Annotated in this window: 57 protein-coding genes, 3 tRNA genes and 1 pseudogene (1 of these 61 only partly in view); 33 read left to right on the top strand and 28 right to left on the bottom strand. The window is 64.3% G+C overall.

Translation table 11 applies throughout. The features are described 5' to 3' along the window. Positions 1–487 (bottom strand): DUF72 domain-containing protein (locus VN047_RS03965; RefSeq protein ID WP_325540239.1); only part of this gene is annotated, 487 nt, incomplete at its 3' end. 41 nt (positions 488–528) lie between these two features. Further along, positions 529–711 (bottom strand): KTSC domain-containing protein, encoded by a 183-nt coding sequence (locus VN047_RS22680; protein WP_349255343.1) that lies wholly within the window; start codon positions 709–711, stop codon positions 529–531. A gap of 609 nt (positions 712–1,320) precedes the next feature. Here VN047_RS22680 and VN047_RS03970 point away from each other — a divergent pair. The 3 genes from VN047_RS03970 (at position 1,321) to VN047_RS03980 (ending at position 4,949) form a co-directional block, all read left to right on the top strand. Next, positions 1,321–3,219, top strand: a complete 1,899-nt coding sequence (locus VN047_RS03970; RefSeq protein WP_325540241.1) for a PAS domain S-box protein — start codon at positions 1,321–1,323, stop codon at positions 3,217–3,219. A gap of 94 nt (positions 3,220–3,313) precedes the next feature. Next, positions 3,314–4,075 carry a histidine phosphatase family protein gene (locus VN047_RS03975; RefSeq protein WP_325540243.1) on the top strand — a complete coding sequence of 254 codons (762 nt, stop codon included), beginning with the start codon at positions 3,314–3,316 and terminating at the stop codon, positions 4,073–4,075. Further along, positions 4,068–4,949, top strand: coding sequence for an NAD(P)H-hydrate dehydratase (locus VN047_RS03980; RefSeq protein WP_325540245.1), 882 nt, complete (start codon positions 4,068–4,070; stop codon positions 4,947–4,949). The genes VN047_RS03975 and VN047_RS03980 overlap by 8 nt, the downstream gene beginning before the upstream one ends. 137 nt (positions 4,950–5,086) lie before the next feature. Here the strand turns inward: VN047_RS03980 and VN047_RS03985 are convergent, their stop codons facing one another. After that, positions 5,087–5,491 carry a PRC-barrel domain containing protein gene (locus tag VN047_RS03985; RefSeq protein ID WP_325540247.1) on the bottom strand — a complete coding sequence of 135 codons (405 nt, stop codon included), beginning with the start codon at positions 5,489–5,491 and terminating at the stop codon, positions 5,087–5,089. Positions 5,492–5,674: 183 nt separating this feature from the next. Beyond that, positions 5,675–5,848, bottom strand: coding sequence for a DUF1328 family protein (locus tag VN047_RS03990; protein ID WP_325540249.1), 174 nt, complete (start codon positions 5,846–5,848; stop codon positions 5,675–5,677). Positions 5,849–6,076: 228 nt separating this feature from the next. On the opposite strand from VN047_RS03990, the gene VN047_RS03995 reads away from it, so the two are divergent. The 3 genes and pseudogenes from VN047_RS03995 (at position 6,077) to VN047_RS04005 (ending at position 10,080) form a co-directional block, all read left to right on the top strand. Further along, the gene (locus VN047_RS03995; protein WP_325540251.1) at positions 6,077–6,625 is read left to right on the top strand and encodes a hypothetical protein; all 549 of its coding nucleotides are present in this window, start codon (positions 6,077–6,079) and stop codon (positions 6,623–6,625) included. A 468-nt stretch (positions 6,626–7,093) separates the two neighbouring features. Then, on the top strand, positions 7,094–9,280 hold the full coding sequence (locus VN047_RS04000) for an AsmA family protein (RefSeq protein ID WP_325540253.1): 2,187 nt from the start codon (positions 7,094–7,096) through the stop codon (positions 9,278–9,280). Between the two features lie 250 nt (positions 9,281–9,530). Then, positions 9,531–10,080: pseudogene (locus tag VN047_RS04005) on the top strand (Ku protein). An 80-nt stretch (positions 10,081–10,160) separates the two neighbouring features. On the opposite strand, the gene VN047_RS04010 reads toward VN047_RS04005, so the two are convergent. From VN047_RS04010 to VN047_RS04025, 4 genes are read right to left on the bottom strand one after another with little or no spacing between them, the layout of a single operon-like run. Next, on the bottom strand, positions 10,161–10,799 hold the full coding sequence (locus VN047_RS04010; protein ID WP_325540255.1) for a class II aldolase/adducin family protein: 639 nt from the start codon (positions 10,797–10,799) through the stop codon (positions 10,161–10,163). After that, on the bottom strand, positions 10,796–11,746 hold the full coding sequence (locus VN047_RS04015) for a sugar kinase (RefSeq protein ID WP_325540257.1): 951 nt from the start codon (positions 11,744–11,746) through the stop codon (positions 10,796–10,798). The genes VN047_RS04010 and VN047_RS04015 overlap by 4 nt, the downstream gene beginning before the upstream one ends. 4 nt (positions 11,747–11,750) lie before the next feature. Then, a complete protein-coding gene (locus tag VN047_RS04020) occupies positions 11,751–13,034 on the bottom strand; it encodes an aminotransferase class III-fold pyridoxal phosphate-dependent enzyme (RefSeq protein WP_325540259.1) in 1,284 nt (427 codons plus the stop codon). Between the two features lie 18 nt (positions 13,035–13,052). Beyond that, complete coding sequence (locus VN047_RS04025) at positions 13,053–15,287, bottom strand: TonB-dependent receptor (RefSeq protein WP_325540261.1); 2,235 nt, start codon at positions 15,285–15,287, stop codon at positions 13,053–13,055. A gap of 155 nt (positions 15,288–15,442) precedes the next feature. Between VN047_RS04025 and VN047_RS04030 the strand changes: the two genes are divergently transcribed. The 4 genes from VN047_RS04030 to VN047_RS04045 all read left to right on the top strand — a co-directional run bounded on the left by VN047_RS04030 (position 15,443) and on the right by VN047_RS04045 (position 19,061). Beyond that, positions 15,443–16,105 carry a TetR/AcrR family transcriptional regulator gene (locus VN047_RS04030; protein WP_325540263.1) on the top strand — a complete coding sequence of 221 codons (663 nt, stop codon included), beginning with the start codon at positions 15,443–15,445 and terminating at the stop codon, positions 16,103–16,105. Next, the gene (locus VN047_RS04035; protein ID WP_325540265.1) at positions 16,102–17,238 is read left to right on the top strand and encodes an MFS transporter; all 1,137 of its coding nucleotides are present in this window, start codon (positions 16,102–16,104) and stop codon (positions 17,236–17,238) included. The genes VN047_RS04030 and VN047_RS04035 overlap by 4 nt, the downstream gene beginning before the upstream one ends. Before the next feature lie 490 nt (positions 17,239–17,728). Further along, the gene (locus tag VN047_RS04040) at positions 17,729–18,304 is read left to right on the top strand and encodes a DUF308 domain-containing protein (protein ID WP_325540267.1); all 576 of its coding nucleotides are present in this window, start codon (positions 17,729–17,731) and stop codon (positions 18,302–18,304) included. A 133-nt stretch (positions 18,305–18,437) separates the two neighbouring features. Further along, on the top strand, positions 18,438–19,061 hold the full coding sequence (locus tag VN047_RS04045) for a TetR/AcrR family transcriptional regulator (protein ID WP_325540269.1): 624 nt from the start codon (positions 18,438–18,440) through the stop codon (positions 19,059–19,061). Positions 19,062–19,212: 151 nt separating this feature from the next. Here VN047_RS04045 and VN047_RS04050 read toward each other — a convergent pair. Continuing rightward, a tRNA-Leu gene (locus tag VN047_RS04050) sits at positions 19,213–19,297 on the bottom strand. 62 nt (positions 19,298–19,359) lie between these two features. Further along, complete coding sequence (locus VN047_RS04055) at positions 19,360–20,814, bottom strand: coniferyl aldehyde dehydrogenase (protein WP_325540271.1); 1,455 nt, start codon at positions 20,812–20,814, stop codon at positions 19,360–19,362. Positions 20,815–20,971: 157 nt separating this feature from the next. Between VN047_RS04055 and VN047_RS04060 the strand changes: the two genes are divergently transcribed. Further along, positions 20,972–22,159: an acetyl-CoA C-acyltransferase gene (locus tag VN047_RS04060; RefSeq protein ID WP_325540273.1), complete on the top strand. Its 1,188-nt coding sequence runs from the start codon at positions 20,972–20,974 to the stop codon at positions 22,157–22,159. A 191-nt stretch (positions 22,160–22,350) separates the two neighbouring features. Beyond that, complete coding sequence (locus VN047_RS04065) at positions 22,351–22,818, top strand: hypothetical protein (RefSeq protein ID WP_325540275.1); 468 nt, start codon at positions 22,351–22,353, stop codon at positions 22,816–22,818. A gap of 57 nt (positions 22,819–22,875) precedes the next feature. On the opposite strand, the gene VN047_RS04070 is transcribed toward VN047_RS04065, so the two are convergent. Further along, the gene (locus tag VN047_RS04070) at positions 22,876–23,337 is read right to left on the bottom strand and encodes an SH3 domain-containing protein (protein WP_325540277.1); all 462 of its coding nucleotides are present in this window, start codon (positions 23,335–23,337) and stop codon (positions 22,876–22,878) included. A 126-nt stretch (positions 23,338–23,463) separates the two neighbouring features. On the opposite strand from VN047_RS04070, the gene VN047_RS04075 reads away from it, so the two are divergent. Continuing rightward, positions 23,464–24,462, top strand: a complete 999-nt coding sequence (locus tag VN047_RS04075) for a D-glycerate dehydrogenase (RefSeq protein WP_325540279.1) — start codon at positions 23,464–23,466, stop codon at positions 24,460–24,462. 19 nt (positions 24,463–24,481) lie between these two features. Here VN047_RS04075 and VN047_RS04080 read toward each other — a convergent pair whose 3' ends face one another. The 3 genes from VN047_RS04080 to VN047_RS04090 form a co-directional block, all read right to left on the bottom strand. Further along, the gene (locus VN047_RS04080) at positions 24,482–25,885 is read right to left on the bottom strand and encodes an NAD(P)H-dependent flavin oxidoreductase (RefSeq protein WP_325540281.1); all 1,404 of its coding nucleotides are present in this window, start codon (positions 25,883–25,885) and stop codon (positions 24,482–24,484) included. Between the two features lie 84 nt (positions 25,886–25,969). Next, positions 25,970–27,148, bottom strand: coding sequence for a glycosyltransferase (locus VN047_RS04085; protein ID WP_325540282.1), 1,179 nt, complete (start codon positions 27,146–27,148; stop codon positions 25,970–25,972). Continuing rightward, a complete protein-coding gene (locus VN047_RS04090) occupies positions 27,145–28,038 on the bottom strand; it encodes an alpha/beta hydrolase (RefSeq protein WP_325540350.1) in 894 nt (297 codons plus the stop codon). Before VN047_RS04090 ends, VN047_RS04085 begins: the two co-directional genes overlap by 4 nt. A 156-nt stretch (positions 28,039–28,194) precedes the next feature. Here VN047_RS04090 and astD point away from each other — a divergent pair, with 156 nt between their 5' ends. The 6 genes from astD (at position 28,195) to VN047_RS04120 (ending at position 33,634) form a co-directional block, all read left to right on the top strand. Then, positions 28,195–29,640, top strand: coding sequence for a succinylglutamate-semialdehyde dehydrogenase (gene astD, locus VN047_RS04095; RefSeq protein WP_325540284.1), 1,446 nt, complete (start codon positions 28,195–28,197; stop codon positions 29,638–29,640). Positions 29,641–29,732: 92 nt separating this feature from the next. Next, positions 29,733–30,521, top strand: a complete 789-nt coding sequence (gene cobA, locus VN047_RS04100; protein WP_325540286.1) for a uroporphyrinogen-III C-methyltransferase — start codon at positions 29,733–29,735, stop codon at positions 30,519–30,521. Continuing rightward, a complete protein-coding gene (locus VN047_RS04105) occupies positions 30,518–30,814 on the top strand; it encodes a DUF2849 domain-containing protein (RefSeq protein WP_039574749.1) in 297 nt (98 codons plus the stop codon). Before cobA ends, VN047_RS04105 begins: the two co-directional genes overlap by 4 nt. A 1-nt stretch (position 30,815) precedes the next feature. Then, positions 30,816–32,447, top strand: coding sequence for a nitrite/sulfite reductase (locus VN047_RS04110; protein ID WP_325540290.1), 1,632 nt, complete (start codon positions 30,816–30,818; stop codon positions 32,445–32,447). Next, complete coding sequence (locus tag VN047_RS04115; protein ID WP_248454484.1) at positions 32,440–32,853, top strand: DUF934 domain-containing protein; 414 nt, start codon at positions 32,440–32,442, stop codon at positions 32,851–32,853. Before VN047_RS04110 ends, VN047_RS04115 begins: the two co-directional genes overlap by 8 nt. Beyond that, positions 32,846–33,634 carry a phosphoadenylyl-sulfate reductase gene (locus VN047_RS04120; protein ID WP_325540294.1) on the top strand — a complete coding sequence of 263 codons (789 nt, stop codon included), beginning with the start codon at positions 32,846–32,848 and terminating at the stop codon, positions 33,632–33,634. The genes VN047_RS04115 and VN047_RS04120 overlap by 8 nt, the downstream gene beginning before the upstream one ends. A gap of 6 nt (positions 33,635–33,640) precedes the next feature. Here the strand turns inward: VN047_RS04120 and VN047_RS04125 are convergent, their stop codons facing one another. After that, entirely contained in the window at positions 33,641–35,152 is a 1,512-nt protein-coding gene (locus VN047_RS04125; protein WP_325540353.1) for a replicative DNA helicase, read from the bottom strand. Between the two features lie 130 nt (positions 35,153–35,282). On the opposite strand from VN047_RS04125, the gene VN047_RS04130 reads away from it, so the two are divergent. From VN047_RS04130 to VN047_RS04165, 8 genes are all read left to right on the top strand, one after another. Then, positions 35,283–35,780 (top strand): UPF0262 family protein, encoded by a 498-nt coding sequence (locus VN047_RS04130; protein ID WP_325540296.1) that lies wholly within the window; start codon positions 35,283–35,285, stop codon positions 35,778–35,780. A gap of 2 nt (positions 35,781–35,782) precedes the next feature. Continuing rightward, complete coding sequence (locus tag VN047_RS04135; RefSeq protein ID WP_325540299.1) at positions 35,783–36,538, top strand: glycoside hydrolase family 25 protein; 756 nt, start codon at positions 35,783–35,785, stop codon at positions 36,536–36,538. Continuing rightward, positions 36,535–36,984 carry a cytidine deaminase gene (locus tag VN047_RS04140; RefSeq protein WP_325540301.1) on the top strand — a complete coding sequence of 150 codons (450 nt, stop codon included), beginning with the start codon at positions 36,535–36,537 and terminating at the stop codon, positions 36,982–36,984. The genes VN047_RS04135 and VN047_RS04140 overlap by 4 nt, the downstream gene beginning before the upstream one ends. 39 nt (positions 36,985–37,023) lie before the next feature. After that, a complete protein-coding gene (gene dcd, locus VN047_RS04145) occupies positions 37,024–37,578 on the top strand; it encodes a dCTP deaminase (RefSeq protein ID WP_058803764.1) in 555 nt (184 codons plus the stop codon). A gap of 80 nt (positions 37,579–37,658) precedes the next feature. Then, positions 37,659–39,380: a cellulase family glycosylhydrolase gene (locus VN047_RS04150; RefSeq protein ID WP_325540305.1), complete on the top strand. Its 1,722-nt coding sequence runs from the start codon at positions 37,659–37,661 to the stop codon at positions 39,378–39,380. Between the two features lie 70 nt (positions 39,381–39,450). Continuing rightward, positions 39,451–39,942 carry a DoxX family protein gene (locus VN047_RS04155; protein WP_325540307.1) on the top strand — a complete coding sequence of 164 codons (492 nt, stop codon included), beginning with the start codon at positions 39,451–39,453 and terminating at the stop codon, positions 39,940–39,942. Between the two features lie 71 nt (positions 39,943–40,013). Continuing rightward, complete coding sequence (locus VN047_RS04160; protein ID WP_325540309.1) at positions 40,014–41,186, top strand: saccharopine dehydrogenase family protein; 1,173 nt, start codon at positions 40,014–40,016, stop codon at positions 41,184–41,186. 7 nt (positions 41,187–41,193) lie between these two features. Continuing rightward, complete coding sequence (locus tag VN047_RS04165) at positions 41,194–41,994, top strand: thioesterase family protein (RefSeq protein ID WP_325540311.1); 801 nt, start codon at positions 41,194–41,196, stop codon at positions 41,992–41,994. Here the strand turns inward: VN047_RS04165 and VN047_RS04170 are convergent. From VN047_RS04170 to VN047_RS04190, 5 genes are all read right to left on the bottom strand, one after another. Beyond that, positions 41,985–43,340 (bottom strand): sensor histidine kinase, encoded by a 1,356-nt coding sequence (locus tag VN047_RS04170; protein ID WP_325540313.1) that lies wholly within the window; start codon positions 43,338–43,340, stop codon positions 41,985–41,987. The two genes, VN047_RS04165 and VN047_RS04170, sit on opposite strands and share 10 nt — an antisense overlap. Further along, the gene (locus VN047_RS04175) at positions 43,337–44,071 is read right to left on the bottom strand and encodes a response regulator (protein WP_325540315.1); all 735 of its coding nucleotides are present in this window, start codon (positions 44,069–44,071) and stop codon (positions 43,337–43,339) included. Before VN047_RS04175 ends, VN047_RS04170 begins: the two co-directional genes overlap by 4 nt. Positions 44,072–44,207: 136 nt before the next feature. Beyond that, positions 44,208–44,831: a hypothetical protein gene (locus VN047_RS04180; protein ID WP_325540317.1), complete on the bottom strand. Its 624-nt coding sequence runs from the start codon at positions 44,829–44,831 to the stop codon at positions 44,208–44,210. A 255-nt stretch (positions 44,832–45,086) separates the two neighbouring features. Then, positions 45,087–45,323, bottom strand: a complete 237-nt coding sequence (locus VN047_RS04185) for a hypothetical protein (protein ID WP_325540319.1) — start codon at positions 45,321–45,323, stop codon at positions 45,087–45,089. Between the two features lie 339 nt (positions 45,324–45,662). Then, complete coding sequence (locus tag VN047_RS04190) at positions 45,663–45,836, bottom strand: DUF1328 domain-containing protein (RefSeq protein ID WP_083435707.1); 174 nt, start codon at positions 45,834–45,836, stop codon at positions 45,663–45,665. A 240-nt stretch (positions 45,837–46,076) separates the two neighbouring features. On the opposite strand from VN047_RS04190, the gene VN047_RS04195 reads away from it, so the two are divergent. Next, entirely contained in the window at positions 46,077–46,580 is a 504-nt protein-coding gene (locus VN047_RS04195; RefSeq protein ID WP_325540322.1) for an FKBP-type peptidyl-prolyl cis-trans isomerase, read from the top strand. Between the two features lie 15 nt (positions 46,581–46,595). Here the strand turns inward: VN047_RS04195 and VN047_RS04200 are convergent. Further along, a tRNA-Gly gene (locus tag VN047_RS04200) sits at positions 46,596–46,669 on the bottom strand. A 134-nt stretch (positions 46,670–46,803) separates the two neighbouring features. Here VN047_RS04200 and dinB point away from each other — a divergent pair. Continuing rightward, positions 46,804–47,898, top strand: a complete 1,095-nt coding sequence (dinB, locus tag VN047_RS04205) for a DNA polymerase IV (protein WP_325540324.1) — start codon at positions 46,804–46,806, stop codon at positions 47,896–47,898. Here the strand turns inward: dinB and VN047_RS04210 are convergent. Further along, positions 47,891–48,349 (bottom strand): hypothetical protein, encoded by a 459-nt coding sequence (locus VN047_RS04210; protein ID WP_325540326.1) that lies wholly within the window; start codon positions 48,347–48,349, stop codon positions 47,891–47,893. The two genes, dinB and VN047_RS04210, sit on opposite strands and share 8 nt — an antisense overlap. Before the next feature lie 57 nt (positions 48,350–48,406). After that, positions 48,407–49,999 carry a peptide chain release factor 3 gene (locus VN047_RS04215; RefSeq protein WP_325540328.1) on the bottom strand — a complete coding sequence of 531 codons (1,593 nt, stop codon included), beginning with the start codon at positions 49,997–49,999 and terminating at the stop codon, positions 48,407–48,409. Positions 50,000–50,076: 77 nt separating this feature from the next. Between VN047_RS04215 and VN047_RS04220 the strand changes: the two genes are divergently transcribed. Together VN047_RS04220 and VN047_RS04225 are read left to right on the top strand one after the other, a co-directional pair. After that, positions 50,077–50,715, top strand: coding sequence for a hypothetical protein (locus tag VN047_RS04220; protein WP_325540330.1), 639 nt, complete (start codon positions 50,077–50,079; stop codon positions 50,713–50,715). Between the two features lie 487 nt (positions 50,716–51,202). Beyond that, positions 51,203–52,009, top strand: coding sequence for an enoyl-CoA hydratase-related protein (locus tag VN047_RS04225; RefSeq protein WP_325540332.1), 807 nt, complete (start codon positions 51,203–51,205; stop codon positions 52,007–52,009). A gap of 115 nt (positions 52,010–52,124) precedes the next feature. Here the strand turns inward: VN047_RS04225 and VN047_RS04230 are convergent, their stop codons facing one another. From VN047_RS04230 to VN047_RS04240, 3 genes are all read right to left on the bottom strand, one after another. Then, positions 52,125–52,727: an HD domain-containing protein gene (locus VN047_RS04230; RefSeq protein ID WP_325540334.1), complete on the bottom strand. Its 603-nt coding sequence runs from the start codon at positions 52,725–52,727 to the stop codon at positions 52,125–52,127. A 69-nt stretch (positions 52,728–52,796) separates the two neighbouring features. Then, entirely contained in the window at positions 52,797–53,507 is a 711-nt protein-coding gene (locus VN047_RS04235; protein WP_325540336.1) for a hypothetical protein, read from the bottom strand. Continuing rightward, positions 53,491–54,051, bottom strand: coding sequence for a hypothetical protein (locus VN047_RS04240; protein WP_325540338.1), 561 nt, complete (start codon positions 54,049–54,051; stop codon positions 53,491–53,493). The genes VN047_RS04235 and VN047_RS04240 overlap by 17 nt, the downstream gene beginning before the upstream one ends. A 149-nt stretch (positions 54,052–54,200) precedes the next feature. On the opposite strand from VN047_RS04240, the gene VN047_RS04245 reads away from it, so the two are divergent. Next, positions 54,201–54,647, top strand: a complete 447-nt coding sequence (locus tag VN047_RS04245) for an Rrf2 family transcriptional regulator (RefSeq protein ID WP_325540340.1) — start codon at positions 54,201–54,203, stop codon at positions 54,645–54,647. 48 nt (positions 54,648–54,695) lie between these two features. Here VN047_RS04245 and VN047_RS04250 read toward each other — a convergent pair. Continuing rightward, a tRNA-Ala gene (locus VN047_RS04250) sits at positions 54,696–54,771 on the bottom strand. Between the two features lie 120 nt (positions 54,772–54,891). Beyond that, complete coding sequence (locus VN047_RS04255; protein WP_325540342.1) at positions 54,892–55,215, bottom strand: TIGR02300 family protein; 324 nt, start codon at positions 55,213–55,215, stop codon at positions 54,892–54,894. Positions 55,216–55,340: 125 nt separating this feature from the next. Here VN047_RS04255 and aroA point away from each other — a divergent pair, with 125 nt between their 5' ends. Next, positions 55,341–56,040, top strand: the 5' portion of a protein-coding gene (gene aroA, locus VN047_RS04260; protein ID WP_325540344.1) for a 3-phosphoshikimate 1-carboxyvinyltransferase. 635 nt of this gene lie beyond the right edge of the window; only the first 700 of its 1,335 coding nucleotides appear in the window; its start codon is at positions 55,341–55,343; its stop codon lies beyond the right edge, outside the window.

Consider the following 56,040-nt stretch of genomic DNA (forward strand, 5'->3'; position numbering starts at 1 on the left):
GATCGGCGGCGACGCGCGCGACGCCGAGCGCCGCGAGGTGGTGATCGGCGGCAGTTTCGAACCAGCTTTCGTGGCGCGGCTCGCACACGACGCGTGCGCGGGCTCGCGAAACCAGATCAGCGAAGAAAGCCTCGACCAGATCGCGGTCGTACACAAGACGGGGGGGCAACTGGACAAGCAGGACGCCAAGCTTGTTGCCAAGCCCCGCAGTCTCGTCAAGCAGGCGGGCGATCGCGTCGCCGCAGTCGCGAAGGCTCCTCTCATGCGTGACGGTACGCGGAACCTTGACCGCAAATCGAAACGCGTCGGGCACGAGAGCGGCCCAGCGCGTCCAGGTCGAGGGACGGTGCGAGCGGTAAAAGGAGGAATTGACCTCGGCACATGAGAAGCGTGCGGCATAGCGCTCGAGCGCAAAGCCTTCGGCGGGGAATTCGGGTTTATATTGTGCGGCGATGCTCCATCCCGCGGTGCCGATCCGGACGTCCATTGCGAGACAACGCCGGACGCGCGCAGGAGATGCTTCGCGCTTCAGGCCTTCGGTCCGAACCGGCGGCGGCCGGGATCGCGCTGAAATCGGAAGCGGTCCTTGATGTGCTCGTTGAAAAACACCCCGGCGGAGCGTGCCTCGTGCAAGCCATCGAAAATTTCCGCCGGAACGATATTTGCCTGCGTCATGGAACGCGACGCAAAGCGTCGCAGCCTCATCGTCATAGGCGATGCTGTCGATTACCGACGACTGGCCGATACGGATCCTGCGCATCGGAATATCATGCGCGCGGCATCCTAAGGGCGCGTCGGCGGGGCCGCGCCTCCTCTTGGCCGCGCCCGGCGACGGTTGATTGCATGCAGTATATGGAGTTCGTCGGCTACCATTCGCCAGCTTCCTTCGCGCTCGGTGTCTCCCGCTGCCGCAGCTCTCGCTGCTTCACTGCGAGCGAAGTCTTCCGCTCCTTCGCCATGCTCGTCTTCGGTCGCAATCACGGCCGACCAAACCGTATTCGTTTCCTGGGACACGATGCTCTCCGCCGGTTGTCGGGACGCAGGAGAATAATCGCGGCGCGGCGCGGTGTGTTTAATCCAGGTTACTGCGCGCGAATTTTGTGTCGACTAAGGATTTGACGATCTCCATCGGGCCGCGCGAAAATGGCAATTTCCTGCCATGTCCTCACATTTGCGTGAAGGCATCGCGGAACTTTAACGTCCGGACGCGGTTCGGGAATCAGAGACGTTTCCCTTCCCTCGAGAAAAGCTTGGCGCATGGACCTAATGGAAGGACACACACGACACGACGATTCGCTGAGCACAGATGGCCGCTATCGGATGCTGGTCGATGCCATCAAGGACTATGCGATCTACATGCTCGATCCGGGCGGCTTTATCGCCAATTGGAACAGCGGCGCACAGCGCTTCAAGGGCTATACCGCCGACGAAATCGTCGGCGAACATTTCTCGCGCTTCTACACGCCCGAAGATCGCGCGGTCGACCTCCCGCGGCGTGCGCTCGAAATCGCCCGCACCGAAGGCCAGTTCGAACAGGAAGGCTGGCGCGTCCGCAAGAATGGCGAGCGCTTCTGGGCCCATGTCGTGATCGATCCGATCTGGGACGAGGATGATATCCTTGTCGGATTTGCGAAGATCACCCGCGACCTGACCGAGCGCCGACGCGCGTTGGAAACGCTGCGCGAAAGCGAGGAACAGTTCCGGATGCTCGTGCAGAGCGTGACCGACTATGCGATCTATCGGCTCGACCCCGACGGCCATGTCTCGAGCTGGAATGCCGGGGCCGAACGGATCAAGGGCTATGCCCCGCATGAAATCATCGGATCGCACTTCTCGAAATTCTACACGGCCGCCGATGCTGCCGCGGGCGAGCCCGCCAGGGCGCTGGCGCTGGCGCGGACCGAAGGGCGCTTTCTCGCCGAGGGGCGGCGCGTCAGGAAGGACGGAAGCGAATTCGCGGCAAGCGTCGTCATCGATCCGATTTACGACCATGACGGAAATCTCGCCGGCTTTGCCAAGATCACCCGCGACGTCAGCGAGCGCGAGGAACGGCAGCGCGAACTCGAGCGCGCGCGCGAAGCGCTTTTCCAGTCGCAGAAGATGGAAGCGATCGGACAGCTTACGGGCGGCGTGGCGCATGATTTCAACAATCTGCTGATGGCGGTGCAGAGCAGCATCGGCCTCCTGGCCAAGAAGCTCCCGGCCGACCCGCAGCTCAAGCGCCTCATCGACAATGCCCTGCAGGGAGTCGAACGCGGCGCCGCGCTGACGCAGCGGATGCTTGCCTTCGCCCGCCGGCAGGACCTTCAGACCGAAGCGATCGAACCGATCCGCCTGATCCGGAACATGTCGGACCTCCTCCAGCGCACGATCGGCCCCGCGCATCCGCTGCAGCTCCGGCTTCCCGACCGGATTGCGGCGGTCGAGGCCGATGCGAACCAGCTGGAAATGGCGTTTATCAACCTTGCGGTGAATGCGCGCGACGCGATGCCCGATGGCGGCAAGATTTCGATCGCGGTGAGCGCCCGCGATCTCGCCGCAAACGAGATCGATCATCTTCCCGCCGGCGCCTATGTCCGGATCGACGTCACGGACAGCGGCAAGGGCATGGATCCTGAAACGCTTTTACGCGCTACGGAGCCCTTCTTCACGACCAAAGGGGTCGGCAAGGGAACCGGCCTTGGTCTTTCGATGGTTCATGGTCTTGCCGAACAGATGGGCGGCTTCCTGCAGCTTCAAAGCCGGCTGGGATCGGGTACGACGGCCTCGCTGTGGCTACCGGCTTTGGCCGCCAACGATGAACCCGAAGACATCGCCGTCAATGCGGACGCCAGCGAGACGTCGGCGCATCACCGGCTAAAGATACTGGCGGTCGACGATGACGCCCTCGTCCTCATGAATACGGCTGCGCTGCTCGAGGATCTCGGCCACGACGTCTACGAAGCATCGTCGGGCGAAGAAGCCCTCACGCGCTTTGCCGAGCATCCCGATATCGACCTGTTGATCACCGATCAGGCGATGCCCAACATGACGGGCGCAAAGCTGGCCGAGACACTCCGCGCGGCGCGGCCGGACCTGCCGATCATCATCGCCTCGGGTTATGGCGAACTGTCCGAAGGCGCGCCCGGCCCCCTCGTCCGGCTCGGAAAGCCTTTCAGCCAGGCACAGCTGGCCGACGCGCTCGCGAAGGCGGACGATGGAAGCGCGAAAGCCCCGTGATCGGCGGCCACCCGGAGCGATCGCAAATGCAGCACCCTTCAGCGGCAACCCGCTCCGTCCTTCCGCGTTCGGTCACCATGCAAGGCATATTTCCATGACTCCCCGCTGGCCTTCGACGCTCTGGGTCGTCCGCCATGGCCAGAGCGCAGGCAATGTCGCGCGCGATGCTGCCGACGCCGCCGGCGCCGAGCGCATCGAACTCGATCACCGCGACGTCGATGTCCCGTTGTCGAAGCTTGGAATGGAACAGTCGCATGCGCTCGGCAAATGGTTCGCGGCCGGCGAAGAAGATGGCCGGCCCGAAGTCATGCTCGCCTCGCCCTATCTCCGCGCGGTTCAAACGGCCGAGATTTTCCGCAAGGCCGGAGGGTGCGAGGCCGACGAGAAAATCTGTATCGACGAGCGGCTTCGCGAAAAGGAATTCGGCATTCTCGACGGCCTCACGCGGCTCGGCATCGAGGCTTCGCATCCCGAGCAGGCCGAGTTCCGCAGCCTGCTCGGCAAATTCTATCACCGCCCGCCCGGAGGCGAGAGCTGGTGCGATGTCATCCTGCGGCTTCGCTCGCTCCTCGACACCATCTCGCTCCATTATGGCGGCCGCCGCGTCATGATCGTCGCGCATCAGGTCGTCGTGCTTTGCCTCCGCACGATCATCGAAAATCTCGGCGAAGCCGAAATCCTCGCGATCGACAAGGCGGGCGATGTCGCCAATTGCGCAATCACCGAATATCGTTTCGACCCCGACATTGGCCGCGACGGCAATCTGGTGCTGGCGCGTTATAATGTGACAGCTCCCATGAAGGACGAGGTTCCGGTCACCCGCGAGCCCGACGCAATGGTCGCCGCGCGTGGTTGACCCGATCGCGCTCGACACGGCCTGGCTCAAGGCGAACCCGCTTCCCGATCATCACGACAATGTCGACAAGAACGGCCGCGGGCGCGTGCTGGTTATCGGGGGCTGCCGCCGGGTTCCCGGCGGAATGCTGCTGACCGCCGAGGCGGCGTTCCGCGCCGGCGCCGGAAAGGTCACGATCGCCACGATCGCGTCGGCAGCCATCCCCGTCGGCATCGCCTTTCCGGCTTGCGCGGTCGTCGCCCTGCCCGAAACCGAAAGCGGCGAGATCGCGCCCGCCAGCGCCGATCTGCTGCTCGCCGAAATGGCCGGTCACGACGCGATCGTCTTCGGTCCGGCGATGATCGACGAAGACATCGTCCGCACGCTGCTTGCCGCCCTCTTGCCCGCCCTGCCCGCCGACATGTTCCTGCTCCTCGACGCCTTCGCGCTCCGCGCTGCCGCCGATCATGCGGATGCGATCGCCGCCCGCGGCCATCATACAGTCCTTACCCCGCACGAAGGCGAACTCGCGGCCATGCTGGGAGCTGACAAGGAGAAGGTGTCGGGCGATCCGCTCGCTGCACTGACCCGTGCCGCCGATCGCTTCGGCGCCTCGGTCATGGTCAAGGGCGCTACCAGCCATCTGATGGCAGACGGTATTTGCCTTGCCTATGCGGGAGGAGGGCTGGGCCTCGCCGTCAGCGGTTCGGGCGACGTGCTGGCCGGTTTGATCGCGGGTCTCGGCGCACAAGGCCTCCCCCCGCTGCAAGCCGCCGCCTGGGGCATCTGGCTTCACGGCGAAGCCGGGCGCCGGCTGTCCGAGACGATGGGGCCGATCGGTTATCTCGCGCGCGAACTCGCGCCGCTCGCGCCCGGACTCATGCGCGGAGTATAGCCGCCGGCGACCCGCTTCGTCCATTCGCGCCCCGGATATCGATCGTCTCGGGAGTGCCGCGACTGCGCCGGGACAAGGCGCCATTTCTCTTTCGACGGCGGACTATCAGCTCCGGTTTTTCCGGCGCCGCGCTCGTTTCAGGGCGCGGGCAGTTTGACTTCGGGGAGTGCCACGAGATCGGCCTTGGTCATTGGCGTGACGAGGTCGGTATCGTCGCCCTTCACGACGGTTTTCAATCCGGTGATCGGAACATGGACATAATGGTCCGGACCGATGCCATCTAGTTCGACGAGGAGGCGATCGACCCTGTTGTCGGCATCGCGCAGGACCTGCTCGACATCCCCCATATCCTGGCCGTCGGCGCCGACCAGATCGGCGTCGAGCAATTGCGCCTCGGTCAGTCCCAAGGCCGCCGGCAGCGCCCCCGCGACCTTCGCGCTCGTTTGGGCAGCACGCTCGAGCTTGTCCTCCGCGGCTTCATTCTTGTCGCTGCAGGCTGCGATCATCGTCGCCGAACAGGCGAGCAGCAGAAGAGTTCGCATCAGAATCCCTTTCAAAGTTCCGGGGAGAAACGCCGCAGGCAAATCATGGTTGCCGCAAGCGCGACCCATCGCTCCCTGGGTCGGCAGCGGCGCAGTAAAAAGGCCCGCCGAAGCGGGCCTTTTTCGATATTCCTCGCAGGTGATCGAAGGCGGGACGAGGCGAACGCCCCGGCGCTCTCCCGATCAGGGCAGGGTTCGACTTCCGCCGCGGCCGAAGACGAAACCGACGATGACCAGCACGACCGCGACAACCAGCAATATCTTCGCAAAGTCCGCCGAAAGACCGGCGATGCCGCCAAAGCCCAGAAGCGCCGCGACGAGCGCCACGACGGCAAAGATGATAGCCCATCTGAACATGTTATTCTCCTACCTGGACGCATATCCGCGCAGCCTCCGCACGCATGTGCGGGGCGGCGGCGATGCCGTCGGTTCATCCTGTCCGGATACAACAGTCAACGCCGTCTCGTCCCGAAAGTTCCGAAGCTCCGCCGGCCCGAGCGGCCCATCGCGAGACACGATATTGTCGCAACGGCGCGAGCCTTCGAACGTTAGGACAACGGGGGCAAGCTAAATAGGGGCCACCGCGTGCCGCATGTCCATACGCTCCTTCCCATCACCCTTGTTGCCACGGCAGCACTCGCATTGACGTCGTGCAACGACGTCAATGCGGCATCCGAAGATACCCCCGCGACCCGAAATGCACCCACGTCCGGCGGCGAACTGGTCATGCTGGCCGACGGCACGACCATGGTCGCGCGAAAAGGCACACTGAGCCGCAATGTCGCTGACTGGCTTGCCGGCGATGCGCCGGACAGCATGCGCTTCGCATTCGGATCCGATGCCTTCGTGCCCCAAACTGCGCGGCTGTCGGCGCGCGGGCTCGGCAACGCCGCCGATCTCGGCACGCTCTTGCGCGCGACGCCCGATGCGCAGCTCATTCTTGGCGGCGATGCCGATATCGTCGGCCCGCTCGCCGAAGCGCGCGCGCGAACACTTGCCCGCTTCCTTGCCGATCGCGGCATCCTGCCGAACCAGGTCAGGGTTGTAACCCGGGACGATGCGGGGCGGGCGAGCGGGACCAACGGACTGGATAATCTCTTCTTCCGGCTGGAGCGCGGCAAGGCACCAGCCTGAAAGCCGGCCACATCGATTTGCGGCAAGCCGAGGGCCGGTGTCGGCTTTCTACAAGACTTTCAACATGGGAGGCCGCATGCGGGAGCGAAGAGGCTCGGCCCGCCGGCAAGTCCTATGCGACCCAAGACTTGATGGTGTGTGGAGGGGGGCGGTGCTCGTGAAGCGATCATCGTCGAAACGGCGCGGGGCTCTTTTCCCGCGCCGTTTCTTTTCGAATCCCCCGTCAGCTGTGCGTTCGCTGGTTGCGAAGCTTCTGCATGCGCTTCCGGACCACTTGCATGGTTTTTGGCGAACCGCGCGTCCTGTTGGTGCGGCAGGAGGGGCTTTCGCCGAGCAGAGCCGCCACTTGGCCTCTTCGGCCGCAAGCACGGCAAGTGCGAGGCGCAGAACGCGCGCTCATGGCGGTCGTTCCGGTACCGCGCGCCCATCCCGCACGGAACGAAGCCGCACGCGGCGGATTGCTGCTGAATGGACATGCGCTCCGGTCAAACGGCCCCGGCAGCCAGTTTACCCGCCTTGCACTGGCGGGATCGCTCCCGGCGCTGGGCGCGAACCGCCTGGGCGCCGGCATGGCTGGAACGGCGTCCCGGACCCCTTCGCATCGCAATCCGGACCATCGCGATCATCTTTCTGACCCTGTTTGCCATCTGGCTGATCCTGTTCATCACCAAGGGGCGTTTTCTGAAAGGGCCGTTCGAACGCTTCGCGACCTCCCAACTCGAACGAAATGTCGACGTCGGCGGCGATTTCCAGCTCTATTTCGCTCCCCTCAACATCAAATTCCATGCCGAGAATATCAGTATCGCAAACCCCGCGTGGGCGCGCGAGAAACAGTTCTTCACGGCGAGGAAGGTCGATACGAGGCTCGCCACCTTCCCTCTCCTCTTCGGCAACCGCATCCTGCGGTACGCCGATCTCGACGGCGCGAGGGTCGCGCTCGAATGGGACGAAGGCAACAAGCGCAATAGCTGGACCTTCGGCGACCCCGACCGCCCGCCCGAGCCGCTCGAACTGCCACGCATCCGCCGCGCCGCGATCACCCGGAGCGGCCTCACCTATCGCGATCCCAAATTGCAGCTGTTCGCCGATATCGATATCGACACAGTCCGTGCTACCGGAACCCGCATCGACGACGACATCCGCTTTTCGGGGCGCGGGACGATGCGCGCGCAGCCCTTCACCCTGTCTGGCGGCCTCGCATCGCCGAACGAGACGATCGCCGGGGGCAAGAATACCCTCACCCTCCATGCGGTCGGGCTCGGCAACACACTCGACGTGTCGGGCACGCTGCCGGGACCGACCGAACTCGAAGGCGCCAACCTCAAGCTCCATGCACGCGGCGGCAATCTGTCGCGCCTCTTCGACTTCCTCGGTGTCGCGATCCCCGACACGCGGCGCTACCGCGTCACTTCCGCGCTGACCTACGCGGACGAGGTCTGGAAGCTGACCGGCATCAAGGGCGTGTTCGGCGACAGCGACCTCGCCGGCGCGCTTGCGGTCAGCCAGCCGAAAGGGCGCGTCTATCTGAAGGCCGATCTGACCACCCGCTCGCTCAATATCATCGATGCCGGGCCGTTCGTCGGTTATGATCCGCAGCGGCTCGATACGATGGGCACGGGTGGGACCGTACAGACCGTCAGCGGCCGCCCGCGCTTGTTGCCCGATGCGCCGCTGCGCGTCGAAGCCCTGAAGCGGTTCGACGCCAATGTCCGGTACCGGGTCACCAAGGTACGCGCCGAAAGCTTTCCGATCAGCCACGTCGACCTCACGCTCGCACTCAAGAACGGGTTGATGGAATTGAAGCCGTTCAACTTCGTCGTAGCGGGCGGCACCGTGAAGAGCGATATCTCGGTCGACACGCGCCCCGCCCGTGTGCGTACGGAATATGATATCCGCCTGTCGCCGACGCGGCTCGGCACGCTGCTGGCCGGATTCGGGACCGAGGAGTCCGGGACAACGGGCACGGTGAGCGGCCGCGTCCGCATGGTCGGTCTTGGCGACAGCGTACGCCAATCGCTCGCGACCTCGAACGGCCGCATTGCCTTCGTGCTGCCGCAAGGCACCTTCTGGACGCGCAATATCCAGCTCGCCGAACTCGATATCGGCACGTTCGTGCAGAAGATGTTCCAGGACAAATTGAAGAAGCCGGTCCAGATCAATTGCGGGCTGATCGCCTTCACGGTGCGTGGCGGCGTCGCGGCGGCCGACCCGATCCTGATCGACACGCAGAAGAACGTGATGCTCGGCCGCGGCGGCTTCTCGTTCCGCTCCGAAGCGATCGACATGGCGGTGCGCGCCGACGGCAAGACCTTCAGCCTGTTCTCGGGCCAGTCGCCGGTCGGCGTGCAGGGCTATTTTGCAGCGCCGAGGATCGATCCGGTGAGCGACGAACTTGCCGGCCGCGCGGGCGCCGGCCTCGGCCTCGGCATCCTCGCCAGCCCGGTCGCCGCGATCATTCCCTTTATCGACCCCGGCGATGCCAAGGCGGCGCAGTGTGGCCCCGTGCTCGCCGGCGCGACGGCCAAGGCCCAGCGGACAAGCAAAGGCAAACCGCGCGACGATGTCGGCAGGGGCACGACCGCCAAGTCCGAGGACGGAAAGCAGACCGCCGACGGGAAAGAAAAGCAGCGCAAGAAATTCCTCGGAATATTCTGATCCCGGTGCAGCGGCCGCGGATTTCCCGACCGCAGCGGGCGCGGATACCAACTGCCCGGAACTCGCCGAGCCAAAGCGTTATGGGCCACCATCGGCGCTGCCGGCAAGCCGCCAGCCAACCGGCGACAGAGCGCGTCGTTGCCCCCGCACCGCAAATATTCGCCGATCTTGATCCAGATTGAGTTGCGCGCGCCCGGGAACGCTCGGCGGCCGCGCGCAATGAAGGAGTCTTGCGAAGGAGTGACGGAAGATGGCAGCGCGTCCCTATTGGAAAGGCCAGATCCGCCTGGTGCTCGTCTCGATCCCCGTTGAAGTCTTCGGCGACAAAGAGCGGCGCGACGATTGCCTTCAGCCAGATCCATAAACCGACGAGCAAGCGCATCAAATATGAGAAGGTGGTCCCCGGCGTCGGCCCGGTCGACGTCGACGAGATCGTCAAGGGCTTCCAATATGCGAAGGACCAATATGTCCTGCTCGACGACGAGGAGACCGACGGGGCCAACCTCGACGTGCATCAGCGGATCAGCGAAATGGCCGACCCGCTGTATTTCGGATATTTTGGCGGCTATTGGACCAAGGCAATCTGGTTTCTTTTCGGTAGCCTGATGACCGCGCTCTCGGTTTCCGGCATGGCGATCTATGCGCTGCATATCGGTCGCAAACTGAAGCAGGCAACGCCGTTCCGCGTCGGTTGGCAGCGAGCATGGCTGGGAATGGGATACTGGCGCTGGATCGCGACGGCCTGCGTCATCGCCGGCTTCGTCATGCTGCCGACCCTGTTCTGGGCGTCAGCTGAATAGGCGGCCCAAAACAGTCGACATTCTGCACTCTGGTCTGTCCAGCGCGAAATATCCGCGGATGGTCACAGTCCGATCTCGTATCAGCGTTGTCCGTAACGCTGGAACGCTCCGATGATCCGCTTCATTTCCGGCTCGTCCAGGAGCTTTGGCCCGCCGATCGCCAGCGTGCCGCAATAAACGGCCGCCTGTTCCTCGATTTCCTCGGTGATCGCCATCGCGGTGGCAAGGTTCGGCCCCAGCGCGATCAGCCCGTGATTGGCCATCAGGCAGGCGAGCCTTCCGTCGAGCGTGTCGGCGACACCCTCGGCAAGTTCCTCGCTGCCGAAGGTCGCATAGGGCGCGACCGGAACGCTCGCTCCGCCGCTGACCGCGACCATATAGTGGAGCGGCGGGATCTCGAGGTGCGCGCACGCGAGGATCGTCGAATGGCGCGCATGGCAATGGACGATGGCCTTGGCATCGGCGCGGCGGCGATAGAGGCCAAGATGCATCTGCCATTCGCTCGAAGGGCCCGCCGCCCCTTCCGCGACGCTGCCGTCGCCGTCGACGAATACCATCAGCCCGGGCTTCAGGCGGTCGGGGGTTATCCCCGACGGCGTCACGAACATCCCCGATCCAAAGCGCACCGACAGATTGCCCGACGTCCCGCGATTGAGCCCGCGTGCGTCGAGCGTTCGCATCGCATCGACAAGCTGCTGCCGGGCTTCGTCTTCGGTCATCGGGGTCCTTCCTTAACCGGTGTGTCGCGCATGAACGCGGTCGTCCCGTCATGGCTTTCGAGCTTGCCCAGTGTGCCGACGCCCAGCGCGACCTGCGCCGCGGTCGCGACACCGAAACGCAAAGCGTCGGCGGGATCCAGGCCGCGCGCGCGTCCGGCGATATATCCCGCACACAGGCTGTCGCCGCAACTGGTCGTGTCGATGGGGTCGATCCGGTGCGCCGGCGCATGAATTTGCCGGTCGGGCAGTATGAGCAACGCCCCCCCGCCGCCCATCTTGACGAGGCAGCCGCCGGCGCCGCGTGCCATGAAACGGCGTGCGCCTTCGACCGGATCGCCGGTTCCGGCAAGTGCATGCACCTCGGCGAGGCTGGGCATGAACAGATCGACGTGCGGCAACAACGCGTCGAGATCGGCCTGCGCCGCATCCGAGGGCGCGATCAGGTCACATGACGTGAATATGCCGCGTGCGCGCGCATCGCGAAGCAGGTCGGCACCCTTCCCCGCCGCGCCGGGAAAGCCCACACCGCCCCAGTGGACGGCGGCGGTGTGGGCGAGCGCGGCAAAGACCGCGTCGGTGACGGGTGCAAAGACGCTCGCCCCCATCATGTGCCAGTTCGGACGGTCGCCATTCGGGCGGATCGGGAGCACCGTGGTCGAGGTCGGCCGATCCGGGTCGATCGAAAGCAGTCGCGTATCGACCCCTGCCGCGTCGAACATCGACCGGATCAACTGCCCCTGCGGATCGTCACCAACCGCCGAAGCGATTGCTGTGCGGAGGCCGAGCTTCTGCGCGACGAGCGCGGTTCCGCCCGCGGTTCCGGCGGGCGAAAGCACGATCGATTCGACGAGTTGCCCCGTCTCGCCCTCGGGCAGCGACGCGACCGGATGGACGGTGATGTCGATCGTCGTGAGACCGACCGCGAGCAGGTCGACGCGCGCGTCCATGACCTCAGGCCGGCGTATCGGACGCCGCCGCGGCAAGCGCGACGAGGATCGGGTGCGGGGCAAGCTCGCCGCGCCGCGCCGCCAGCGCCGCGAAAGCCTCGTCGGCCGCCGCAAGCGTCAGGTCGATGTCGGCGTCGGTCATCGCGGCGCAGAGGAACATATTGTGCCAGGGATGCATATAGACGCCGCGCGCGAGCATCTCTTCGGCCCAGCCATACCCGACCCGGAAGTCGGGATCGCCTTCGAACATGATCTGCGGCATCTGGACTGGCCCGGTCTGGCGCAGCGTGAAGCCATGGTTCGACGCTGCCGCGTCGAGACCCGTGCGCAGCCTTTCGCCAAGGCCGACCATATGTTCGAGATAGTCGCTCTCGCGGATGATCCGCAGCGTCTCGATCGCCGCCGCCATCGGCACCGCCGAAAGCCAGAAGGAACCCGTCGCATAAAGGGCGCCCGCGCCTTCGCGGCACCGGTCCGACCCGAGCAGCGCCGAGATCGGGTGGCCGTTGGCGAAGCATTTGCCCCATGCGCTGAGATCGGGCTGGACGCCAAGGCTGGTCCAGCTGCTCCCGCGCGCAAGGCGGAACCCCGCGCGAACCTCGTCGACGATCAGCATCGCCCCCGTCCGGTCGCAAAGCTCCCGCGCACGCCGGGCGTAAGCAGGGTCGGGCGCTTCCTGATCGATGAACGCATCGTGGCGAAACGGCGATGCAAAGATCGCGGCGAGATCGTTGCCCGCATCCGCCACCGCGGCCTCGAGGCTCGCGACATCGTTATAGGCGTAGGTACGGATGTGCGCGCGGTCCTCGGCCACCGTGCCGGCGGGGATCGGTGTGCACCAAGGCGCGGCGCCATGATAGGCGCCCTTCGCCACCAGCACGATCCGCTTGCCGGTCTGCGCGCGCGCGCCGCTCATCGCCATCGTCGTCGCGTCGGTGCCGTTCTTGCAGAACATCGCCCAGTCGGCGTGATCGACCATGTCGACGAGCATTTCGGCGAGGTCGACCATCAGGGGCGACGGGCCGGTGAGCGTGTCGCCTACCGCCGCCTGCGCGCGCGCCGCCGCCTCGACGCGTTCGTCGCGATAGCCGAGCAGGCTCGGGCCATAGGCGCACATATAGTCGAGGTAGCGGTTGCCGTCGGCGTCCCAGATATAGGCGCCCTCGGCCCTGCTGAAAAATTGCGGGAAGCTGTCGGGCAGCATCCGCACCGATTCATGCCCGTACATCCCGTTCGGAATGACTTTCAGCGCGCGCGCGCGCAGCGCCGCATCCTGCACTCTGTTCATATCGATCTCGCTTGTCTGTCAGAATTTCACGACGGCCTGGACGCCGTAGGTCGCGGGGTCGTTGTAGTTGAGCTGGTCCATCGTCACGACCGGCGAAACATAGGTCACATAGCGCGTGCCGGTGATATTCTTGGCCCACAGCGCCAGCTCGAACTTCTCGTCACGCGACAGCCAGGAAAGCCGGGCGTTCGCGGTGCCATAAGGCTTCACCCTGTTGGCCCGGACGTTATCGGGCGTCAGGAAGGTTTCCGACTGCAGGCTCCCGTCGACGCGCAGACGTAGCGCGCTGTCGCCGGGCAGCGGCTGGGTCACCGCGAAACCCGCCGAGATCGCCACTTCGGGTGCATTGACCAGCTTGTTACCCGCATAATCGTCGGCGGCGAGCGCGGTGAAATCCTTGTAGCGTGCGTGCAGCAGGCTGGCGTTGACGAAGGCGTTGAAATTGCGCGACGGCTGCGCCTGCAGTTCGATTTCCAGACCGTAAAGCTCGGCATTGCCCGCGTTCAGCTTACGCTGGACGGGCAGCACGCCCGACGTGTCGAACACGAACACCTGCAGATCGCGATAGTCGTAATAGAAAGCCGCGGCATTGAAACGCAGCGCGCGGCCGAGCAGGTCGCTCTTGAACCCAGCCTCGTAAGCGTAGAGCTTTTCCGAACGGAACGGCTGCAATTGCGCCGGGTCGCTCGACGAGCCGCCGGCGAAGCCGCCGCTGTTATATCCCTTCGACGACGAGGCGTAGAAGAGCAGGTCGTCGGTCGCCTGGAACGACAGCGCCGCGCGCCACGACAGGTCCTTGAACGTCTTCGATCCGGTGAAGTCGAGCACCGGCACGACGATCACATCGTCGAAAAAGCTGTGGAAATCGAAATCGATGCTGTCGACCGAATAACGCAGACCACCGGTCAGCGTCAGCCGGTCGGTCAGCTTGACGTCGGCCTGCGCAAAGGCGGCCCAGCTCTCGGTCTTCTGCGCATAGGGATAGGCGAAATTGCCGATCGAATTGACCGGGTCGAGCGTGCCCGGCAGATCGTCGGGGTCGCGAAAGACGCGGAGGATATCGAACGCGCTTTCGGTGACCAGTTTGTCGTGGAAATAATAGCCGCCGACGATCCAGTTCACCGCGCCGCCGTCCTTAGACTGGAGCCGGAGTTCCTGGCTGAACTGCTGCGGCCGGTCGATATAGGTCGCGGTCAGCACATTATTGGGGCTTGCGTCGGTATCCTCGAGCGTGTGGCGGCGCACCTGTTCATAGGCGCTGATCGAAGTCAGCGAGACCCCGCCCATATCGATGCTCGCGGTCAGCGAACCGCCGAACACATTGACGCGCTCCTGCCCCTCGATGTCATAATCGCCGGCATTGAGGTCGCCGTCGGTATCGGCATAGCCAAGGCCGTCGAGCGGCACGCCGTCGGCGAAATTGGGATTGCCGGCAAAATCGACGCCCAGCCCGCGATGCTGGAACTGGCGCGCCCCGCCGCGGTTCTGCCCGCCATGGACGATGGCGCGGATCAATATATCCTCGTTCGGCGTGAAATCGACGATCGCGCGCCCCGCCCACATGTCGAGGTCGTTGAGCTTGTTGCCGGTCACGCGGTTGAGCAACCAGCCGTCGCGACGCAGATACGTCCCTGCCACCCGTGCCTTCAGCACGTCGCCGATGATCGGCCCGCCGACGCCGCCTTCGACCTGCACCTCGTTGAAGCGGCCGTAGGAGACGGCGGCGTTGGCACTGAATTCGTCGGTCGGCTTGCGCGACGAAAAGCGGATCGCGCCGGCGGTGGTGTTGCGGCCGTAGAGCGTGCCCTGCGGCCCTTTCAGTACCTCGATGCCGTCGCTGTCGAAGACGTTGAACAGCTTGCCCGCATTCGCGCCGAGGAACACATCGTCGACATAGACGCCGACCGCGCCGGTGGTGTTCGAGTTGAAATCGCCGATGCCGACGCCGCGCAGGAACAGCGAGGTCGTCGTGGCCGACGTACCCGCCTGCGACGAGAGGCCGGGGACGAGGATGGCCAGATCGCGTGGATCGCGGATACCGACCTGGGTGAGCGCTTCGCCGCTGATCGCCGCGATGCTGATCGGCACGTCCTGGATATTCTGTTCGCGCCGCTGTGCGGTGACGACGATTTCGCCGATGCCTTCCGGCTGGTCCGCGGCAGAAGAGGATGGCGGGGCTGCGTCCTGCGCGGAAGCAATCGCCGGAGTCAGCGCCAACAACGAGACGGAAATCACTGCAAAACCGCGTTTCATCGCACTCCCCTTCATTATTTTCGGATATTTATCCGGTTTAGAGAACAGGCGACTACGCAAGAGTCAAGAATTTTTCACAATCCTCTTTTTCTAATCAGATAAAAGGTTGATTTATGCGGGCGCTTCGAAGATGCATGGGGACACAGGGAGCGCGCATGACGACAAGTGAACTGACCCGAGCGGAAATCCGCCGCCCCGCGCAAAAGCGCAGCCGGGCAAGATTCGAAGCGATCCTCGATGGTGCCGAACGACTGCTCGACACGCTGCCGCCTTCGGCGATCAGCATCCACGCAATCGCCGCCGAGGTCGGGATATCGCCGCCTTCGATCTATCATTTCTTCCCCGAACCGCACCTCGTGTTCAGCGCACTCGCCGAGCGATATCTGAAGCGGTTCGAGGAAGGCGTGCTCACCGAGGTGCCCGGAGACATCGAAAGCTGGCAGGATCTGCAGACGCTGCAGTATCGCGCCGGCCAGGCATGGTTCAATGCGCACCCCGCGGCGCGCCAGGTACTGCTCGGCGGTCCGGCGTGGTCGTCGGACATCCGCGCGCAGGATCTCGACAGCAATTTCGTGATGGCGGGCCGCAGCATCGAAGTGATGACGCAAAAGTTCATCATGCCCGAAATCCCCGACCTCCCCGACCGGCTCGTCGAGGTCATCGTGATCAACGACGCAATCTGGTCGCTGTCGATCCACCGGCACGGCCTGATCACCGACGCGATGGAGGAACAGGCACGCCGCGCGCGCATCGCCTATTCGCGCACCTTCCTTCCCGAATATCTTCCGCTGCGCACTGACGCGAGCAGCCCGTCGTGAGCGCGCCGCCGCCAACGAGCCGGGCGACGCTCACGATCTCGATGCTGATCGGGTCTTGCGCCTTGCTTGTCCTCGGGGTCCAGCCGGTGTTCCTCGGCGCAATGGTGCAGGAAGCGCGGGTCGCCGACAGCCAGGTCGGCAATCTCGTGACGATCGAAATGCTGGCGATGGCGCTGGGTTCGCTTGCCGGCGTCGGGTTGCTGCGCCGGGCCAACGCAAAGCTGGTGATCGGCGGCGCGGCCATAGCACTCGCCGCGCTTAACGCGGCACAAATCGGGCAATCGGGGATAGCGATCCTGTCCGCATTTCGCGGGGTCACGGGACTGAGCGAAGGCATCCTCGTGTCGGCCGCACTGGTCACCATTTCGCGTGCGATACCGGTGGAGCGGGCGAGCGGACTGTTTCTGGCCGCGCAAACGCTGCTTCAGGCCGCGGTCGCGGCCGCTCTCCCCTTCTTCTCGGTCGCGGGTTCGCGAACCGACGCGGCACTGATCGCCCTCGCCACCGCCGGCGTAGTCGGCGCCGCCGCGGCGCTCATGCTGCCCGCTTCGCTCCGCCCCGCCGAACCCGATAGCGAACGCGGCGCGGTCACGCCGACCAGTCTCACGGCGCTCTGCTGTGCAGGACTGTTCCTCGGCGCGATCGTGTCGGTGTGGAGCTATTTCGGGCTGTGGCTGATCCAATACCGATACACGCCGTCCTTCGAAGGGATTGCCGTTTCGCTGTGCCTCGTCTCGCAGGTTGCCGGCGCATTGGCGGCCGCGCGGTTCGCCGAGCGATTGCCGAACTCGAAAACGATCGCCGTCTGCGCCATCGGCGGTGCAGCCCTCTTGCTGCTATTCTACTTGTTCCGGAACAGCCCCCCGGCGCTCATCGCGCTCAGCATGGCTTTCGGCTTCCTGTGGCTGTTCACCCTTCCCTTCTTTACGGGTTGGCTGATCGAGATCGATCCTGGCCGGCGCGCGGTGCTTTATCTCACGGCCTTTCAACTCGGCGGCGCGGCCTTGCTGCCGTCGCTCGCGGGCATGGCGGTCGGATATTATGGCATCAACGCCATGCTCGTCTTCGGTAGTGTCATCTTTGCGGTTTTGACCGGGGTCGCGGGGACCTTCGGAAGGCATCGACGCGCTTGAACCTTCCGGTTTGCGAGCGATCAGCACAATCCCGTCTTTGATCAGTTGTACGCATCCCACCCGATCGGGCCCCATAATTCCCACGAGGTTTGCGAGCTAATCCGGCCGGTTTGAGGCTGTCCGCTCCTGGTTATAAACGAGAAAAAGCGGACTTTCGGCAGCTCGTCGGCACCCGGAAATATACTTCGGCAAAGCACCCCGCATACCGGGTTCCGCTTGAGGCCGCGGATTGCGGTTCAACAGCGGCCACGGCCGCCCGGGATCGCCTTTGCAGCGGGGTCGGCGCGCTTGCTCGCCGACCTGATGGCCGGACGCAAAACGGAGATTGCCGCCGAACCCTATGCGATTGCCCGCCAGGTCCAGGACCATGCCGGTCGAAAGCCAAGGTCGGTCGCACCAGCCGCATGACCGCGAACGAAATTTCTTGAGAGAGCGTTGACTCAATTTACCCTACCTACTAGTTGGTAGACATCAATCCCGGAGAATCGTCATGCAAGCTCGCGCCGTCACCTCGCCTTCCCCATCGACCTGGCTCAAGCGATATTATTTCGCACGTTTCGCAGTGTCCGCCGCTTGGGTCGCGCTCGCCTTCACGGCCGGAAAGTCGAACCCGGCACTCGCCGCCATCATGCTGATTGGCTATCCGCTCTGGGACGCGCTCGCGAACTATGTCGACGCGCGGCAGAGCGGGGGTCTCGGTTCGAACAAGACGCAATTGCTGAACTTCGTGGTGAGCCTGCTCACTGCCGTCGCCGTCGCAATCGCGCTCGGCAAGGGAATGAACGCTGTGCTCGCCGTCTTCGGCGTGTGGGCGATCTTCGCGGGCCTCTTGCAGCTTGCCACCGCATTGCGCCGCTGGAAAACGGCGGGGGCCCAATGGGCGATGGTGCTGAGCGGAGCACAGTCCTCGCTCGCGGGTATTTTCTTCGTCAAGATGGCTGGCGGTACTGCCCCCGTCGGTATTACCGACGTCGCCCCCTACGCCGCCTTCGGCGCCTTCTATTTCTTCGTCTCGGCAGCATGGCTCATGGTGAGCGACGCCCGGAAGCCGGTCCGGTCAGTCTAGTGATCGCCCCCACTTCGACGACAGCAAATCTTGCGCCTGCATTTCGGGCGGGAAACGGGTTCGTCGTCACTGTCCGGCTTGGAATCGGACTGGCTTTCGCATACGACCTACCGGAAGGTAGGCAGAGGTATCCGTGAAAGACACTGCAGGTAAATTAATCGAAGAGGCGGGTCAGCTCATCGCCCATGCCGGCTATAATGGCTTCAGCTATGCCGACCTCGCCGAGCGGCTCGGCATCCGAAAGCCCAGCATCCACCATCATTTTCCGTCGAAAGTCGATCTGGTCATCGCGGTGGTCGAGCAGCAGCGCGCTGCGATTCGATCACAGATAGCAGTCCTCGAAAACGGTGAGCCCGACGCGATGGCGCAGTTGCTGGCCTATGTCGACTATTGGAAACGATGCATCGAGGACCAGTCGGCCACCTTCTGCCTTGCGGGCGTGCTGGCGGTCGAACTGCCCGGATTGCCGCTTGAGGTCGGCGCCGCCGTGCAGCGGCACTTCAACGATCTCGGGCTCTGGCTGGAACGCGTCATGGCACTCGGCGTCGAGCAGGGGGCGATCAAGCTGGAGCTCGAGCCGCGGACCTCGGCGCAATTTTTCCAGACGGCGATTTACGGCGCAATGGTGATGGCGCGCGCTTACGGCGATCCGGGCAAGTTCACATTTGTGGTCGACGCCTTCCTCGCGCGGATGCGAACGGAATCCCCGGGTGAGAATGACCTGCCACGACGATCCCGGCGAGATCGAGCAGAATAATTGAGCGCCGGCGCACCATGCCATGGCGGATTCGGGATAGCCTCGTACAAATCAGCCGATTCTGACGAAAGAGCGGCGGCGGCCCCTGAAAATGATGAGCTAGATGCTACCCGCCGCGGACAGATTTCCAGACGCCGCCGGACTCTGTGTTTGGTGCCCCTGGCCGGACTCGAACCAGCACTCCTTGCGGAACTCGATTTTGAGTCGAGCGCGTCTACCAATTTCACCACAGGGGCACAAAATAACGGCGCGAAAAGCGCGGCGCTTCCCCTAGGGCGAAGCGCCGTATCTTGCCAAGCTATTTCTTGAGCTCTTTCGCCAGCGTCTTCGCCGTCGCCTTGCCATAGGGCGGCTTGAAGCCCGCCAGCCCCGCGACGTCGAGCTTTGGCTGGCGATAGACGGCGCGCGCGTGACTGAAGGTACGGAAGCCGTCGACCCCGTGATAATTGCCCATGCCCGACGGTCCGACGCCGCCAAAGGGCAGGTCTTCCATCGCATTGTGGAACAACACGTCGTTGACCGTCACGCCGCCCGAGATCGTCCGCGTCAGCACGCGGTCTTCCTCGCTCTTGTCCTGCCCGAAATAATAGAGGCCGAGGGGGCGGTCGTTGGCGTTCACATAATCGATCGCGTCGTCGATCGTCTTGTACGTCTTCACCGGCAGGATCGGGCCGAAGATCTCCTCCTGCATAACCTTCATGTCGTCGGTCGGGTTGCGGACGATATGGAGCGGCATCTTGTGGCCGTTCGAGCTCGCGAAATCCTCGCCTCCCGGATTGACCTCGATCACTTCGGCGCCCTTCTCACGCGCATCGGCGAGATAGCCCTGCAAGCGGTCGTAATTGCGCGTGTTCACCACCGACGTGTAGTCGTCGTTGGCGAGCAAGGTCGGATAGAGTGCGGTCGCGCCCCTGGTTACACTGTCGATCACCGCGCCTTCCTGATCCTCGGCGACGAGCAGATAGTCGGGCGCGAGGCAGATTTGCCCGGCGTTCATCATCTTGCCGAGCGCGACGCGCTGGCCGACGAGGTCCTTGTTCGCGCTGCGTCCGATGAAGGTCGGCGACTTGCCGCCGAGTTCGAGCGTGACGGGGACGAGGTTATCGGCGGCGGCGCGCATGATATGCTTGCCGACGCTCGTCGCGCCGGTGAAGATCATATGGTCGAAAGCGAGCTTCGAGAATGCCACACCGACGTCGGAATCGCCCGTGAACACCGCCATTTCGTTCTCGTCGAAATAATCCGGTACGAGCCGCGCCATGAGCGCCGAGACATTTTCGGTAAACTCGCTCGGCTTGATCATCGCGCGGTTACCTGCCGCGAGGATGCCCGCCATCGGTACGAAGACCATGCCAACAGGGAAATTCCAGGGGCTGACGACGCCAACGACGCCCTTCGGCTGATAGACGACCTCTGCCTTCGCGCCGAGCAAGCCGAGCGGAAAGGTCGGTTTGCGCTTCTCGCCCTTCGACCAGCTCGCCATATGCTTCTTCGCGTGCTTGAGCGCGCTGACCGATGGCATGATGTCGGTCATCAGCGTCTGTTCGCGGCTGCGGTGGCCGAAATCCTCGCTCACCGCCTTGGCAAATGCATCGCTATTGTCGACGAGCAGCGCGATCGCGCGGTCGATGCGATCGGTACGTACCGCAAGGCTTTCGGGCATCGCCGCGGTAAAGCTCGCCTTCTGCGCCGCGAGCACCTCGTGCATGCGCGCGGTTTCGCCGGCGATATCCTGCCTGTTTGCGGTGGCCATGACCCGTCTCCCCTTATCTGTGCGCGCCGTTTGATCATGCCGCGCGGCGGGTTGCAAGATGAAACTGGCCACCCATCTAGACCCTGCCTCTTTCGCAAGTGCAGCAAAGACGCTAAGCGACCCGCCGACGTATCTTTCCCCTACGGAGTCTCTCGCCATGACCGCCACCGATCCCGTCGTTTTCCTCTCCTATGCGCGCACCCCGATGGGCAGCATGCAGGGCAGCCTGTCGGACGCGAGCGCGACCGACCTCGGCGCCACCGCGGTCAAGGCGGCGGTCGAACGCGCGGGCGTTTCGGGCGACGATATCGAGCGTATCTATATGGGCTGCGTGCTCCCCGCCGGCCTCGGCCAGGCGCCGGCCCGGCAGGCCGCAATCAAGGCGGGCCTGCCCAAGTCTGTGCAGGCGACGACCGTCAACAAGGTCTGCGGTTCGGGCATGCAGACCGTGATCATGGGCGCCGAAGCGCTCGCCGCGGGCAGCATCGACCTTGTCGTCGCGGGCGGCATGGAATCGATGACCAACGCGCCCTACCTGCTCAAGAAGCATCGCGGCGGCGCCCGCATCGGCCATGACACCGCATACGACCATATGTTCCTCGATGGCCTTGAGGATGCGTATGACGCCGGCCGCGCGATGGGCACCTTTGCGCAGGATACCGCCGATGCCTATCAGCTGACCCGTGAAGCGCAGGACAGCTATTCGATCGAATCGCTGAGCCGGGCCAAGGCCGCGATCGCCGACGGTGCCTTCGCCAATGAAATCGCGCCGGTGACTATTTCAGGCCGCAAGGGCGATGTGGTCGTCGACACCGACGAAGCGCCCGGCAAGGGCATGCCCGACAAGATACCGACACTGAAGCCCGCCTTTGCCAAGGACGGCACGATCACCGCGGCGACCAGCTCGTCGATTTCGGACGGCGCCGCCGCTGTCGTATTGACGCGCCAGTCGGTCGCGGAGGCCAAGGGCGCAAAGCCCGTCGCGAAGCTCGTCGCGCACGCCGCGCACGCACAGGAGCCGAAAGACTTCACCGTCGCCCCGGTCGGCGCGATCAACAAGGTGCTGGCGAAAGCCGGCTGGTCGATCGGCGATGTCGACCTGTTCGAGGTCAACGAAGCCTTCGCCTGCGTCGCGATGTTCGCGATGCACGACCTTGGCATCCCCCACGACAAGATCAACGTCCACGGCGGCGCGACTGCGCTGGGCCACCCGATCGGCGCCAGCGGCACGCGCATCATCACCACGCTGATCGCGGCGCTCCAGCGTCACGGCAAGACGCGCGGCATCGCCAGCCTCTGCATCGGCGGCGGCGAAGCGACGGCGGTTGCGATCGAACTGGTCTGAACGGCTCAAGGTGAAAAGTTCCACGGCGCCGTCGCAAGACGGCGCCGTTTCGTCGTCTGGCCGCGACAAATTGCGACACTAATGACCTGAAAATAAACGCGGCATTCCGGTTCGGTTCAACCCGACTCGGGTATTCCATCCTTGTCATCGGGCGAACCCCCTCCCCCTGACCGATTGAAAGGAATGGCACAATGAAGAGCAAATTTCTCACCGCCGGCCTGATCGCCGCGATGATGGTCCCTGCCGTGGCGCAGGCACAGACCCGCGAGATCCGCAACGACCGCAAGGAACTGCGCGAGGAACAGCGCGATCTGCGTAACGCCCAGCGTCGCGGCGACCGCGGCGATGTTCGCGATGCGCGCCGCGACGTCCGCGATGCACGTCAGGATCTGCGCGAGAGCCAGCGCGACTGGCGCCGCGACACGCGCTACCAGAATTATCGCGCGCCGTTCAAATATCAGCAGTTCCGCGTCGGCTCGACGCTGCGCTCGAACTACTACAGTTCGGCGTATCGTCCGAGCTGGGACAGCCGCTGGGGCGTGCCGCGCGCCGGTCGCAACCTGACCTATGTCCGGCACTATAACGACCTGCTGCTCGTCAACGAGCGCAACGGCCGGGTAGTCAAGGTTTATCGCAACCACTTCAACTGGCGACGCTAACCCCAGGCAATCATCGGGCCGGACGGGAAACCGTTCGGCCCTCTTCTCATGAACGTGTCAGTCGCCCCAGATATGGTCGGTCTGGATCCAGCCCTTGCGTCCCTTGACCTCGAACCGGCACCATCCATCCTTGCAATCGGTGATGCGACCGACGACGCCGGGCTCGGCGCGAAAGGCGACCGCCGCCGACAAACTGGCGTCGTCGCGCATCGGCCGGATTTCGCCGGTGACGATGGCGGTGCGCGTCCGGCTCAAAAGCCGTGCCGCCATCCAGCCCTGCGTGCCGTCGGGATCCTCGATCTTGCGCCAGGTTTCGAAGCGCGCGATCACTTTTACGGGCAGGTCCTTGCGGCGATATTCCCAGATCACCGGGACGTCGGGCGAAGGCCCCTTGCGCATCCGCGCCTCGTCGACGCTGATCGACGCCCAATAGGGCAGCTTGACGGGGTCTGACTGTGCCGATGCCGGTCCCACCGCGGCAAGGCTCAATAAAATCAGTGCAAATTTTCGGCTGGTCATTATCAACCCTTGTCAAAATCGGTGCATATTATCAACCGGTCGCAGCAGCCAAACGACCTGTCTTCCACAGCCTCGTTCGGCGACTCCCCCTTGACCCCTTCGCATCATCGCGCTCTATCGGCGCCCATGCCCGATTCATCCCGTCCGAAACGCCCGCGCGTCATCGTCACCCGCCAGTTGATGCCGCATGTCGAGGCGCGCATGGCCGAACTGTTCGATGTCGCGCTGTCGGCGCACGATCACGCCTATACGAGGGAAGAGCTGAAAGCTGCGGTCGCCGACTGCGATGTGCTCGTTCCCACGGTGACCGACGAGATCGACGCGGACGTGCTGGCAGCCGCCGGCGACCGGCTGAAACTGATCGCCAATTTCGGCGCGGGGGTCGATCATATCGACCTTGCCGCGGCGCGCGCGAAAAGCATCATGGTATCGAATACGCCCGGCGTGTTCACCGAGGATACCGCGGATATGACGATGGCGTTGATTCTTTCGGTTCCGCGCCGGCTCGCCGAGGGCGAGAAGCTGATGCGGTCAGGCCAGTGGGCCGGCTGGGCGCCCAGCGCGATGCTCGGCCACCGCGTTGGCGGCAAATTGCTCGGCATCATCGGCATGGGTCGCATCGGGCTGGCCGTGGCACGCCGCGCGCGCGCCTTTGGCCTGTCGATCCACTATCATAATCGCAAGCGCCTGCCCGAAGCGATCGAAGAGGAGCTGGGCGCGAGCTATCATGCGAGCGTCGATACACTGCTGCGCATCAGCGACGTCGTGACGATCCATTGCCCCCACACCGCCGAAACGCACGAGATGGTGAACGCCGCACGGATCGGCGCGATGAAGCCCACCGCCTATCTGATCAACACCGCGCGCGGCGAAATCGTCGATGAAAAGGCGCTGATCGCGGCGCTCCAGACCGGCCGCATCGCGGGCGCCGGGCTCGACGTTTACACGCACGAGCCGGCGGTCGACCCGGCGTTGCTCGCGCTCGACAACGCCGTGCTGCTTCCACACCTCGGCTCGGCGACGATCGAGGGCCGCGAAGCCTCGGGCGAAAAGGTCATCGCGAACATCCGCGCCTGGTGCGACGGGCACAGGCCGCCCGATCAGGTACTGGAAGGGTGGGCCTGAGCCGCACCCTTCGAAGCCATTAATCCCCGGTCAGAATCCGGTCCACGAGTTGCTTCACCGTCGGGGTGAAGTTGTTCGAGTAGAAGGGATCGGTTTTGAAGTTGAACGCGGCGTGGCCCGCGAACATCAGATTCTGCTCGACGTCGCCGCCATGCGCGATGTCCTGCAGCGTCTTCTGGATGCAGAAGCTGCGCGGGTCGGCGAGGTAGCCGGTCGAATAATCGTCGTGATCCTTCCACGCCGAAAAGCCGCAGTGCGACAGGCAGCCCATGCAGTCGGCCTGGTCCTTGCGGATCATCGCCTTGTCGGCGTCGGTCACGAACACCACCGTATTGTCGGGAGTCTTCAGCGCCTCGGTATAGCCTTCGGCGAACCAGTCGCGCGCACGCGCGCGATCGTGCGGAGTGACCCAGAAATTCTTGCCCTTCACCCCGACGTCGAGCTGAACAATATGATCGCCCGCTTCCTGTTTCGAATAAGGGATCTGGCGCTCCGAGCGCGCTTCGAGATCACGCAGGAACGGATTGCGCACCGCGCTCGAATAAAAGCCGGTCGGCGAAAAGCGGTGCAGCAGCACATCGCCGTCGTCGAGCGTACGGAGGCGGTCCTTCCACTGCTGCGGGATCGGGCTTTCCTCGGTCAGCAGCGGGCGCGTGCCATATTGGAATACGATCTGGCCGAGTTCGGGATTGTCGATCCAGTCTTCCCAATCGCGCAGATACCAGACGCCGCCGGCCATCACGATCGGCACACTGTCCGCAATACCTTCGGCACGCATCGTGTCGCGCAGCGCCTTGACGCGCGGATAGGGATCCTGCGGCACCAGCGGATCTTCGGCGTTCGACAGGCCATTGTGGCCGCCGGCCAGCCAGGGATCCTCGTAAACCACCGCGCCGAGCAGGTGCGAAACCTTGTGATAGGCGCGTTTCCATAGCGCACGGAAGGCGCGCGCCGAACTGATGATCGGCAAATAGAGGACGTTGTGCCGTTCGGCGATTTCGCTGAGCTTGTACGGCATGCCCGCACCGCAGGTCACGCCCGCGACAAGACCCTTGGTCCGCTCGAGCACGCCCTCGAGAATTTGCTGCGCGCCGCCCATTTCCCAGAGCACATTGATGTTGATCGCGCCTTGGCCGCCCGACACGTCGTGCGCCCGCTTGACCTGTTCGACCGCGCCTTCGATCCCGTACTGGATCAGTTCTTCGTGGCGTTCCCTGCGCGTGAGCGCGCGATAGATCTGGGGGATGATCTTGCCATCGGCGTCATAACTGTCGGCGTTCACCGCAGACACGGTGCCGATCCCGCCCGCCGCGGCCCAAGCGCCGCTCGACATGTGGTTGGTCGCCGACACACCTTTGCCGCCCTCGACCAAGGGCCAGACTTCACGCCCGCCATAAAGGATGGGCTTCAAACCTTTGAACACTCTAAACCTTCTCTCTCTCCGCCGGCGCGTGTCCACGCACCGGCCCCCTTTGCCGCTTCCGTAAGCGGAAATTGGACCCCGTTGTCAATCGATGCCGATCCAGCGACCGCCGAACAGGCCATAGCCTTCAAGCGCGCGAGCATAGAGCTTTTCATAGGCCCCGACCATCGTTGATTCGTCGAACCGTTGCGCCGCGACGCGGCGATTTTCCGTTCCGACTTCGGCGCGCAGCGCAGCATTTTCGGCCATTTGCGCCAGCGCGCGACGAAAGCCGGCCTCGTCGGCGGCGATAAAAGGACGGTTGGCGTCGGAAACCATCGAGGCGACGTCCCCGACCGCCGGGCTGACAACGGGCAGGCCCGCCGCCATCGCCTCGATCACCGCGATCGGCGCCTGCTCGCTGAGCGACGAGAGCGCAAGCAAGTCGAAATGCCCGATCCAGCGCGCAGGTTCGGCCATGAATCCCGGCATCAACAGGCGGTCGGCCATACCGTGCACGGCAGCTTCGGCGACAATCGCCGCGCGTTCGGGCCCTTCGCCGACGATCACAAGGCGGACGTTCGGCGGCAGCGTCGCGACGGCGCGCACGAGCCGCGGCAGGTCCTTTACCTTGCGCAGCCCGGCGACGGTGCCGATCACCACCTCGTCCTCGCGGCGTTCGAAGCCCGGGATCGGTGCCGTGGGCCCGTTTGCATAGGCCGCAACGTCGATGCCGTTGCGGATCAGCCGGGTGCGGCTGCCCGCTTTCCACTCATCGGTCGCGATCCGCTGGAGCAGGGTCGACGGGACGACGACCGCCTGCGCGGTGCGCAGCGCGACGCGGCGGAACAGGTTGCGTTTCCAGTTGCGCCGGACGCTTTCATCCTCGTTGAACCCATCCTCATGATGGATCAGGTCGGGCATGCTGTGCCACAGGCGCGCGACATGCACCCGGCGCGCCATCACGCCGTCCATCGCGCCCCAATTATAGCTGAGCACCAGTTCGAACCGCGTCATATAGTCCGCCAGATCGCGATAGCGTCCCGGCGACGGCTTGCCGTAAAGCGGCGGCGCATCCTGCGGAAAATCGACGACAATCCCGGGATCGATCGCCGCGCGCGCGCCGAGCGCTTCGGGCATCGCCGACAGGATGGTATGATGCGCCCTTTCGCCCATCAGGTTCATCAGCCGGACCGCCCGCGCTTCCTTGCCACCGAGCGAAAAGCTCGAATGAAGGTGCAGGATGCGGATCGGCCAGGGCGTCTCGGGCTCGTCCGCGCTCACGCTTCGGGAAGCTCCGCAATCCAGGCATCGATCGCGCTGCGCGCTTCAGGTTCGTCCATCGTGGGCGCATGGCCGACGCCCGGCACCTCGACCATGTGCGCGCGCGGCAGTTCAGAAACCATCCGCGTGCCCGCCGTGTGCGCCAATATGTCGGAAAGCTCGCCGCGCAGGATCAGCAGCGGGATGTCGCCAAGCGCGCGATAGGCGGGCCACAGGTCGATCCCGGCATCGCCGCCGCCCGGCACACGAAGCGGCGCCGCGATCTGCTTGTCGTAATCGGTGACGATGCGGCCCTCCGCGGTCAGCCGGTGGGTACGCTTGGTCAGCCGCAACCAGTCATGAATACCGTAACCCGGATAGACCGCGCGATTGAGTTCGGCAAAGGCGCGCGCCGCATGCATCCACGTCGGCTGACTGCCACCGGCACCGATATAATCGCGAATGCGATCGAGCCCGGCGGCTTCGAGTTCCGGACCCACATCGTTGAGTACGGCGCCGACGAGCCGCCCGGGTAAAGTCGCCGCCATCAGCATCGAAACCAGTCCGCCGAGCGATGTGCCGATCGTCGCGAAGCGGTCGATCGCGAGTTCGTCGAGCAGCGCGACGACGTCCTGAACATAGGTCAGCGGCACATAGGTCATCGGGTCCTTGGCGTAGGCACTGTCGCCCCGGCCACGAAATTCGATCACGATCGTCTGTCGATGCTGCGCGATATACGGGGCGAGAGCCTCGAAATCACGGGCGTTGCGGGCAAGTCCCGGCATGCACAGGACCGGCGGCAAATCTTTGGCCGCCTCCGGGCCGGCGTAGACGCGCGCGTGCAGCCTGACGCCGTCGGACGACCACCAATATTGGTCCGACCAGTCGCGGCGGCTGTCATGCTTCGCCAGAATCGGTTGTCCCCTTCGCTTCGCCGTTAACAGTCCCGGCCCGCGGGACTCACCCGGCGTCTATCGCCAACCCTGCTGCATGGCGCAAGCAATCCGTCGCTCCGGCTGCCGCACAGGTTGCCGCCATCGGCTTTCGCCGATAAGAGCAGGGCGACCATGAGCGAAGACCTGCTTTCCTTCGAACCCGCCACCGGCGAAGAGCTCTGGCGCGGCGCGGTCAGCAACGTCGATGCCGAAGTCGAAATCGCGCGGCGCGCCTGGCCCGAATGGGCTTCCAAACCCGTTACCTTTCGCACGGAAACGCTGCGGCGCTTCGCCGACCGGGTCAAGGCCGAGGGCGAGGCGCTCGCAGACCTGATCGCGCGCGAGACGGGAAAGCCCCTGTGGGAAGCGCGAACCGAGGTCGAATCGGTTGCGAACAAGGTCGATGTTTCGGTAAAGGCTTACGCCGAACGCACGTCCAACCGGCGCATCGAAGGCGCGATGGGACTGCGCAACGCGGTGCGGCACAAGCCGCACGGGACGCTGGCCGTACTCGGCCCCTATAATTTCCCCGCGCATCTGCCGAACGGCCATATCGTTCCCGCGCTGATCGCGGGCAATTCGGTCGTGTTCAAGCCATCCGAAAAGACCCCGGCGGTCGGCGCGAAGCTGGTCGAGTTGTTCCACAGCGCGGGCGTGCCGCAAGAAGTGCTGCGGCTTGTCACCGGCGGCCCCGAGACGGGCAAGATGCTCGCCGGGCACAAAGGGATCGACGGGCTGCTCTTCACCGGATCGGCGCGGACCGGCCTCGCGCTCAATCGCCAGTTCGCGGGCCAGCCGGGCAAGATGCTCGCGCTCGAAATGGGCGGCAACAATCCAATCGTCGTGTGGGATACCGCCGATATCCGCACCGCGGCGATCATCGTCGTCCAGTCCGCATTCCTGAGCGCCGGGCAGCGGTGCAGCAACGCGCGGCGGCTGATCGTCCGCGATACGCTGGCCGACAAGCTGGTCGAGGAAGTACGCGAGCTTGCAAACCGGTTGATCGTCGATCATCCGCACGCCGACCCGGCACCCTATATGGGGCCGGTGATCGACAACGAGGCCGCCGACGGCCTGACCGAAAGTTTCCTCATCCTGATGTCGAATGGCGGCCAGGTGATCCGCCACATGACGCGCCCGGTCGCGGGCCGCCCCTTTCTGACCCCCGGCATCATCGATGTGACCGCGATGTCCGAACGCCCCGACATCGAACTGTTCGGGCCGCTGCTGCAGGTCATTCGCGTCGAGACATTCGAGGCCGCGATCGCCGAGGCGAACAACACCGCGTTCGGGCTGTCGGCGTCGCTGGTCGGCGGCACGCCGCAGCTCTACGACCAGTTCTGGGCCAATGCCCGCGCGGGCGTCATCAACTGGAACCGGCCGACCAACGGCGCCTCGTCCGCCGCGCCGTTCGGCGGCATCGGCCTGTCGGGCAATCATCGCCCCAGCGCATTCTATGCCGCCGATTATTGCGCCTATCCGGTCGCAAGTTCCGAAAGCGACGCGATGCGTGCCTCGATCGGCGTTGGCCTTCGCGACCCCGAGGGCTCGCAGTTGGTGACCAAAAGGTATCTGTAACTCCGCGTCGGGGACGCACGCTCAATTTTACCTTCACCGGGTCCAATAAAGCCTGCTTTGCCAATCGCGGCCCGAGCAATCATCTACGCTGGATGGACAAGCATCCTCATCTTGCGGGCAAGCTCTGGCTGGTCGGTGCCGGCCCCGGCGATCCCGACCTTCTGACGCTGCGCGCCGCGCGGCTGCTGGCGAGCGCCGACCTTGTCGTCCATGACGGCCTCGTCGGCGACGGCGTGCTCGCGCTGATCCCGCCGCATGTCGAGCGCGTCTCGGTCGCCAAGCAGCGCAGCCGCCACACGATGAAGCAGGAACTGATCAACGAACTGCTCATCCGCGAAACGCTCGCCGGCAAGCAGGTTGTACGCCTCAAGGGCGGCGACCCCTTCATCTTTGGCCGCGGCGGCGAGGAACTCGACGCAGCGCGCAAGTCCGGCGTCACGGTGGAGGTCGTCCCCGGCATCACCGCCGCCGCTGGATGCGCCGCGCAAGCCGGGCTCCCCCTCACCCACCGCGATGACGCCAGCGCGGTCAGCTTCGTCGCCGGCCAATGCAAGGACCTGACCGACCAGGACTGGTCGGGGCTCGCGGGGCACGGCCGCACGCTCGTGATCTATATGGGCCTCGCGACCGCCAGCGCCATCGCCGACAAGCTGATCGCCGACGGCGTTTCGCCCGATCTGCCCGTCGCGGTTGTCGAGCGCGGGACCACCACCGACGCGCGCGTCCTCCGTACGCTTCTGGCCGATCTCGGCGACCTCGTCGCACGCGAGAAGGTCGCAAGTCCGGCACTGATCATCGTCGGCAAGGTTGCAGCGCGCGCCGACGCGCTCGATTGCCTCGGCGCACCGGGCGTCGTGGCTCAAATAAGGGACTTCATATGAAACTGCTCACGGGCAATGACCTGAAAACAGGGTTTGTCACCTGGTGGACCGGGGCCGACTGGTCGCTGCATATCGAAGACGCCGCCGACGTCGGCGAGCATGGCGAGGCGATCCTTGCCGCCGAGGAAGGCGCGCGCCGCGTCAACGCCCCATATATTATCAACGGCGAGCAAACCGCCGACGGTCCGCGCCCCGCGCATATCAAGGACCGTATCCGCGCCTTGGGGCCGACCGTGCGCCCCGACCTGACATTGAAACCCGCCGATCCCGCGGCCGGCGACTGGGTGATCTGACATGTACAAATATGACGAATATGACCATGCGATGGTCGATGCCCGGGTCGCCGAGTTTTCGGACCAAGTGCGCCGCCGCCTTGCGGGCGAAATCACCGAGGACCAGTTCAAGCCGCTGCGGCTGATGAACGGTCTCTATCTCCAGCTCCACGCCTATATGCTGCGCGTCGCGGTGCCTTACGGGACGCTCGACAGCCGCCAGATGCGCATGCTCGCGCATATCGCGCGTAAATACGACCGCGATTACGGCCATTTCACCACCCGCCAGAATATCCAGTATAACTGGATCAAGCTGGAGGATGCGCCCGCAATCCTGCAGGATCTGGCCTCGGTCGAAATGCACGCGATCCAGACGAGCGGCAACTGCATCCGCAACATCAGTTCGGACCAGTGGGCCGGCGCCGCCGCCGACGAGATCACCGATCCGCGGCCGTGGGCCGAACTGCTGCGCCAATGGTCGAGCTTCCACCCCGAATTCAGCTATTTGCCGCGCAAGTTCAAGATCGCGGTGATTGCGGCGAACGAAGACCGCGCCGCGATGCGCCTCCACGACATCGGCATCCAGATCGTCGAGAAGGACGGGCAGCATGGCGCCGCCTTCTACGTCGGCGGCGGCATGGGCCGCACCCCGATGATCGCGCCGCTGATCAAGGATTTCGTGCCGCTCGACGACATGCTGAGCTATACCGAGGCGTGCCTGCGCGTCTACAACCGCTACGGTCGCCGCGACAATATCTACAAGGCGCGCATCAAGATCCTCATCCACGAACTCGGCGCCGACGAATATCGCCGCCAGGTCGAGGAAGAGTTCAAGCATGTGAAGTCGCTGGGCATCGACCCGCCGAAGGCCGAATTCGACCGCATCGCCGCGCAATTCGCGCCGCCGCCGCTCGACGCCTCGGCGCCCGATGACATCGACCGCAGCGATCCCGATTTCGCCGTCTGGGTCGACCAGAATGTTGCGAAGCACAAGGTTCCGGGCCATGCGATCGTCAACATCAGCCTGAAGCCCGTCGGCGGCATCCCCGGCGACGCCAGTTCGGCACAGATCGACCTGATGGCCGACCTCGGCGAGAAGTACAGCCACGACGAACTCCGCGTCACCCACGCGCAAAACATCGTGCTGCCGCACGTTCGCAAGGCCGATCTCTATGCGGTCTGGCAGGCGCTCGACGCTGCGGGGCTCGCGACGCCGAACCTCGACCTGATCAGCGACATCATCGCCTGCCCCGGTCTCGATTATTGCAGCCTCGCCAACGCACGCTCGATCCCTGTCGCGCAGAAGATCGCAACGCGCTTCTCCGACCTCGGCCGCCAGAAGGAACTGGGCGAGCTCAAGCTCAAGATTTCGGGCTGCATCAACGCGTGCGGGCATCACCACGCCGGCCACATCGGCATCCTCGGTGTCGACCGCAAGGGCACCGAAAACTACCAGTTGTCGCTCGGCGGCTCGGGTGCGGAGGACGTCAGCCTCGGCACGATCACCGGCCCCGGTTTCGACGAGGATGGCATCGTCGACGCGATCGAACGCGTCACCGACAAATATCTCGCCGAACGGACCGAGGGCGAACGCTTCGTCGACACCTTCCGCCGCGTCGGCATGGCCCCCTTCAAGGAGGCGATCTATGGTTGAGCATATTCATAGCGACGGCGAAGAACCCGCGGTCACCCTCGACGCGTTCCTGTCGCAATCGAACGCGACCGCGGTGCGGCTCGAGCCCGACGAAGACGCGCGCGCGCTGATCCCGCATCTCGACCGGCTCGCGCTGATCGAGGTCGCTTTCCCGAAGTTCCGCGACGGCCGCGGCTATTCGTCGGCGCGCATCCTGCGCGAGGCGGGCTATGCGGGCGAACTGCGTGCGCAGGGCGACGTCCTCGTCGACCAGATTGCCTATATGAAGCGCTGCGGTTTCGATACCTTCGCGCCGGAGAAGGAACTCAACGCCGCCGATGTCGAGGCGGCGCTCGCGCGCTGGCCCGAACATTATCAGGGCGCCGCCGACGGCGCAGTGCCGATCTGGAAGCTGCGGCATGGCTAGCAGATCCGCACCGGAAGACCGCACCCGCGACCGGATCGACGTCGCCCCGCGTTTCACACAGGCCGACGTCATTCGTCTGAACAACCTCTTCCGCGGTCAGGATGCGGCCGAAGTGGTGACGAGCGTCATCGGGGCGGGCTTGCTCGGCGAGACGGGAATTGTCTCGAGCTTCGGCGCCGAAAGCGCGGTGCTTCTGCATCTGGTGACGCAGGTCGCACCCGACATGCCGGTGCTGTTCCTCGATACCGGCAAGCATTTCCCCGAAACGCTCGCCTATCGCGACGCACTGGCGGCGCGATTGAAGCTCAACATCGTCAATCTGACGCCTGACGCCGAAGACCTCGCCGCGAAGGATGCGACCGAGCTCCGCTGGTCGTACGATCCCGACGGCTGCTGCGAAATCCGCAAGGTGAAGCCGCTCGAAAAGGCGCTCGCCGATTTCGACACCTCGATCACCGGCCGCAAGGGCTTTCAGTCATCGACGCGGCAAGGCCTCGCGCGCTTCGAACTTGACGGCAGCACCGGCCGCCTGAAGTTCAACCCGCTCGCCAACTGGACGCGCGAAGAGCTCGACGCCTATTTCGAGGCGCACGACCTGCCGCGCCATCCGCTCGAGGCCGAAGGCTATCCGTCGATCGGTTGCTCGCCATGCACGTCGAAGGTCAAGCCGGGCGAAGATCCGCGTTCGGGCCGCTGGCGCGGCTGGGACAAGACCGAGTGCGGCATCCACACCGAAGTAACGCCGATCGACGACGATCCGGCGAATGACCCGGCGTTCTAAGCCGCCTTATTCATAATCCTCGAACGCCATGCTGTCGTCGGCGAGGTCGCTGAACTTCGTCGTCTTCGCCTCGAAGTGCATGCGGATTTTGCCGGTCGAGCCGTGGCGTGACTTGGCAACGATCACTTCGGCAAGGCCGAAGACGCGCTCCATCTCGGCTGCCCATTCCTCATGCTGCGCGTGGATCTTCACATCGTCGCCCTCGACCGGGCGTTTGGGCTCCTTCGCCGCGACATAATAATCCTCGCGGAACACAAAGAGCACCATGTCGGCGTCCTGCTCGATCGAGCCCGATTCGCGAAGGTCGGAGAGTTGCGGACGCTTGTCTTCGCGGCTTTCGACCTGACGGCTGAGCTGCGACAACGCCATCACCGGGACATGAAGTTCCTTCGCCAGTGTCTTCAAACCACGCGAAATTTCCGAAATCTCCTGCACGCGGTTGTCGCCGCTCTTCGACGACCCCTGCAGGAGCTGGAGATAGTCGACGATGATGAAGCCGATGCCGTGGCGCCGCTGCAGGCGCCGGGCGCGGGTACGCAGCCCTGCGATGGTCAGGCCCGGCGTGTCGTCGATGAACAGCGGCAAGGTCTGAAGCTGCTGGGCGGCGCGGCTCAGCTGTTGGAACTGCTCCTTGCTGATCTTGCCCATGCGCAGCGCCTCGCCCGACACCCCTGACTGTTCGGCGAGCACACGCGTCGCGAGCTGGTCGGCGGACATTTCGAGGCTGAAGAAGGCGACCTTCGCCCCCATATTCTTTTCGGGCGGGATACCGTCGTCTTCGTCGCGGCGAAAGCGCTCTGCCGCGTTGTACGCGATATTGGTCGCGAGTGAAGTCTTGCCCATGCCCGGACGTCCGGCGAGGATCATCAAGTCCGAATTATGCATGCCGCCGATCTTGGCATTCATGCTCGCGATGCCGGTCGTAATCCCCGAAAGATGGCCGCCCGAGTTGAGCGCGCGCTCGGCCGCCTGCAGCGCAACCAGGCTCGCTTGGCTGAAATTCTTGACCGATCCCATCTCGGCCTCGCCGCCCGCGACGCGATAGAGCGCGGTTTCGGCTTCCTCGATCTGCGCCTGCGGGTCGACGCGCTCGCTGGTGTCCAGCGCATTGTCGACGAGCGACCGGCCCACGCCTGCCAGCTCGCGCAGCAGCGCGAGGTCGAAAATCTGCCGCGCGAAATCGCGCGCACCGATCAGGCCCGCACCGCTGCCGGTGAGCTGCGCGAGATAACCCACCCCGCCGACCGCCTTCATCGCCTCGTCAGCCTCGAAATAGGGTTTCAGCGTCACCGGGGTCGCAATGCTGTTGCGCTCGATCAACGCCATCGTCTGCTGGAAGATGCGTCCATGCAGCGGCTCGAAGAAATGCTCGGGGTTGAGCGCCACCGGCAAATCCTCGACGACTCGGTTGTCGATCAGGATCGCGCCGAGAAATGCGGCCTCCGCCTCGATATTACGGGGCATTTGGCGCTCGTCACCACTGGCGAACGCGGTCGGAATAAGGGCTAGTTCGGGCATCGCTGTCTTCATGGGCCGGCGCCCGGAACGGCGCAACCGGCGATATGGCCCTGCATATCATAACTGTGGAATGCTGTGAATAAGTCCCCCCCTTGCCCTTCGTGCGCGGCCAAGTAGAAGCACAGGCAGCATGAGCCACGCAGACCCCTCCAAACAGCGGATCATTTCGGTCGAGCTCGACGAAGGGTCGATCGTGTGGCGCAACCCCGATGTCGAGCAGGAGCGTCGCGTTGCGATCTTCGACCTGATCGAAGACAACAAGTTCGTGCCGCAGCGCGGGCACCCCGACGGCTATGCCGGCCCCTACCGTCTGATGCTGCGTGTCGAGGAAGGCCGCCTGATCTTTGAAATCGCGCGCGAAGACGGCTCGCCGCTCGAGGCGATCATTCTCGGCCTCGGGCGGTTTCGTCGCCCGATCCGCGACTATTTCGCAATTTGCGACAGCTATTATCAGGCGATCAAGACGTCGACCGCGCAGCAGATCGAGACCGTCGACATGGCGCGGCGCGGGCTGCACAACGAGGCGGCCGAGATGCTGATGGACCGGCTCGACGGCAAGATCGCGGTCGATTTCGACACCGCGCGGCGGCTGTTCACGCTGATCTGCGTGCTGCACATCAAGGGCTGACGATGAAGGCGGGGGCAATCAGGGGCAAAGGTTCGGCGAAAGCCGGTGAAGGCTGGCGCGCCGCGGTCGCGCGCACCTTGCAACGCATCGGCGCTGCGGCCGTGTTGTTGTTGCTCGCAGCTGGCCTCGCGCTGTGGTGGGCGGCGCGATGGACCCCCGATCGCGCGATGTACCCGACGCAGGGCATCACGATCGACGCAGGCAACGGCGATGTCCATTGGGGATCGATCAAGGCGGCCGGCGCCGATTTCGCCTATGTGGTGGCGACCGATGGCTCCGCGGGCGTCGATCCGAAGTTCCAGCGCAACATGGCCGCGGCGCGCGAGACGGGGGTGCAGGCGGGCGTGATCCACCGTTACAGCCTCTGCCAGCTCGCGACCGATCAGGCCGCCAATTTCATCCGCCATGTCCCGCGCCGCGCCGACGCGCTGCCCGCCGTCGTCTGGCTCGACTATGACGATCGCTGCCCCGACCGCCCGACACGCGCGCTGCTGCTGTCCGAACTCGCGACTTTCCTCGCGCAGATCGAGGCGCATACAGGCAAGCGCAGCCTGATCGCGCCCGGCCCGGCGTTCGAGGCCGACTACAAGGTGACGCAAGGCATCGCACGCACCACCTGGCTACGCCGCGATTTCTTCGAACCCGATTATGGCGCGCATCCCTGGGCGATGTGGCAGGCGAACAACTATGTGCGGGTGTCGGGCGCCGACGGCACCGTCGGCTGGAATGCGCTTCGCCCCGAAGGAGGAACGCGATGACCGAAACCCGTGACCCCCTGATCGACGCCGCGCGCGATGCGGCAAAGCGCGCCTACGCCCCCTATTCGGGCTTTCACGTCGGCGCCGCGCTGCTGCTCAAGAATGGCGACGTCGTGACCGGCGCCAATGTCGAAAATGCGAGCTACGGCCTCACCCTCTGCGCCGAAACCGCGGCGGTTGCGAAGATCGCGAACGAGGGCTGGATCGGCGAACTCGCCGAGATTGCGATCGTTGGCGGCCGGCCGGATGGAGATGGATTGCTCGGCAGTGATCCGGTCAATCCGTGCGGCCGTTGCCGCCAGATCCTCAACGAAGCCGCCGAACGGTCGAAGACCGATATCCTCGTCCATTGCGCATCGGGCGACGGCGGCTCGGTCAAGACGTACAGGCTCAGCGAACTCCTCCCCGCGGCTTTCGGGCCCAAGGATCTCGGCCTGATCGACTGACCGCTTGCGCAAGTCCCGAAGGACCGACAAGAGACACGCATGGCCATTCTTTCTGACCGCTGGATTCGCGAAGCCGCCCGCACGCAGGGCATGATCGAACCGTTCGTCGAGGCGCAGCGCCGCGACGGATGCATCAGCTACGGCCTTTCTTCCTACGGCTATGACGCGCGCGTCGCGCCCGAATTCAAGATCTTCACCAATATCGATTCGACCACGGTCGATCCCAAGGAATTCGATCCGAAGAATTTCGTCGACCGCGAAACCGACGTCTGCATCATTCCGCCGAACAGCTTCGCGCTCGCCCGCACGGTCGAATATTTCCGCATCCCGCGCGATGTGCTCGTCATCTGCCTCGGCAAGTCGACCTATGCACGCTGCGGCATCATCGTGAACGTCACCCCGCTCGAACCCGGCTGGGAAGGCCATGTGACGCTCGAATTTTCGAACACCACCCCCCTGCCCGCCAAGATCTACGCCAATGAAGGCGCGTGCCAGTTTCTCTTCCTGCAGGGCAACGAGCCGTGCGAGACGAGCTACGCCGACCGTGCGGGCAAATATATGGGGCAGAAGGGCGTCACGCTGCCCAAGCTCTGATACCGCGACTTACGCTAACGCGCTTGCCCCGACACCAAAAATTGATAACGTTCCCATAAATCGAAAATGGGGACGAGGTCATGAAATTCCGTGTCGTCGCACTCGCGCTCGCCGCGTTGCTTTCCTCTACCGCCGCGCGCGCCGAAGGCTTTCTGAAGGTTGCTGGCACGCAGATCGTCGATGGATCGGGCAAGCCCGTCATCCTGCGTGGCATGGGGCTCGGCGGCTGGATGCTGCAGGAAGGCTATATGCTGAAACTCGGCGAGGTCGGGCAGCAGCATAAAATCCGCTCGAAGCTCGTCGAACTCGTCGGCGAGGAACGCACGGCTGAATTCTATCGCGCGTGGCTCGACAACCACACGACCGGGGCCGACATCGCCGCGATGGCGAAATGGGGCTTCAACTCGGTGCGCCTGCCGATCCATTTCGACCAGCTCACTTTGCCCGCCGACAAGGAACCGAAGGCCGGTCAGGATACGTGGCACGAGGACGGTTTCCGGCGCATCGACCGACTGCTTGAATGGAGCAAGGCGAACCGCATCTGGCTGATCCTCGATCTCCATGCCGCGCCCGGCGGACAGGGCAACGACCTCGCCATCTCCGACCGCGATCCGACGAAACCCTCGCTCTGGCAAAGCGACGAGAACCAGCGCAAGACCGTGGCGCTGTGGGAAAAGCTCGCGGCGCGCTACAAGGACGAGCCGTGGATCGGCGCCTACGACCTGATCAACGAACCCAACTGGAGTTTCGCGACTCCCGGCAAGGGCCATGGCTGCGACGAGACGGAGAACAAGGCGGTATGGAGCCTGCAACAACGGATCACCGCCGCGATCCGCAAGGTCGACAAAAAGCATGTCGTGATCATAGAGGGCAATTGCTGGGGCAATAATTACAAGGGCCTGCCGCCGGCGTGGGACGCCAATATGGTGCTGAGCTTCCACAAATACTGGAACCGTAACGACGAAGCGAGCATCGCCGAAATCAAGGCACTGCGCAGCAGCTATAACCGCCCCATCTGGCTGGGCGAATCGGGCGAGAACAGCAATGGCTGGTATCAGGGCGCGATCGCGCTGGTCGAGGGCGACGGTATCGGGTGGAACTTCTGGCCGCTCAAGAAGATAGGTTTCAACCAGCCGCTCGAAATCGTTGCCGGTGACGGATGGATGAAGATCGTCACATGGATGACCGGCAAGGGGCCGAAGCCCGCCGCCGACGAGGCGTTCGCCGCGATGATGCAGATCGCCAAAAATACGCGCTTTGACAAGAATATCCCCAAGCCCGACGTCATCGACGCAATGTTCCGCCAGCCGCGCGACGCAAGCTATCGCCCCTTTGCAGCGCGTACGCTCGGCACGAAACCGCTCACGATCGCCGCCGCTGACTACGACCTCGGCCCTCCGGGCGTCGCCTATCACGATACGGTCGACGCCAATTACCATGTCGCGACGGGTGGCGAACGGACGCCTTGGAACAACGGCACGACTTATCGCAACGACGGCGTCGATATCGCGCGCGGAGCCGACGGCTCGCCCTATGTCAGCGACTTCGTCTCCGGCGAATTCATGCGCTATAGCGCCGATGTCGCGAAGGCAGGACGCTGGACCGTCAGCGTGCGCGCGCGTTCGGTGAAAGGCGGCCGGATCGGCATCGACGAACGCGGCGTCGCCGTCCCCGCAAGCCCGGCATGGCAGGACGTGAAACTCGCCGACGTCGACCTGCCCGCCGGCCCGGGTACCGCCACATTGCGCGCCTTCGATTGCAGCGATTGCGAGGTCGCGACGCTGATCTTCACACCGCGCTGAGCGGAACCCGATCGCCGTCCCGCGCGTCCTGTCTGCACAAGCGGACGGGGCGCGTAGCGGAGGATGATTCATGTCCATGATCGCAGTCTTTTTCGGCCGCCTGTTCATCGCGGTGATTTTCATCGTGTCGGGCATCAACAAGCTGATCCACGTCAACGACACGAATGCGATGATTTCGGCCGCGGGCCTTCCGGGCGGCCTGGCGATCCCGACCGGATTATTCGAGCTGGTCGCGGGCGTCTGCCTCGCGCTCGGTATCGCGACGCGGCTCTGGTCGATCCTGCTCGCGGGCTTCGTGCTCCTTACCATCCTCTTCTTTCATCGCGAGTTCACCGATCCGGTGCAGGCGATGGCCGCGATGAAGAATCTCGCGATCGCGGGCGGCCTTCTTTGCCTTTTCGGCTATGGCCACACGCGCTGGAGCTATGACGCGATGCGCGCACGCCGCCGCGACGAACTCGCGGCGCATCAGGCCCAGCAGCACGCCACCGAAGCCGAATTGCGCGCCGAAGCCGCCGGGGCGCCGGTGGCGGTACGCAAGCGGCCCTTCTGGCGCCGCTAGACCTTCGCGCTTGGCAAGCCTCCCCGCCTGCGCTAGCCTCCACTTAACGTTTACGTAAAGGGAGGATGGCCATGGCGGAGACCCGCGAGTTCGACATCATCGTCTATGGCGCGACCGGCTTCACCGGGCGCCTTGTCGCCGAATATCTCGCCACTCATTATGCGGACCGCAAGGACGCACCGAAATGGGCGATGGCGGGGCGGAGCGCCGACAAGCTCGCCGAGGTCCGCGATCTGATCGGTGCGCCGAACGACATCGCGCTCGTCGTCGCCGACGCGAGCGATCCCGCCAGCCTCGATATGATGGCCGCACGGGCAAAGGTCATCCTGACCACGGTCGGTCCGTACCAGCTTTACGGCAACGAACTCGTCGCCGCATGCGTGAAGGCGGGCACCGCTTACGCCGACCTTTGTGGCGAGCCCGGCTGGATGCGCGACATGATCGACGAACATGAAGCCGCCGCGAAGGCATCGGGCGCGCGCATCACCTTCAGCTGCGGCTTCGACAGCATCCCGTTCGACCTCGGTGTCCATTTTCTGCAGGCTGAAGCGATCAAACGCCACGGCAAGCCCGCGCCGCGCGTCAAGGGCCGCGTCCGCAAGATGGCCGGCGGCGCATCGGGCGGGACGATCGCGAGCCTTACCGAAACGCTCAAAGCGATCGCGAAAAAGCCGTCGCTGGCGCTGCTTCTGAAATCCGGCTTTGCGCTGACCCCGGGCTTCGAGGGCCCCTCGCAGCCGACCGGGCTGATCCCCGAATATGACGGCGCGACCGGCACCTGGACCGCACCGTTCGTCATGGCCCCGATCAACACCAAAAACGTCCACCGCACCAACTTCCTGCTCGGCCATCCGTGGGGCGCCGATCTGGTTTACGACGAGATGGTGATGACCACGATCGGCGACGCCGGAAAAGCGATGGCCGAAGCGATGGCGAAGGCCAATCCCTTTGGCGAATCGACGCTTCAGCCCGGCGAGGGACCGAGCAAGGAAGAACGCGAGAACGGCTTCTACGACATCCTGTTCATCGGGGAATATCCCGACGGCACTGCCGTCCGCGCAAGCGTTCAGGGCGACCGCGATCCCGGCTATGGTTCGACGTCGAAGATGCTCGCCGAAACCGGCATCGCGCTGCTCGCAAACAAGGGAGACGGCGGTGTGTGGACCCCTGGCGCGCTGCTCGGCGACGCGCTGATCGAGCGGCTGACCGCGAATGCGGGCCTGACCTTCCGACTGGAGGAATAAGAACAGGATGACGACTTCTCCCGGCGCGCTCGACGCGCTGCTTTCGACGCTGCGTACCGAAGGGGGTGTGGCGAAGGCGCATATCGACGAAGGCTGGATGCAGGGGCGCACCGCCTATGGCGGGATCAGCTCGGCGGTCGCACTCGCTGGCACAATGGCGCTGCACCCGACCGAAACGCCGCTGCGCTATGCGCAGATCAGCTTCGTCGGCCCTGTCGGCGGCGACTGCACGGTCGAAACGCGCGTGCTGCGCCAGTCGAAATCCTCGCTGTTCATCGACGCTGGCGTGTCGAGCGATCAGGGGTTTGGTACCGCCGCGGTCTTCGCTTTCTCGGGCGACCGCAAAAGCCATCTCGACCACAATCGCCTCCTCATGCCCGATGCGCCCGGCCCCGAAACGCTGGCGCCGGTGCCCGAACACCACGCCCGCCCCGCCTTCACACGCCATTTCGACATGCGCCCGACGACCGGCCCGCGCTTTGCATGGAAAAGCGAAGTCGGCGAATATCTGACCTGGGTCCGCTTCGTCGAGGAACCGGCGTGCCACCCGGCGATCGCGCTGCTCGCGATGGGCGACGCCCTGCCGCCCGCCGCCATGGCCCTGTTCAGCCAGTTCGGGCCGATCAGTTCGATGAACTGGACGGTCAACATGCTCACCGGCACGCCGACGACCGATGACGGATGGTGGCTGCTCTCTGCAAAGACCGGTTATGCGCGGCATGGCCTGTCAGTGCAGGACATGATGCTGTGGAACCGCGCCGGCGAACCCGTGCTCAGCGGCAGTCAGGCGATTGCGATCTACGCCTGAACCGGCAGCGCGATCACCGCGTCGAGTCCTCCGCCATCGCGACTGACCAGGGTCAGCGTCCCGCCCTCACCCTCGGCGATATCGCGCGCGATCGACAGGCCAAGCCCGGCGCCGCCGGTTGCGCGATTGCGCGACTGTTCACCGCGCGCGAAGGGTTCGACCAACGTCCGGATCTGTTCGTCGGTCAGACCAGGGCCATCGTCCGACACGATCATCCGCGTCACCCCGTCCTCCACCCGCACCGACAGCCGCGCGCGAACGCCATAGGCAAGCGCGTTGTCCGCGAGATTGCGCAGCGCGCGCTTCAGAAGCATCGGCCGCGCCAGCACGTCGGCGTCGGCAACATGCCCGATCGTTACATCCTTTCCGCGCTCGTGATAATCGGCCGCCAGTTCGCCGATCAGTTCGCCGAGCGGGATCCGCTCCTGCGCCTCGGTCCCCGCACCCGAGCGTGCGAGCGCCAGGATGTCGGCCAGCATCGCGGTCATCTCCTCGATGCTCGCGATCATCTTGTCGCGCAGCGCATCATCTTCGACCTGCTCGACGCGCACGCGCAGGCTGGCGAGCGGGGTACGCAGGTCATGGCCCACCGCGCCGAGCATCCGGTCCTTGTCCGACAGCATCGTCGCGATTCGCGCACGATAGGCGTTGAAGGCGCCGATCAGTTCACGCACGTCCGACGGCCCCTCCTCATCGAGCGGAGTCGCATCGCGCAGCGCCGGATTGGCCCGCGCCGCGCGCGTAAGGTCACGCAAGGGTCGCGCCGCGCGCCAGGCGATCAGCATGATCGGAACGAGGAGGAGCAGGTAAAGGGACAGCGTCTGCCAGACAAGGAAGCCCTGCAGCCGGTTGCCCCCCGCCGCGATCCGCGTTCGCACCGCGAAATAGCGCCCGTCGACCTTCGCGACGACGATCACGGCACGGTCGGGAAAAGCGGGTCGACGCAGCCGCTGCCTTTCGCGCGGCGGCAGCGCCCATGCATCGACCATGGCGGCAGGAATATTGGTCTCGCCGAGCAGACTTGCGACATAGGAGGCGAGGTCGGGCAATCGAACAGAGCCGGCGCGCATGGGTGGGCGCTGATCGGAGATCACCAGTTTCTCTGCGCGCTCGCGCGCCTCGTGCCGCTCGCGTTCGTTCCGCGGCGGCCTGAAGTCGCCGCGCCGGTCGCGCTCGATCGCGTCAATGAGCCGCGCGACCGCCATACCGCCGCCGTGCGCAAGCGCCTGCTGCTTCTGCCCGCGCGATAGCAGCACGAAATTGATCGCTTGCGCGACGAACAGCATCATCGCGACGGCAAAGACCAACTGCCCGATCAGGCTTTTGGGCCACAGGCGAAATTTCACACCGTCGGCCCCATCCGCTTGACTTCGCAGGCCAGCGTATAGCCGCCGCCCCACACCGTCTTGACGATCTGTGGATGCGCGGCGTCGACCTCGATCTTCTTGCGCAGGCGGCTGACAAGATTGTCGATCGCGCGGTCGAAGATATCGGCCTCGCGCCCGCGCACCATGTCGAGCAGCCGGTCGCGGCTCATCACCTGCCGCGGATGACGCACCAAGGCGTGGAGCAGGTGATATTCGCCCGACGACAGCGCGACCTCGTTGCCTTCGCCATCGACCAGCACGCGTTCGACTTCGCGAAGCACCCAGTCGCCGAAGGCATAGGCGGTGCCGCCCGGGTCGAGCGCACGCCCGCCCTGCTGCGTCCGGCGCAGCACGGTGCGGATGCGCGCAACGAGTTCGCGCGGGTTGAAAGGTTTGACGACATAATCGTCGGCACCGATCTCCAGCCCGATGATCCGTTCGGTGTCCTCGGCGCGCGCGGTCAGCAGGATAACGGGAATGCTGCTCGTTTCGCGCAGGTGACGGGTCAGCGACAGGCCGTCCTCGCCGGGCATCATGATATCGCTGACGACCAGGTCGACGCCCTGCGCACGCAGTACCGATCGCGCCTCTGCAGCACTCGCGGCATCGGTAACGGCGAAGCCTTGTGCTGCCAGATATTCGGCGAGCGGCTCGCGAATCGAGGGTTCATCATCGATCAGAAGAATGCGGGGCATATCGCTGTCGGTCATCGTCCGTCCGTAACATGGTAGTTCGCCCACCGGTCCGCGGGGACCGGTGGGCGATAGCTGGCAGGGACCGGCGGCAAAGGCAATGCCGGGAAGGGGGGATGGCCTGTCAGTTACCTTGAGGCCCCTGCCAAATCGCTTATTCGCCGGCGGGAGCGGCCGGGGCCGCACCGCGCTTCGCACGCCATTCGCCGACCTTGGCCTTCCACGCGTCGCGCTGCGCCTTGCGTTCCTCGGCGGTCACCTGACCGTCCTTGTTCGCATCGGCCGCGTCGAAGCGGGCGAGCGCCGCGGTCTGGAACTCGGCCTGGCTGATCGCCTTGTCGCCATCGGTATCGGCCTTGCCCATCATGCGGCCACCCATGCCATGATGGCCGCCACCGCGCTTGCCGTGATGGCCACGCATGCCGTGGCGTTTGCCATCGCCGGCTTCACCAGCGGCGGCACGCTTTTCACCGCGTTCGGCGCGCTTCGCGGCGCGGTCGGCACCATGCTGGTCCCATTCGGCCTTGCTGATGCTGCCGTTACCATCGGCGTCGAGGCTGGCGAATTTCCTTGCCTGCATCTCGGTGCGCCTGGCGGCGCGGTCGGCGGCATCGAGCTTGCCGTCCTTGTTGACGTCCATTTTGGCGAACATTTCCGCCGCCCGGGTTTGCACCTCGGCGCGGGTCTGCACGGCGTTGCTGTCGCCGCCGGGGGCGGCGAGAACGGGCACCGCGATCAGCGCGGCACCCAGCGTCAAAAGAGAAAGCTTCTTTTTCACGTAACGAACTCCTTCATGGAACCGACAAAGGGAGAGATCGGGTCCCGATGAAAGCGTTCTAGGGGCAATTTGTCCGGGAAAATTGCCGGATCGACGAAAAATTGTCGCAACATGTCGCAGAAAGGCCGCGCCGTTCATTTGATGGAAAGCGGCGCAGGAATGACGAGGAAAAGCTTTTGCGGAGCGACGGCCCCTGCCCCTCGGAGAGGCGGGAGACCGTCGCTGAGCCGGATCGGGCGACCGCTTTTGTCGGGCTCAGCCAGCGCTTACGGGGGCATCGTCATCATCGTCGGCGATCAGGATGATTGCCCCCACCCCGACCAGCAGGCCGAGCAAACCGATCAGCCAGCTTGAATTGCCTTCCAGTTCGCTTTGGCCGTTTGTCGTCGACACGGTGCCGGCGCCCAATCCCGAGGCGGCCGACGCCGCGACCGGCGCCACAAGCACCGATAGCGCAGCCACAGAAATGGCGGCCTTTTTGAATATGCGCATGTCATTCTCCATTTTACCGGGAAATTCCCCTGTCGAACCCGACCAACGAAACAGATCGCGAATCGGTCCCCGGGGAAAGCGGCATTCGTCGCGCAAGCCGGACGGTTCAGCCCGCAAATGAATGCTATCCAAGCCTTTGAACCTGCACGAAGATGTTGTGACCGGTCGCGGCTGGCTCGTGCTTTACAAGACCTGAAAAAGGTAAGCCCCGCCGTATTTCTACAGCGGGGCTCCCTAGGTTCCGTCCGAAGACAGGAACCAGATTCTACCTTTTCTTTCGATCCGGTAGATTAATAAAACGCGGCGGGGCCGAAAGGGTTCCTGCCGCGCGGGATTTTTTTACGTTATCTTTCGCGCGGCGGCCGACCCGAGGATCAGGAACAGCACGACAAGCGCGAGGCCGACGAAGAACAGGATCTTGGCGATACCTGCCGCAGCACCCGCGACACCGCCGAAACCGAGCACCGCTGCAAGCAGTGCGATCACCGCGAAGATCAAGGCCCATTTGAACATCAGACATCTCCTTCATTCATTGCAGACCGGACGCGCGGCATGGACCCGAAAACCGCTGGGTTGCGGAAATTCCAAGGAACGGACGTGCGCAGGTCACTGATTTCATGTGCGAAGTGGAAACGACCGATCGCGGCGAAAGTTCCTGCCGCGCTAGCGCGCATATCAACCTTTCCGTTCGATGCCTCTTGCACATTGGCCGCACGATGCGTTTATGCACTCATCGATCGAGGGGAGTTTTCCATGCACATTTCATCGCTCGGCCAGCTGCTCGCGGCAGCCTCGCTGGCCACCTTCATTCCGGCGTCGGCCGTCGCGCAACAGGAAGATGCAGCGGCGTCGCAAGGCACCGCCTATCTCAACAAGCAGATGGCCGCGCTCGCCGAACGCAATGGTGCCGACGGCTGGCGCGCGACGCCAAGCGGGCTACGCTGGCGCCGGGTCGCCGGCGACGGCAGCGGCACGCACCCCGGCGCCACCGATCATGTCACCGTCCATTATGTCGGCACCTTCGCCGACGGCCGCGAATTCGACAGCTCGGTCCGGCGCGGCGAGCCCGCGACCTTCCCGCTCAACCGCGTGATCGAAGGCTGGCAGGAAGGGGTCGCGCTGATGGGGGTCGGCGACAAGGTCGAACTCGCGATTCCATGGCAGCTTGCCTATGGCCCCGAGGGCAAAGGCCCGATACCCGGCGGCGCGACCTTGCTGTTCACCGTCGAATTGCTGGGCGTCGAACCGGCTGGCTGATTGTCGGGAAAGGCTTGGAGCGGGTAGCGGGAATCGAACCCGCCTAGCTAGCTTGGAAGGCTAGAGCATTACCACTATGCTATACCCGCTCACCCAAGGTCGGCGGCGATTGCCAGTTTGCCTCAATTTCGTCAAGCGCTTCGTCACGCGCGCTGTTGAGAACATCTTGGCAACATGATAGGGATGCGCCGTGCAGGACGGCGACGATCATGGCCCTGATGATATGGCGGACACTCGGGTCCGCAAGATCATCCATGTCGATATGGACGCCTTTTACGCATCGGTCGAACAGCGCGACGACCCGGTGCTGCGTGGCAAGCCCGTCGCAGTCGGCGGATCGTCGCGGCGCGGCGTCGTCGCGGCTGCGAGCTACGAAGCCCGCAAGTTCGGTGTCCGCTCGGCGATGCCCAGTATCACCGCGAAGCGCCAGTGCCCGGACCTCCTCTTCGTACCGCCGCGCTTCGAGGTCTATCGCGACATCTCGCACCAGATCCGCGCGATCTTTCGCGATTATGCCGACGAGGTCGAACCGCTTTCGCTCGACGAGGCCTATCTCGACGTCAGCGCCGACAAGGCGGGGCTCGGCAGTGCGACCGCCGCCGCAAAGCTGATCCGCCAGCGTATCCGCGCCGAAACCGGCCTCACCGCCTCGGCGGGGGTCTCGTACAACAAGTTCATCGCCAAGCTCGCGTCCGACCAGAACAAACCCGACGGAATCACCATCATACCGCCCGGCAAGGGCGCCGCCTTCGTCCAGACCTTGTCGATCCGCCGCTTCCACGGCATCGGTCCGGTAACCGCGGCAAAGATGGAAGGCCTCGGCGTCTTTTCAGGCGCCGATCTCGCCGGGAAGGATCCGCTGTGGCTCGCGGAGCATTTCGGCAACAGCGCAGAGTGGCTCTTTAACCTCGCACGCGGGATCGATCATCGCCGCGTCAAGTCGAACCGGCCGCTGAAATCGCTCGGCGGCGAACGCACTTTCTTCAACGACCTGATCACCGATACCGAAATCCGCGAGGCGCTCGCGCATGTGTGCACCGTCGTCTGGGACCGGGCAGCCAAAAGAGGCGCGCGCGGGCGGACGGTAACGCTGAAATTGCGTTATGCCGATTTCCGCACGATCACGCGGGCGAAGTCGGTCTCCTTGCCCATTCTCGACGGTACCTCGCTGCTTGCCGCGGGCGAGGCGATCCTCGCCCCGCTGCTTCCCACCGAACAGGGCATCCGCCTGCTCGGCGTGACCTTGAGCAAATTCGAGGGCGAAGAGGACGAAGACGAGGACGCTATGGCGCCCGCCGATCTGCTCAGCCTTATCTGACCGCGAGACCCGGCGCGTGACGCCGGATCGCCGCCTGCATTTTCGGCGACAGCGCCTTGAACTCGCAGCGGATCAGCGGTTCGTCGGAAATCTGTATCTCTTCGCGGAAAGGCGCCCCGACACGGTACAGCGCACGGTCGGCTCCCAGCGGCTTCAGCCGGAAATAGCCCGCTCCATCATAGCCGCCGAACTGCATCTGGGTAAAACCGCCATCGACGGCGCGCGTCTGCGTGATCGGCTCAAGTTCGGCGGACGGCCCCATATTGCCGCCGGGACCATAATAATAGAGCGCCCCCCAGCGCGCGCCGTCGAAGACATAGCCGTGATGGACACTCGCGCATTTTCCGGTTTCGCTGGTCCAGAAGCCCTTGTCGATCGGCATCGCGATCGTCTGTGCCGTCGCCGGCACACTGCTCGCCATCACGGCAAGCGCCAAAATCCATCCGCGCATCGATACCCCCACCTTTGCCGAAAAGTGGCGTCATGGTGGCGGAGTTGGAGGCTGCGATCAACCCGCGTTGGCGAACACGCGTTCCTTGGTGGCGGTGAAGCGGATCGACGGGTTGCGCTGGGTCACATAGCCGACTTCCCACGCGTCCTTCGCCATGAATACCGGCGCGCCATCGCGGTCGGTCGCCGCGGCGCCGCGGTTGTCGGCCTGGAAGGATTTCAGCGCCGCCGCATCTTCGCTCGCGATCCAGCGCGCGGTTTCCCATGGCGATTGCTCAAGCTTGGCCTCGACCTTGTACTCCGCTTCCAAGCGGCTGATCAGAACGTCCAATTGCAACTGGCCGACAACCCCGACGATCATGTTCGATCCGATTTCGGGGTAGAAAACCTGGATGATCCCCTCTTCGGCCATATCGTCGAGCGCTTTCCTGAGCTGCTTGGTTTTCGTCGGGTCGACGAGCGCAACGCGGCGGAGGATTTCGGGAGCAAAGTTCGGGAGGCCGGTGATCGTGATGTCGCTGCGTTCAGACAGCGTGTCGCCGACGCGCAATGTGCCGTGGTTCGGAATGCCGATAATGTCGCCAGGGAAAGCCTCCTCGGCCATCTCGCGGTCCTGCGCGAGGAACAGCATCGGGCGGCTGATCGCGATCGCCTTGCCCGTCCCGCCCTGCATCAGGCGCATGCCACGCTCGAACTTGCCCGAACAGAGCCGCATGAAGGCGATCCGGTCGCGGTGCGCGGGGTTCATGTTGGCCTGCACCTTGAACACGAACCCGGTGACCGCATCGTCGTCGGGCTGCACCGGTGCAGGCTCTGCAGGCTGCGGCTGCGGCCCTGGTGCGTGGTTCGCGAGACCCGCGAGCAGATCGACGACGCCGAATTCCTTGAGTGCCGAGCCGAAGAACACCGGCGTCAGGTCGCCGCCCCGATATGCGGCGGCATCGAAGGGCGCGTAGCAGGCCGACGCCAATTCGGTTTCTTCCTCGAGCAGCGCCAGCGCACGAGGCGAGAGCCGTGCCGCAAGCGTCGGATCGCCCAGCCCTTCGACCGCGATCCGGTCGCCCTCGTACATGCGCGACGCATCGCCGCCCGGCACCATCAGCGCCGGGTCGACAAGATCGTAGAGACCTTCGAACTGTCCGCCCATACCCGCGGGCCAGTTCATCGGGCAGACGTCGAGCGCGAGCCGGTCGGCGACCTCGTCGAGCAGCTCGAACGGCGTCTGCCCTTCGCGGTCGACCTTGTTGATAAAGGTAATGATCGGCACCGAACGCAGACGGCACACCTCGAACAGCTTCAGCGTCTGCGGTTCGATGCCCTTCGCGGCGTCGATCACCATCACCGCGCTGTCCACCGCAGTCAGCGTGCGATAGGTATCTTCACTGAAATCCTCGTGCCCCGGGGTGTCGAGCAGGTTGAAAATCAGCCCCGCATGCTCGAACGTCATCACCGACGAGGTCACCGAAATCCCGCGCTGCTGCTCGATCTTCATCCAGTCGGAGCGGGCGCGCCGCGCCGCACCGCGCGCCTTGACCTCGCCCGCGATATGGATCGCGCCGCCCGCGACGAGCAATTTCTCGGTCAGCGTCGTCTTGCCCGCGTCGGGGTGCGAGATGATGGCGAAGGTACGGCGGTCGGGGTGCTGGGACATGGCGCGGGCGCCTAGCAGGTGGCGCGAGATGTGGAAAGGGGCTGGCGCCCGCCGCAACCGCCGCGCATGATCGGACGATGCGAACCATCCTCCTCGCCGCCACGCTGATCGCTGCCCCCGCCGTCGCGCAGGATTCGCCCTTCGTCGGCGAATACAGCCTTGCCGAAGGGCCTGATGTCGGCGGCGGGCTGCTGATCCGGAACGACGGCCGCTTTCAATATATGCTCGCCGCGGGCGCGCTCGACGAACGCGCCGAGGGACGTTGGGAAACGCGCGGCGACCAGATCTGCCTTACCACCGACCCCAAGCCGGTGCCGCCCGCGATCCGGAAAGCCCCGCTCATCGAGGTCGAGGGAGCAATCCCGACCGTGCTCGTCACCTGGCCCAACGGCAGAGGCATTCCCGGCGTCGATTTCGTGGTCGGTTTCGACAGCGGCGACCCGGCTGAGGATTATACCCAGGTTTATGGCTGGACGATGCCCGAGGACGACAAGCGCATCCCGCGCTGGATCGAAGTGCGCGAACCGATCCATGGCATCACCGCGCCGCGCTTCGAACTCACCGAAGCCGATGGCGGCAAGCTGCGCGTGATCATCGTGCCAAACGATATCGGCGTTGTGAATTTCGACGGTGCCTGCGCCGAAAGGACCGAGCGCGGTATCACGCTCCATCGCGCCGAGGGCGATATGCGGTTCGGGCGGCTGGGCGGGGAATAGCGGCGGCTTTGGGGTGGGAAGCGGACTTCCAGTTGCTATCGCAAGATGATATCGTCGCCTAATGTTTGCAATGTTTCTCATTGCCGCAATTGCCGCCCCTCAGCCGAGCGACATCCATGCAATCGAAGTTACTCGCGCAACCGCCCCCTATGTAAGTCGCGCCCGCGACGGAAGGGCTTTTGTCGAGTTCGGACCGGCGGTTTAGACACGCAATGTTAGTTGCAACCTTCAGGGCGAGGGCATTTTCGATTGCGCCTATGAAGCGCGGATCAAGGATTTTTTCGCTTCAGATTTTGCCGCTTGGCTGCCTAAACGTGAACTCATAGTCTTTCGCGATAACTGTTGGCAGATAGTCTCGCCTAAGTAGGGTGGATGTCCGCAATCGGTCGCATGGCTGCCCCCCCTTACCCTCTTGCACTCCTCCCGCAAATACGTCACATCTTTACGTGAACGTAAAGGTAAAGCGCCTGCGAGAGGATTCTTCCCCATGACCGACACGCCCAGCTTCGACACGATCAGGCTCGAACTCGCCGACCATGTCGCGACGATCACGCTCAACCGGCCCGACCGGCTCAACTCGATGCCGCCCGCGATGGCCGATGATATCCGCGCGGCGCTCGATCATCTGCCGGGTCTTGGCGCGCGGGCACTGCTCATCACCGGCGAAGGCCGCGGTTTCTGTTCGGGCGCCGATCTCGCCGGCGACCGGTCCGCGGGCGCCGCCGTCAGTGGCGGAGCGCGGAGCCGCAACGCCCTGCGCGGCCATTACAACCCGATGCTGCTCGCGCTCGCCAATCTCGACATCCCCGTCGTCGTCGCGGTCAACGGGCCTGCCGCGGGCGTGGGTTGCAGTTTCGCGCTGTCGGGCGACTTCACCATCGCGGGCAAGAGCGCCTATTTCCTCCAGGCCTTCGTCAACATCGGTCTCGTTCCCGACGGCGGGTCATCGTGGCTGTTGCCGCGCCTCGTCGGCGTGCCGCGCGCGCTGCAGATGATGATGCTCGGCGAAAAGATCGGCGGCGAGCAGGCGGCCGACTGGGGCATGATCTACAAATGCGTCGACGACGCCGAGTTGATGACCGAGGCAAAGGCACTCGCGACGCGCCTCGCGAACGGTCCGACCGTCGCGCTCGGCACGATGCGCAAGATACTCCGCGACGGCCTGTCGCAGGACTTCTCGACCACGCTTGACGCCGAAGCAAAGGGACAGTTCATCGCCGCCGGCACCGCCGACGCGATGGAAGGCATCATGGCGTTCCAGCAGAAGCGCAAGACCGAGTTCAAGGGTCGGTAATAGTCCGTCGCCCCCGCGAAGGGCGTTCCAGAGTCACGTGCCTCTGAACGCGGCCGCTTGCAACCTTACGCTATGCAGGCTGCGGCCCCCGCCTTCGCGGGGGCGACGATATGATTCACTCCGCCGCCTCTTCGACCATCACCTTCTTGTAGATGCTCGTGCGCGGATAGGAGCAGAGGCGCATCACCATCGGCTCGAAAAATTCGAGCGGCTCGCTGTCATAAGCGGGATCGAATGCCGGCGCGTCATATTTCTCGCAGAATTCGGCGCACGCCGCATAATGGGGATGATCACGGAACTGGTCGCGCATGTCGCGGTCGAGCCCGAGATAGTGGAAGAAATAATGACCCTGGAAAATTCCGTGGTGCTGGACGATCCACAGATTTTCCTCTGACAGGAAGGGCTTCAGGATCGCCGCCGCGACATCGGGGTGATTGAACGCGCCGAGCGTGTCGCCGATGTCGTGGAGCAGCGCCATCACGACATATTCCTCGTCGCGGCCATCCCTGTGCGCCCTCGTCGCAGTCTGCAGGCAATGTTCGAGCCGGTCGACCGGAAAACCACCATAATCGCCGCCGAGCAGCTTCAGATGTTCGAGAATGCGCTTGCCGTTGTTCGGCGCGAACTCCTTCTGCTCGCGTGCGATGATGTCCCAGTCTTCCTGCGTTCCGTCGATCATCGAGCGAAATTTGGCGTGATCGTGCGTGATCTCGTTCATGGCAGCCTCTCCTGTTTGGGGGCCAGCCTAGGCCATTCGTTGCTGAATGCAACCTTGTCCCCGCGCGCCTCATTCAGGCGCGTAGGTCACGCCATATTTGAGCGCCTCGTCAAGGGTCAGGCAGCGGCGCGTCGATTTATCCTCCTCGGTCGCGACGGCCTGTTGCTGGTACATGATATCGGTCAGCAATTTGCGCGAGACGCCCATTTTGATCAGGAAGGCGTTGTCCTCGCTCGCGAGCAGGGCCGAATCCTGTTCGATGCCACCGATCAGTTCGCGCGTCGCATCGGTCCCCATCGCGACGCTCATGTCGATCGTCGACCGGTCGCCGGTGCGGGTAAACATATGGACCATGAAGACGCCGCCCGGATCAATCACGCGCGGCAGGCCGCCCATGAACACGAAGTTGCAGGCGCTAAAGCAGGTCCAGCCGGCCGGTACGCGCGTCAATATACCCGGATTGCTGCGGATGATACGCCCCGCGGCATTGCCCGCGCGGGCATCGCCGCCCGGCGAACGCAACCAGATTTCCTCGACGTCGGGATTCGCCTTCAGCGCAGCGGAAAGCCGGTCGGGCAATCCGGCATCGATGCGTCCCTCGGCGAGCATCACCTTCATGCGGCCGCGCGTCTCGACCTTCAGCGTCATGGTCGGGTTCGCCGACCAGCTCGGATCGAGCGGACAGGTCGGGTTCGCAGGATCCATGCCGCTCGCAGCAGTGAAGCCCACCAGTGCAAAGGCCGACAGTGCCAGCCGGAAGAGTTCAGGCGGCAAGGACATAGCGCGTGTCACCCGGCCCCTTGCACATCCGCTTGGTGACGCGCGTTTCTTCGCCATCGACGATAATGAAGTCGTTGACGTTCATGCATTTGCGGCCGCCATCGTCGTCGTTGATCGAGGCAATGGTCGATGATCCGCTGACTTCGGGCCGCGTCGCGCTCGCCCAGTTCGCGGTCGCGCCGACTTCCTCGCCGCGCGTCGCCTCTTCGGTCGCCGCCGCCGCCTGGACCTGTTCGCCCGGATCGAGCCGGCAGGCGATGGCATCGGTCAGCGTCCCGCTGACCTCGGCGATAGGCACGTAGGAATAGACGCCTGCCTTGCTCGCGACATCGCCGACCGCATCGTTCAGCACATTTCCCAATATGTTGCGGCCGATGCTGCTGCCCTTCTTGCCCTTGGGACAGCCGCCATTGCCTTCGTCGCTCGGCTTCGGAGCGGGGGTCGTGACCTTGCGGAGCAGGCCACCGAACTGCGCCTGTGCAGGCGTGACAGCGAGCATGCAGGCCGCCAGCACCGCGGGAGCCGCCAATATTTTACGCATCATCGAATCCACTTCTGTCGCGCCCGGACCCGGGCAGTCGCGCGACCCTTTTATGGATCGTTCATGCCACCCGCTGTGATTTTCATCAACTGTGCAAGATAAGTCATCCAGACAGGTTGAATTAAGCCGGGATATGTCACAGTAACGCCGTCATGCTTTCGCAGAAGACCCGCTACACGATCCGCGCTTTCCAGCACCTCGCCGACCATTGGGGCAAGGGGCAGGTCCAGCTTGCGGACATCGCGGACGCGCAGAATATTCCGCCGAAATTCCTGACCGTCATCCTCTCGGAGATGGCGCGCGAAGGACTGCTCATCTCGCAACGGGGGCGCGACGGCGGTTACCAGCTTGCCCTTCCCCCGATCGATATCAGCTATGGCGACCTCGTCCGGCTGACGCGTGGCTCGCTCGCGCTCGTCCCGTGCGCGGCGCGCAATGCGCACGAACATTGCAAGAATTGCCTGCCCGAGTCCGAATGCCGGTTGCGCAGCCTGATGCTGAAGGTTCGCGACGATACCGCGTCCATCCTCGACCGCATCACCCTCGCCGACCGGATCAAGATGGAGCCGCTCTTCGACAAGGAAGAGGCGGCAGAATAGCGCAAGCAGCACAAAAAAAGAGCCCGCACAGCGGGCTCTTTTTTGAAGTGGTGGAGCCTAGCGGGATCGAACCGCTGACCTCCTGCATGCCATGCAGGCGCTCTCCCAGCTGAGCTAAGGCCCCACATCTTCACTGGGTCGCCCTGGGTGGGTGCGACCGGGACGCCGCCTTTAGCAGCGCCATCGACCGATGCAAGGGGCCAAATGCATCTTGCGACGCCTTTTTGACCCCTCATTGAAAAAATCAGGTTTCGACGTCGTCGTCGTCGCCCGTGGCGACGCCCAGATCGTCATCGCCACCGAGGTCAACGTCGTTGTCCGGCGAATCGCTGTCCTCGTCGACGTCGACGTCCAGATCCAGATCCTCGTCGGTGCTTTCTTCCTTGGCGACCTTGCCCGGCTTTTCGACCTGTTCGAACGGCATCGGCTGCTTCGATTTCAGCACCGATTCCGGGATCCAGGCATAGCCGCAGTTGATGCAGCTGACCGGATCATCCTTGGTCAGATCATAGAATCGCGTGGCGCATTTCGGGCAGCTGCGTTTCGTGCCCCATTCAGCCTTTACCATATAAGCCTCGTAACCTTCTGGAAACAGGATAGAAATATCGGAAGAGCGACGGGACTTGAATAGCTATCCGTCAAATCGGCGTGCGCCTTGCCAGATTGCAAGGCCGCTGTCAAAAGCCGCACGCCATGACCGATCAAACCGCCACGCCGCGCAGCTTTTCCGCTTCCGTTCCGCTCAAGGGGCGGATCGCAATCCCGGGGGACAAAAGCATCTCGCATCGATCGCTGATGCTTGCGGCGCTCGCGGTGGGCGAAAGCCGCGTCACCGGACTGCTCGAAGGCCATGATGTCCTCGCGACCGCTGCGGCGATGCGGGCGATGGGTGCGAGCATCGAACGATCCGAAGACGGCGAATGGCGAATCCATGGCGTTGGCGTCGGCGGATTGCTCCAGCCGCGCGAAGCGCTCGATATGGGCAACAGCGGCACCTCTACCCGTCTCCTCATGGGGCTCGTCGCAAGCCATCCGATCACCGCGACCTTCGTCGGCGACGCCAGCCTGTCTGGTCGCCCGATGGGCCGGGTCATAGATCCGCTCGGCCAGATGGGCGCTGACATCAGCGCCTCGCCGGGAGGGCGCCTCCCCCTCATGGTGCGCGGCCTCGCTCCCGCAGTTCCCCTCAGCTATCGCCTGCCGATGGCGTCGGCGCAGGTGAAGAGCGCGGTGCTTCTCGCCGGGCTCAACATCCCCGGCATCACCGAAGTGATCGAACCCGTCCCCACCCGCGATCATAGCGAACGCATGCTGCGGGGCTTCGGCGCCGAGCTGGATGTCGAAATCGATGCCGACGGCACGCGCCATATTCGCATCAGGGGAGAAGCCGAAC

The sequence above is a fragment of the Sphingopyxis sp. genome (assembly GCF_035565275.1).
Classification (GTDB): domain Bacteria; phylum Pseudomonadota; class Alphaproteobacteria; order Sphingomonadales; family Sphingomonadaceae; genus Sphingopyxis.

Bases quoted from the DNA above. Each gene is read 5' to 3' on its own strand.
- VN047_RS03990 (WP_325540249.1), bottom strand. From the start codon at position 5,848: ATGTTCAGATGGGCTATCATCTTTGCCGTCGTGGCGCTCGTCGCGGCG.
- dinB (WP_325540324.1), top strand. From the start codon at position 46,804: ATGGCGGACACTCGGGTCCGCAAGATCATCCATGTCGATATGGACGCC.
- VN047_RS04120 (WP_325540294.1), top strand. From the start codon at position 32,846: ATGGCTAGCAGATCCGCACCGGAAGACCGCACCCGCGACCGGATCGAC.
- VN047_RS03975 (WP_325540243.1), top strand. From the start codon at position 3,314: ATGACTCCCCGCTGGCCTTCGACGCTCTGGGTCGTCCGCCATGGCCAG.
- VN047_RS04125 (WP_325540353.1), bottom strand. From the start codon at position 35,152: ATGCCCGAACTAGCCCTTATTCCGACCGCGTTCGCCAGTGGTGACGAG.
- VN047_RS04115 (WP_248454484.1), top strand. From the start codon at position 32,440: ATGGTTGAGCATATTCATAGCGACGGCGAAGAACCCGCGGTCACCCTC.
- VN047_RS04135 (WP_325540299.1), top strand. From the start codon at position 35,783: ATGAAGGCGGGGGCAATCAGGGGCAAAGGTTCGGCGAAAGCCGGTGAA.
- VN047_RS04015 (WP_325540257.1), bottom strand. From the start codon at position 11,746: ATGGACGCGCGCGTCGACCTGCTCGCGGTCGGTCTCACGACGATCGAC.
- VN047_RS04055 (WP_325540271.1), bottom strand. From the start codon at position 20,814: ATGGCCACCGCAAACAGGCAGGATATCGCCGGCGAAACCGCGCGCATG.
- VN047_RS04245 (WP_325540340.1), top strand. From the start codon at position 54,201: ATGCTTTCGCAGAAGACCCGCTACACGATCCGCGCTTTCCAGCACCTC.
- VN047_RS04000 (WP_325540253.1), top strand. From the start codon at position 7,094: ATGGACATGCGCTCCGGTCAAACGGCCCCGGCAGCCAGTTTACCCGCC.
- VN047_RS04150 (WP_325540305.1), top strand. From the start codon at position 37,659: ATGAAATTCCGTGTCGTCGCACTCGCGCTCGCCGCGTTGCTTTCCTCT.
- astD (WP_325540284.1), top strand. From the start codon at position 28,195: ATGAGCGAAGACCTGCTTTCCTTCGAACCCGCCACCGGCGAAGAGCTC.
- VN047_RS04195 (WP_325540322.1), top strand. From the start codon at position 46,077: ATGCACATTTCATCGCTCGGCCAGCTGCTCGCGGCAGCCTCGCTGGCC.
- VN047_RS04070 (WP_325540277.1), bottom strand. From the start codon at position 23,337: ATGACCAGCCGAAAATTTGCACTGATTTTATTGAGCCTTGCCGCGGTG.
- VN047_RS04210 (WP_325540326.1), bottom strand. From the start codon at position 48,349: ATGCGCGGATGGATTTTGGCGCTTGCCGTGATGGCGAGCAGTGTGCCG.
- VN047_RS04010 (WP_325540255.1), bottom strand. From the start codon at position 10,799: ATGACCGAAGACGAAGCCCGGCAGCAGCTTGTCGATGCGATGCGAACG.
- VN047_RS04105 (WP_039574749.1), top strand. From the start codon at position 30,518: ATGAAACTGCTCACGGGCAATGACCTGAAAACAGGGTTTGTCACCTGG.
- VN047_RS04110 (WP_325540290.1), top strand. From the start codon at position 30,816: ATGTACAAATATGACGAATATGACCATGCGATGGTCGATGCCCGGGTC.
- VN047_RS04215 (WP_325540328.1), bottom strand. From the start codon at position 49,999: ATGTCCCAGCACCCCGACCGCCGTACCTTCGCCATCATCTCGCACCCC.
- VN047_RS03985 (WP_325540247.1), bottom strand. From the start codon at position 5,491: ATGCGAACTCTTCTGCTGCTCGCCTGTTCGGCGACGATGATCGCAGCC.
- VN047_RS04155 (WP_325540307.1), top strand. From the start codon at position 39,451: ATGTCCATGATCGCAGTCTTTTTCGGCCGCCTGTTCATCGCGGTGATT.
- VN047_RS04130 (WP_325540296.1), top strand. From the start codon at position 35,283: ATGAGCCACGCAGACCCCTCCAAACAGCGGATCATTTCGGTCGAGCTC.
- VN047_RS04075 (WP_325540279.1), top strand. From the start codon at position 23,464: ATGCCCGATTCATCCCGTCCGAAACGCCCGCGCGTCATCGTCACCCGC.
- VN047_RS22680 (WP_349255343.1), bottom strand. From the start codon at position 711: ATGACGATGAGGCTGCGACGCTTTGCGTCGCGTTCCATGACGCAGGCA.
- cobA (WP_325540286.1), top strand. From the start codon at position 29,733: ATGGACAAGCATCCTCATCTTGCGGGCAAGCTCTGGCTGGTCGGTGCC.
- VN047_RS04175 (WP_325540315.1), bottom strand. From the start codon at position 44,071: ATGACCGACAGCGATATGCCCCGCATTCTTCTGATCGATGATGAACCC.
- VN047_RS04040 (WP_325540267.1), top strand. From the start codon at position 17,729: ATGCAAGCTCGCGCCGTCACCTCGCCTTCCCCATCGACCTGGCTCAAG.
- VN047_RS04065 (WP_325540275.1), top strand. From the start codon at position 22,351: ATGAAGAGCAAATTTCTCACCGCCGGCCTGATCGCCGCGATGATGGTC.
- VN047_RS04165 (WP_325540311.1), top strand. From the start codon at position 41,194: ATGACGACTTCTCCCGGCGCGCTCGACGCGCTGCTTTCGACGCTGCGT.
- VN047_RS04025 (WP_325540261.1), bottom strand. From the start codon at position 15,287: ATGAAACGCGGTTTTGCAGTGATTTCCGTCTCGTTGTTGGCGCTGACT.
- dcd (WP_058803764.1), top strand. From the start codon at position 37,024: ATGGCCATTCTTTCTGACCGCTGGATTCGCGAAGCCGCCCGCACGCAG.
- VN047_RS04140 (WP_325540301.1), top strand. From the start codon at position 36,535: ATGACCGAAACCCGTGACCCCCTGATCGACGCCGCGCGCGATGCGGCA.
- VN047_RS03970 (WP_325540241.1), top strand. From the start codon at position 1,321: ATGCTGGTCGATGCCATCAAGGACTATGCGATCTACATGCTCGATCCG.
- VN047_RS04060 (WP_325540273.1), top strand. From the start codon at position 20,972: ATGACCGCCACCGATCCCGTCGTTTTCCTCTCCTATGCGCGCACCCCG.
- VN047_RS04225 (WP_325540332.1), top strand. From the start codon at position 51,203: ATGACCGACACGCCCAGCTTCGACACGATCAGGCTCGAACTCGCCGAC.
- VN047_RS04160 (WP_325540309.1), top strand. From the start codon at position 40,014: ATGGCGGAGACCCGCGAGTTCGACATCATCGTCTATGGCGCGACCGGC.
- VN047_RS04235 (WP_325540336.1), bottom strand. From the start codon at position 53,507: ATGTCCTTGCCGCCTGAACTCTTCCGGCTGGCACTGTCGGCCTTTGCA.
- VN047_RS04185 (WP_325540319.1), bottom strand. From the start codon at position 45,323: ATGCGCATATTCAAAAAGGCCGCCATTTCTGTGGCTGCGCTATCGGTG.
- VN047_RS04255 (WP_325540342.1), bottom strand. From the start codon at position 55,215: ATGGTAAAGGCTGAATGGGGCACGAAACGCAGCTGCCCGAAATGCGCC.
- VN047_RS04020 (WP_325540259.1), bottom strand. From the start codon at position 13,034: ATGAACAGAGTGCAGGATGCGGCGCTGCGCGCGCGCGCGCTGAAAGTC.
- VN047_RS04190 (WP_083435707.1), bottom strand. From the start codon at position 45,836: ATGTTCAAATGGGCCTTGATCTTCGCGGTGATCGCACTGCTTGCAGCG.
- VN047_RS04230 (WP_325540334.1), bottom strand. From the start codon at position 52,727: ATGAACGAGATCACGCACGATCACGCCAAATTTCGCTCGATGATCGAC.
- VN047_RS04240 (WP_325540338.1), bottom strand. From the start codon at position 54,051: ATGATGCGTAAAATATTGGCGGCTCCCGCGGTGCTGGCGGCCTGCATG.
- VN047_RS04220 (WP_325540330.1), top strand. From the start codon at position 50,077: ATGCGAACCATCCTCCTCGCCGCCACGCTGATCGCTGCCCCCGCCGTC.
- VN047_RS04030 (WP_325540263.1), top strand. From the start codon at position 15,443: ATGACGACAAGTGAACTGACCCGAGCGGAAATCCGCCGCCCCGCGCAA.